The organism is Acinetobacter sp. YH12151 (genome assembly GCF_013418355.1).
Classification (GTDB): domain Bacteria; phylum Pseudomonadota; class Gammaproteobacteria; order Pseudomonadales; family Moraxellaceae; genus Acinetobacter; species Acinetobacter pseudolwoffii.
Genome location: NZ_VPCG01000018.1, coordinates 1 through 57,671, shown reverse-complemented (window position 1 = coordinate 57,671; position 57,671 = coordinate 1). Strand labels below are relative to the sequence as shown.

Genomic DNA, 57,671 nt, shown 5'->3' with positions numbered 1-57,671 from the left:
GTGTTCTTCAGTATTTATGCCGGATGGAGTGGTTATTATTCCTTGCATGAAGCTGTTTTTGTATTTTTGATCAGCGCCGTCTTGAGTTATGCACGCTTTATCGAGCCGCATTTAATTCAAGTGAAAACGACACAATATCAGATCAATGCGGATAAACGCTTAAAGCAACCCGTCCGGATTGCCTTGATTGCAGATTTACATATCGGTCTGTTTTCTGGTCATGAACGGCAGTTGCGACAAATTGTGCATAAGTTAAATCATGTTCAACCCGATTTGGTGGTGGTGGCCGGGGACTGGACTTATGAGCCGGAAAATAAACTGGCACAAGAACTGGCAGTTTTAAAAGAAATTCATGCCCCAGTCTATTCCGTCAATGGCAATCATGACGAGCAATATCCGGGACCACCGATTCAGGAACTGTTGCGTTATGCACTGCAAGTCAATCAGGTCATGGATATTGAAGGGCAAATTGTCGAATTTGATGAATTTCGGCTCTTGGGTGTGGGCGATCTCTGGGCAGGTAAAGCCGATATGCGCAGTCTGCCAGATTTACCTCAGGACAAGCCTTGGGTCATTTTGTCGCATAATCCCGATACGGTGGATATGATTCCCAAATTGCCGACACGTCCTCTCATGCTGGCTGGACATACCCACGGCGGACAGGTGGAATTGCCTTGGCTGACCGATTATGTCATGAAAAAAGTATCAATTTTGGGGCACAAGAAGGGCATGTACCGTCATGAACATGCAGATGTGTTTGTCACGGTTGGCACCGGTTTGGTCGGCGTACCTTTTCGTTTTAGAGTACCACCCACCATTGATATTATTGAACTGATCTAAATGGAGATATTGTCCTGTTCAGCTTTAACTGATGATCCAGATCAGGATCAATAACAGCACTGCAATGGCTGCCAGAATCCAGATTTTATTTTCAATTTTTCGGGTTGGGACGTCTTCACGTAATTGTCGTGCGGTGATTTCAGCTTCTGTGGGGGTATTCAGGCTCGGATGGGTCGGAATTTCAAGGGGAGGCGTTACCAGGTCAATCTCACCCGCATCATCACTAAAGCGCGGTCCTGTGCTTTCAGTTTTCATGACCACATCGTGCTCACGGACAATTTCCTCAATCACTTGCAGCGCCTGGATTTCATCCAAGGTCGTGTGCTCGGTGATATAGCGAACGGCCTCTATTTTTTTATCATCTTCCAGCAAAATAATAATATTGACCAACTGTTCCTGGGTTAGGGATTCAATAAGTTCCTGCATTGCCTTGCCTCATTGTCTGGTTGAGTCCATTTGATTGTTGAGCAAATTTAACGAGATAAGTAGCAGAGTTTTGTTGTGAAATCATAAAAAAGCCAGCATCGAATGCTGGCTTTTAAATCAAACTAAGACTTTAAATTTGATTATTTACATCATCATTCTTGGTTTCACGAATCAACAGAAATGCAATCAGTGACAGGATTGATGCTGCGGTCAGGTAATAACCGACTGCAGACAGACCATAAGTTGTTGCCAGTTTGGTGGCAATCAGCGGAGCAAAGGATGCACCAAAGATGCCTGCCAGGTTAAAGGTCAATGCAGAACCGGTATAACGTACTGAAGTCGGGAATATTTCAGACAATACAGTACCGATTGGCCCATAGGTTAAGCCCATGATCGCCAGACCAATACACAAGAACAGGAATACCACCAGCGTGCTGCCAGATTCCAGCATATCTGCAAAGAAAATCCCGAAGATGGCAGAGATAACACAGACTGCAATCGAGGTGGTTTTACGGCCAAATTTCTCGGCCAATACTGCAGAAAGTGGGATAAAGGCAGCAAAACATAGGGTTGCAACCAACTGCAATTGCAGGAATTCTTCACGAGAATAACCTAGCTGTTTAGTACCCCATTGCAATGCAAATACTGTGGTGAGGTAGAACACCACGAAGGTACAGATTGCAGCGATGGTGCCGAGTACCAGCATGCGAGAATGTTTTTTGAAGACTTGAACAAATGGAATGTTCACTTCTTTTTGTTTATCTAGCACCTTTTGGAATGCCGGGGTTTCATGCAGTTTTAAACGAATCCATAAACCGACAATCACCAGCAAGGCACTTGAGATAAATGGAATACGCCAGCCCCAAGCCATAAAGTCAGCCTCAGACATGAAAGCGCCCAACGTCAGGAAAGAACCTGTTGCCAGAATAAAGCCGATTGGAGCACCCAGTTGCGGGAACATGCCATACCAGGCACGTTTACCTTCAGGTGCATTCTCGGTGGCAAGAAGTACTGCACCTGACCATTCACCACCCAGCCCCAAGCCCTGACCTAAACGACAGAGTGCAAGCAAGAGTGGTGCAGCAATCCCGATTTGCGCATAAGTGGGCAAGAGGCCAATCGCAACGGTGGAAATACCCATGGTCAGCAAGGCAGCGACCAATGTGGCTTTTCGCCCGATCCGGTCACCCAAATGACCAAAGAGTGCCGCACCAATCGGGCGGGCAATAAAGGCAATGGCGAAAGTGGCAAGCGACTGAATGGTGGCAGTCATCGGATCTGTACTTGCAGGGAAGAACAGATATGGAAAAATAATGACAGCAGCAGTGGCATAGATATAAAAATCGAAGAACTCGATTGTAGTACCGACCAAGCTCGCGGTTAAAACGCGAAATTTTGAATTTTGTGCTGGCTGAGCAGCAGAATTAGACGACGCCATGAAGAACCTTACACTTACTAAAAATAAAAAAGCTTAGTTTTAAAAGCGTAATCTTTTTAAAAAAGGCGTAATTTTTTAAAAAAACAACTGCAATCTTCTCGCTTTAACTCGCTCAGGGTCACTGAAATGAAAAAGAAGATGATTAAATCACGTAAAGATAGATAGACAGAAAATGTGATCCTGCGCCTATCAATACAAATATGTGCCAGATAGCGTGGGTATATCTTACTCTTTTTAAAGCGTAAAACAATGCACCTACGGTATAAGCCAATCCGCCAATGATCAGAAAGGTCAAAGATTGAGCACTGAGATATTGTTGCATATCATCCATCACCAGTAGCGCCAGCCAGCCCATGGCCAGATAAGCCGCCAAAGAAATTTTCTGGAAACGATGAATGAAAACGAACTTGAACAGTGTACCAATGAGGGCGATCACCCAGAGTGCAATCAATAAATACTGGGCTTTGGCTGTTGGAATGGCAATTGACAGGAAAGGCGTATAGGTTCCGGCGATTAAATAATAAATTGCAGTATGATCAACTTTTTTATAAAAATAACGACGGTCTGCTGAGGTGGCCATGTGATAGAGCATCGACGCAGAGAACAGCAAGATCATGCTCAGCGCATAGACCCAAAGTCCAATCCATTGTCCAGTACTGAGATAAGACCCTTTAATAATCAAAAGAATACCAGCAATTACCGATAGTCCAGCACCCACAGCATGACTGATATAATTAATTCGTTCCTCAGTGTGATCATAATCTGGAACCAGCGGCGCATTCTGCATGATTGTCATTCTTCTTTAAAATATACATTTGTATAGTAATTCAATTTTGCTTTTAGGTTAAGAAGATTTAAACTTGAGGGGCAATTCATTTCAGGTTTTATCTATGTCAACGTTGGCAACTCTCTCAGACCAAGAACAGCAGTTTTTAGATGTATTTCAGCAAGCTGTTGAAAGTGATCAATTTGATCGTCTGATCTTAAGCCAGTATAAAGGTGAACTGCAGGATTTAGAGAAAATGACCTTGCGAGTCATTTCATTAAATGGGCAAAAAGTACTGAGCTGTTTGTATCGCCATAAAACTCAGGATGTCACCAAAAACTATCCTTTAGCGGATGCACTGGCACAGGTGACAGTATTATTAGCATGTTGCAAGCAAGCCAATTTAATGACGCTAGATGAAGAATTACAGCTGAAAAAAAACAAGAAAAAAGCCATGTTGACCCGTACTAAAAACAAAAACTCGACGCTTCAGGTCAAGTCCGCTGAACAGGGTCATGACCGGATTAAACAACGTTATGTTGATCAGGACAGCATCTTTTTACAGCATCTCGGCATTAGCGATCATAACGCGCAGATCATTCCGAGCATGGCGCTTAAATGGAAACAGATTAATAAATTTGTCGAGATTTTTTCGGGTGCATTGGCGCAACTCAAGCCACAAGTCGAAGGTCTGCGTGTGGTGGATTTTGGCTCCGGTAAAGGCTATCTGACCTGTGCTTTATATGACTATATGCAAAAACATGGTGAGACGCCGTGGGTTACAGGGGTGGAACTGAATCCGAAAATGGTCGAGTTCTGCCAAAAGGTCGCGCAACAATCTGGCTTTGATCAGCTCGACTTTTTTCAGGGCGATGTGCGTACTTATGCACCGAAACGCCTGGATGTAATGATCGCTTTGCATGCCTGTGATGTGGCAACGGATTTTGCGATTCACAGCGGTATTCGCCTGAATGCACAGATGATCATGTGTGCGCCATGTTGCCATAAGGAATTGCGCCCACAGTTACAGGCGCCAAAAGTGCTGAGTCCGATGCTGCAATTTGGTATTCATGCCGGTCAACAGGCAGAAATGCTGACCGATACCATTCGTGCGTTATTGCTGAAAGCCTATGGTTATGAAACCAAAGTTTTTGAGTTTGTGGCACTGGAACATACCAGTAAAAATAAAATGATTCTGGCGACGAAACGCAAAGATTACCAACAACCCGATCAGGAGGTCTTGAAACAGATTCAGGACTTGAAAGAAATGTACGCTATCCAAAAACATTCACTGGAATTGTTATTGAATAATCAGTGGGATCAGCAGGGGATTGGTTCTAAATGCTAAAGGATTCAGAGCTTAAAATTGTTTCGGGTGGTTGGGAGGATTTAGCGAAGCATGCCAAAACCATTCGCGAAGCCGTGTTTATTCAAGAACAGAATATCGCTGCTGAAGAAGAATGGGATGAGCAAGATGCCATTTCCATCCATTTTGTGGTCTATGAAAAGGGGCATGCGATAGCCACTGCAAGATTGCTGGCGAATAACAGTGTAGGTCGTGTTGCAGTGTTAAAGCCACATCGTGGCTTGAAGATCGGGCAGCAATTGATGCAGGCGATTATCGATTATGCCAAAGCAGATCATCGAAAAGATTTAAAACTGTCTTCGCAAGTACATGCCATCGGTTTTTATCAGGCATTGGGTTTTAAGGTTCAGGGCGAAGACTATCTGGATTGCGGCATCCCGCATATTAATATGTATTTAAACCTTTAATTTTTTAGTTATTGAGATACAAAAAAGCGAGGCATTGACCTCGCTTTTTTACGCCCTTACTGAATCAAGATCAGTGGCCATGCGCTGAGCTATGCTCGGCACTCTCCATATTGGCATGTTCTTCAGTTGACATATTATGTTCATTCGCTGTTGTATCGGAATGAGCCGTATTGGCAGTCGCACGTGCCTCACGATCTGCTTGAGCCTTCGCAATTGCTTCAGGAGACATGGTCGGTGCATTTTTAAAAGCATGCTGCTGGGTGGTTTGTTTATTTTGCTGGCTTGGCATGTAATCCGGTTCATTCGTCACCGCAAGCCAAAAAATAAACATGAATAATCCACCTAAAATACAGAAGATAATAAGTGCTTTCCAACCCCAAGGGGATTTTTCAGGTGAACTGTGATCAGTCATAGGTCTTACCCACGTGGATATCAAACTTATGTAACTTTATAACATAAATTGATCAAAAAGCAGATCAAAATCTGTCATTAGACGAGTGTATCCAGTGATTCAGCCAGATCCGGAAAATAAAAAGAGCAACTCAGTTCCTCTTTTTATTTAGAGCTCAAAATTATTGAATCGGCTGGCCTTCTGCTGCCCGGTCTTTCAGGAGTTGCGGTGCTTTGAAGCGTTCACCATACTTGTTTTCGAGTACCTTGGCACGGGTCAGCGCCTTGGCCAGACCATACTGATTTAAGAATTGCACCGCGCCACCCGTCCAGGCTGCAAAGCCAATGCCAAAAATGGAACCGACATTGGCATCGACCACAGACTCCAGCACGCCTTCTTCCAGACAGCGCACGGTATCCAGTGCCTGCACAAACAGCAAACGATCTATCATTTCCTGTTCAGAAAGATCAACCTCTTTTTTCCAGTGGTTGAGACCCGTCCAGAGCTGCTTTTTACCATTTTCTGGATAATCATAAAAACCTGCACCGGCAGCCTTACCTTTGCGGTTAAACTCATGAATCATGCTGTGAATGACTTCATCTGCGGATGATTTGGTGATGGTCTGACCTTGTACTTCTAAGGCCTTGTATCTTTCATTGGCCACATGTTCGGATAGGGTCAAGGACACTTCATCCTGAATGGCCAAAGGCCCGACTGGCATACCGGCTTTGAGTGCAGCCATTTCAATCCGTGCCGGATGCACGCCTTCTGCCAGCAGGCGCAAACCTTCTTGAACGAACGTACCAAAGACACGACTGGTAAAGAAGCCACGGCTGTCATTTACCACAATCGGTAATTTGCCAATCTGCTGGACAAAATCAAAGGCTTTGGCCAGTGTTTCTGCTGAAGTATTTTGACCCTTGATAATTTCGACCAGCTGCATTTTATCGACCGGACTAAAGAAATGCAGACCGATAAAGTTTTGATCATTTTTTGAAGCCTGAGCTAAATCTGTAATAGGCAGGGTCGAAGTATTTGATGCCATCACGCCATGACTGGCAAGATACTGTTCTGCTTCTTGTGTGACTTGAGCTTTCAGTGCGGGATTTTCAAACACCGCTTCAATGATCAGGTCACAAGCGGCCAGATCTTGATTGGATGCAGTCGCTTGAATCAGGCTTAAAACCTGATCTCGTTGATCAGCAGATAAACGTCCTTGAGCTACTTTTTTATCCAGCAGTTTCTGGCTATAAGCTTTGCCTTTTTCAGCCGCTTCAATCGAAATGTCTTTTAAAATAACCTGGATGCCTTTGCTGGCAGTCACATAAGCAATGCCTGCGCCCATCATGCCTGCGCCCAGAATGCCAACTTTAGTGGCTTTCCATTTCGCAATCTTTTGGGGACGGCTGGCACCGGATTTGATCGCATTCAATCCATGCCAAAAAGTAGCGATCATATTTTTAGAAATCTGACCCGTGGCCAGATAAGTAAAGTAACGCGATTCAATGGTCAGCGCCGTATCGACATCGACCTGAGCACCTTCTACCGCTGCCGACATGATTGCTTCAGGTGCAGGATAGCAACCTTTGGTTTTATCACGCAGCATCGCCGGGGCAATTGCCAGCATCTGTGCAACTGCTGGCGTTGAAGGGCTACCACCCGGAATTTTGTAGCCTTTTACATCAAAAGGCTGTTGTGACTTCGGATTGGTTTTGATCCAGACAATGGCTTTGTCTAAGAGTTCATCGGTATTGTCTGCAATATCGTGAATCAGCCCTAAAGATCGGGCTTTCTCTATACCCAACTGTTTGCCTTCCATCAACAAGGGAAAGGCATTTTGCAGGCCGAGCAGGCGCACGCTACGGACAATACCACCGCCACCGGGTAGTAAACCCAGTGTGACTTCAGGCAGGCCAAACTTGCTTTTAGGGTCATTCAAGGCAATACGATGATGGGCACACAGAGCAATCTCCCAGCCACCGCCCAGTGCTGTGCCATTTAGTGCAGCCACAACCGGAATGCCGCGGGTTTCGATATAACGCATCTGTGCTTTCATCTCTTCAATCATGTTGAAGAATTCAGTCGCATGTTCAGGTGTAGCTTGAATCAGTTCATCCAGATCACCACCGGCAAAGAAAGTTTTTTTCGCAGACCGGAAAATGATGCCTGTAATATTTTCATCAGCTTTGAGTTTTTCTACGGTTTCAGCCAAAGCGCTACGAAAATCTGCATTCATGGTATTGGCAGACTGGTTTGGAGAATCAAAGGTCAGAGTGACGATATTATCTTCAGTTTTTTGATATTGAATTGCGCTCATAAATTTTTATCCAGATCATAATGGGATGAATTTGGAATTAATATCCTGATTAGATTTTAGAAATTTTCCTTATTCCGGAGCCTTTCCAAATTCATCTAAATTCTTGGTTTAAGCTTCAGTTCGACCTGCCTTACGAAATGTATTTCTCATTTAGCAAAAGTAGGCAAAACCATTGTCATACGCAAAATCTATTAATTTTGTAAAACAATGATCTTGCGCTAAAACCAAAGCAGTGCTTTGGTTTTGCTCAGGTTGCATATGACTAAAACGTGAATCAAACACTTTAAATATTTGAGTTAAACCAATTCAATAATGGTGGCGATGCCCATACCGCCACCGACACACAGTGTGGCTAGTCCACGTTTTTTGCCTTGGCGTTCTAACTCATCCAGTAAAGTTCCCAGAATCATCGCGCCTGTTGCGCCCAATGGATGACCCATAGCGATTGCACCACCATTCACATTCACTTTCGCTGGATCAACATTGAGTTCGCTAATAAATCGCATCACCACCGCAGCAAAAGCTTCATTGACTTCAAACAGGTCAATATCATCAATCGTCAAGCCAGCTTTAGCCAAAGCTTTACGTGCTGCCGGGGCAGGGCCGGTCAGCATAATGGTAGGATCAGCCCCGACCAGCGCCGTGGCCAGTACTTTGGCACGCGGTTTTAAACCTTGTTCTTTGATCGCTTGTTCCGATGCGATGAGAACCACGGCTGCACCATCGACGATTCCGGAAGAATTCCCGGCATGATGCACATGATTCACCGTGCCAACTTCAGGATATTTTTGTAGGGCGATGGCATCAAAGCCCATCTGTCCCATGGTCGCGAAACTAGGATTGAGTTTGCCTAAGCCTTCAGCAGTTGTGGTCGGTTTGATAAATTCGTCTTTGTCCAGAATCACCACACCGGCCTTGTCTTTGACCGGGATAACAGAAGCGTTGAAATAACCATTGGCTTGTGCGGCAGCGGCTTTCTTCTGGGATTGCTCGGCAAACTGGTCTACGTCGGTGCGGCTATAACCGTCAATCGTGGCAATCAAGTCCGCGCCAATACCTTGCGGAATAAAATCACAGGCCATATTGGTTTCAGGATCTAGTGCCCAAGGACCGCCATCGGAACCCATCGCTACGCGGGACATGGATTCGACGCCGCCTGCAACGACCAGATCTTCCCAGCCAGAACGGACTTTTTGTGCAGCCAGATTGACAGCTTCCAGACCGGAAGCACAGAAACGGTTGATTTGTACACCGGCGACATCATTGTCCCAACCCGCTGCGATCGCCGCGGTTTTGGCAATATCGGCGCCTTGATCACCAATCGGTGTGACACAACCCAGCACAATATCATCGACTTTTGATGTATCAAATTGATGACGTGCCTGAAGTTCGTTAAGTAAGCCAGTCAGTAATGAAATGGGTTTGACTTGATGTAAAGATCCATCTTTTTTACCTTTTCCGCGTGGCGTGCGAATGGCGTCGATAATATATGCCTCGCTCATAGCATGTCCCTTTTATTAATTTGCTGAAAATTATTCTAATGACTCGAGTGTAATACTTAAATTTTGAAGTGCAATGACGAGAACGGACCAGATCATTTGACGATTTTTGCCAATAAAAAAAGCCCAGGTCTGGAAGCCTGGGCTGGAGAAGAGGATATCGAGAATTTTAATTAATGATAACCATGCAACTGGCGATATAGACCTGGGGTTACACCGGTCCATTTCTTGAAGGCACGATGGAAGGTACTGGTTTCACTGAAACCGACCTGCTGCGCGACATCTTCGAGGGTTAGATCTGGATTCAATAACAGATGAATCGCGGCATCACGGCGCAAGGCATCTTTCACACCTTGATAGCTTTTACCTTCGGCTGCCAGACGGCGGCGCAAGGTTTGAGGAGATAAATACAGCATTGACGCGACATCATTCAATGTCGGCATTTCTTCGCCAATCTGGCTCTTCAATACATCACGGATTCTTGAGGTCAGCGAGTTGGTATTTTTAAACTTCACTAGGAGCTGAGCAGGCGCAGCTTTTAAGAATTCCTCTAAGGTTTCTTCATTCTGACGGATCGGCAGGTCCAGATAGTCCGCAGCAAAGGTGATTTCGGTACGTGGCATGTCGAACTGCATTACCGGCGCAAAGAACAGGGCATCATATTCATCGGCATGGACTGGACGTGGATAGCTAAAATGCACACGTTCCAGCGGTAAACGACGTTCAATCAGCCAAGATGCCAGACCATGCCAGATCATCAGCATGCTTTCGGTAATAAAATGATCCGGATCCATCGCATTTGGAATGAGGGGCACCAGACGTGCTTCGTGTTTGTCACGTTCCAGGGTCACCGACCAGTCATCACCGAAGAGTTTATAGAACTGCGAGGAAAGTTCCAGTGCATCACCTAAGGTTTTGGCATGAATGATGAGCTGACACATGATGGCAAAAGTGCCTAACCGGCGTTGCTGTTTGTCAAAGCCGACATGCTCGTCCTGGGTCACCATCCATAACATTTTAATAAAGCGGGTATATTGTTCAGGTGAAATACGGGCTTTGGGTTGATGCAGCAGTTCTGCTTCAATTCCGACGTGAGACAATAAAGTATCGACATCCATGCCTAAGCGCTTGACACCAGATAAGGCTGCATTGACGAAATGGATACTGATCGTATCACGACTCATGTTTAATCCTTCAGTCTCTTTAATGTTCACTAATATTTGACCTAAATGACGAAAAATAATAAAGCAATGGCAATTTACAAGAACACCTTTGCCATTTTCTTACATATTAGATTGCCGAAACTATCAAGGTAAATGGCTGAACATGACATTGTTTTTATGCATTTATGTTTCTATGATGCTGAAAAAAGCAATATAAGTAGAGTAAATACTCCAATGTCATATACCTTAAAAGGATTGAAAATTCTAGACTTTTCTACATTATTACCAGGCCCATTCGCGACATTATATCTGGCTGATCTCGGCGCCGAGGTTGTGCATATTGAATCACCGACCCGCCCGGACCTGTTGCGATTAATGCCCCCCTTTGCCAATGGACAGGCCACTTCACAGAGTTATCTGAACCGAAACAAGCAATCGGTAGCACTGGATTTGAAAGATCCGACCAATATCGAACTGGTCAAATCCAAGGTTGCAGATTATGACATTGTGATTGAGCAATTCCGTCCCGGCGTGATGCAAAGGCTTGGGCTGGACTACTCAACCTTAAGCGAAATTAACCCCAAATTAATTTACTGTTCCATCACTGGCTATGGCCAAACCGGTACTTACAAAGCGAAAGCAGGACATGATATTAACTATCTGGCCTTGTCCGGTATTGCTGGACACAGTGGCCGGATCGAAAGTGGGCCACCTGCTTTAGGCATTCAGGTTGCCGATGTAGCCGGTGGTTCTATGCATGCCGTGATTGCAATTCTGGCGGCAGTGATCGAACGCCAGCGCAGCGGTAAAGGTCAATATATTGATATTTCCATGACCGATTGTGTGGTCACCATGAATAATCTGGCCGCATCCGCCAGTCTGGCTGGCAATCAGCATCAACGACCTGAGTCTGGCTATCTGAATGGCGGGACTTTCTATGACTATTATGCAACACAGGATGGACGTTATCTGTCGATTGGCAGTCTGGAACCTCAATTTATGCAGGGATTGGCACAGGCTTTAGAACTGCCGATTATTCTAGAAAAAGGCAATTCTTTTGCTCCAGAAGATCGTGCTGCGGTGAAACAGGCAATTCAAAATAGAATAAAGTCAAAACCATTAGCGGAATGGCAAACACTATTCGCAGCGCTGGATGTCTGTGTCGAGCCGGTGCTAAAACTTGAAGAAGCTTTACATTCTGATTTAGCGCAACAGCGAGAATGGCTAGTACAGGTTCCATTAAAACCCGATAGTCAGCAGACCGAAGCACAACTGGCCTGTCCGATTAAATTTTCACGTTCAAAGATACGTTATGATTTTGTCGGTCAGTTTTTGGGTGAGAGTGAAAAATGGTAATATTTTTAATTATTTAAAAGACAAAAAAGGGTAAAAGATTGAAATATCACTATATGAAGATAACTGCTAACGATTGATGAATTAAAGCGTTATTGCTTTAAAACTACACTAAATGCGCTAAACCGTGATATCAGTGAAACTTTGGCAGGCTTATCAATAAAACAGCTATGAAATATGTATAAAAAGCATTTTATTGATAGGTTTAATCTCGCTATCCTTGCGATCGATATAATAGAAACTACTAGCAGCTGTACGCCATGTATTTATATACTGATTTCGATCAGCAACTGATTAATGAACGTGTTGCACAGTTCCGTGACCAAACGGAACGTTATTTAGCCGGCAAACTCACCGAAGATGAGTATCGTCCGCTTCGTCTGCAAAATGGTCTGTATGTGCAGCGTTATGCGCCGATGTTACGTATTGCAGTGCCTTATGGTTTGATGAACTCAAAGCAACTGCGTAAAGTGGCTGATTTGGCTAAAGAATATGACCGTGGTTACGCGCATATTTCGACCCGTCAAAACATCCAGTTTAACTGGCCGGCACTGGAAAACGTGCCAGATATGCTGGCTGAACTGGCGACCGTGCAAATGCATGCGATTCAGACTTCAGGCAACTGTATCCGTAATACCACGACGGATCAGTATGCCGGTGTAGTGGCTGGTGAAATTGCCGATCCACGTCCGACCTGTGAGTTGATCCGTCAATGGTCAACTTTCCATCCGGAATTTGCTTTCTTGCCACGTAAGTTCAAGATTGCAGTCTCTGCGCTTGAAGAAACCGACCGTGCAGCCACTGCATTTCACGATATCGGTGTATATATTGTGCGTAATGAAGCCGGCGAAATGGGCTATAAAATCAAAGTGGGTGGTGGTCTTGGCCGTACTCCAGTGATTGGCAGCTTTATCCGTGAGTTCCTGCCACGTGAAGACTTGATTGCTTATCTTGAAGCAGTGCTTCGTGTGTATAACTTGCATGGTCGTCGCGACAACAAATATAAAGCCCGTATCAAAATTTTGGTCAAAGCTTTAACGCCAGCGGTATTTGCTGAGAAAGTTGAAGCTGAATTTGCGCATACTGTTAAGACTTTGAAAATCGATGCAGACACCTTGGCAAAAATGGATGAAAACTTCACCCCATTTGATTATCAAGATTATGCAGATGAAGATTTTACTGAATTGTTTGCGCAATATCCAAAATTCAAACAGTGGTTCAATATCAATACCAATGCACATAAAGTGAAAGGTTATCGTATTGTGACGATTTCACTGAAACGTGCCGGCATTGCACCGGGTGATGTCAGCACCGAAGAAATGAACCTGATTGCAGACCTTGCCGATCAGTACACTTTCGGTGAATTACGTACCACGCATGAACAAAATATCTCGCTGGTCGATGTGCCGCAAAAAGATTTGTTCGCTGTATGGCAAACTCTTGAACAAAACAACCTGGCACGTGCCCATATCGGTTTCTTGACCGACATCATCTGCTGCCCGGGCGGTGATTTCTGTTCATTGGCCAATGCAAAATCGATTCCGATTTCTGAAGCGATTTCACGCCGTTTTGATGATCTGGATACCATTTACAACTTGGGTAAACTGGACTTGAACATCTCTGGTTGTATGAATGCCTGTGGTCATCACCATGTCGGTAATATCGGGATTTTGGGTGTTGATAAAAAAGGCGCTGAATTCTACCAGATCACGCTTGGCGGTAATGCAGACCATGATGCCTCAATTGGCGACATTCTTGGGCCGTCATTTGCAGCAGATGTAGTGCCGGATATTGTAGAAGAAATTCTTAATACCTATCTTGATCTACGTCAGGATGCTGAAGAGTTTATCGATACTTATCGCCGTGTTGGCATCCAACCATTCAAGGAGCGTGCATATGCTTAATACCGCACTCGCAGTGCTCTCTAAAGATGGCACAGTGACAGAAAATACTTATCAGCTCATCGGTGAAGAGGGTGTTTTACCACAAGGTGATGTGGTCCTGACGGTAGATCAGTTAGATCAACTTCGCCATGTTTCAGGTAAAAAAGCATTGTACTTAACCGTTGATGCTTCACCTGAAAGCAATGAATTTCCGCTAGCTCAATTAGATGCAATCTTTATTGAATTCGCCGGTTTTAATGATGGCCGTGGCTATTCATTTGCAGCACTTTTACGCCGTCAAGGTTTTCAAGGCGAACTTCGTGCCACTGGTGATGTATTCAAAGATGTGTTGAACTACATGAAGCGTTCTGGTTTCGATACTTTCGTGATTAAAGAAGGTAAAGACATTCAGGAGGCGGCTGCCGGTTTAAATGATTTTAAAAATCCGTACCAGGCATCGACCGCGGTGAATCAGGCAAATTATCAAACAGGTGCCTAACCTGAGGGTTAAAAAGCTTGTCTGTAAATAAGTCTATTTTTCTTATAAACAAAAAGCCTGCAATGCAGGCTTTTTGTTTGCTTTAGACGATAGATATGATTGTTTCTATACTATCCTGAATGCTTTAAATTGCTGTAGCATAAGTATCTTTATGCTGAGAGTAACGTAAGCAGAGCGCTAATTTTCGAGCATGCAAAATCAATCAAGAGGGCGATTTTAATCGGATCGTCATCTGATTTATTTTTTAAATTTTTTCATGATGAAGTGACTTGTCTTTATGCAAAATTCTATCCGTATTGGTATTGCTGGTTATGGCAACTTGGGTCGTGGCGTTGAAACCGCCATTCAAAAGAATCCAGATTTACAACTTGTGGGTATTTTTACCCGTCGTGCGCCTGAAACGGTATCTCCTTGCTTCGCAGCAACCCAAGTGTTCCATATGGACTCACTGACAGATTTCCAAGATAAAATTGATGTGCTGATTTTATGTGGCGGTTCAAAAGACGACTTACCGCAACAAGGTCCGATCTTGGCCAGCCAGTTTAATATTGTCGATAGTTTTGACACCCACGCACGTATTCCTGAATATTATGCAGCGGTCGATGCACCTGCAACAGCCAGCAAGAAAACTGCGATGATCTCTATTGGTTGGGATCCAGGCATGTTCTCGATCAATCGCTTATTTGGTGAAGCTTTACTGCCAGACGGTGAAACCTATACTTTCTGGGGCAAAGGCTTAAGCCAGGGTCATTCAGATGCCATTCGTCGTGTAGAAGGTGTGAAAGCAGGGGTGCAATATACCATTCCTTCAACAGAAGCAATTGAGAAAGTACGTAGTGGTATTCGTCCAGTATTAACGACCAAAGAAAAACATACCCGTGAGTGTTATGTGGTGCTTGCAGAGGGTGCAGATGCAGAAGCAGTGAAGCAAGCGATTGTGACCATGCCGGATTATTTTGCCGACTATGACACGACTGTGAATTTCATTGATGAAGCAACTTTAGCACAAGATCACCAGCGTATGCCGCATGGTGGTTTTGTGATTCGTAGTGGAAACACCAGTGATGCACATAAACAAGTGCTTGAGTTTTCATTAAAACTAGAAAGTAATCCAGAATTTACAGCCAGCATTTTAGTTGCTTATGCACGTGCAACTTATCGTTTAAATCAAATGCAGCAGTATGGTGCAAAAACAGCATTTGATGTGGCACCGGGCTTGTTGTCAATGAAATCACCTGAGCAACTTCGTAAAGAAATTCTTTAAGTCTTATCATTTAAAGTACAGCTTTGAATATTTGACGATAAAAAGCCTCCAATTGGAGGCTTTTTGATTTCTAAAATTCCCCCTCCTTTATTAAAGGATGAGGAACGATGTTCCGCAAGAGGGGAGGATTTCTAAAATCCCTCTAAATCTCTCTTTTAAAAGGGAGACTTTTAATTAAAGCAACTCAATCGCCACAGCAGTCGCTTCACCGCCACCGATACAAAGTGCAGCAATACCACGTTTACCACCGGTACGTTTCAGCGCATGAATCAAAGTCAGGATAATACGTGAACCGGTTGAACCGACAGGATGACCGAGGGCACAGGCACCGCCGTTAATGTTGACTTTTTCAGGATCAAGCTTGAACTCATCCATTGGACACATGGTCACCATGGCAAAGGCTTCATTGATTTCCCAGAGGTCGACATCTTGAGCATTCCAACCTGCTTTATCGAGAACCTTTTGAATTGCACCCACTGGCGCTATGGTAAATTCAGAAGGATGCTGTGAATTTGAAGCATAGGCAACAATTTTGGCCAAAGGATTTAAACCTTTTGCTGCGGCATGATCCGCTGAGCTAATCACCAGAGCTGATGCACCATCAGAAATTGAGCTGGCATTGGCAGCGGTAATGGTGCCGTCTTTGGCAAAGGCTGGACGCAGGGTTGGAATTTTATCAATATTGGCATTGAAGGGTTGTTCATCTTTATCAACAACCACATCACCTTTACGTGTTTTTACCGTAACTGCTACGATTTCATCAGAAAAATAGCCTTCATTCACAGCAGTTTGTGCACGTTTCAATGAGCGAATGGCGAAATCATCCATCTGTTCGCGAGTATAGCCTTTGGTATTTGCCATATCTTGGGCAAATGAACCCATCAAACGACCTGTCTCAGCATCTTCAAGACCATCTAGGAACATATGATCTTTAATTTCGCCATGTCCCATGCGGAAGCCGCCGCGCGCTTTCGGCAATACATAAGGCGCGTTGGTCATTGATTCCATCCCCCCTGCAACCACAATATTTGCAGAACCGGCTTTAATCATATCGGCTGCTTGCATCACCGCTTTCATGCCAGAACCACAGAGTTTGTTAATGGTCACAGCACCCGTTGAATCCAGAAGGCCGGCTTGACGCATCGCTTGACGGGCAGGGCCTTGTTTCAAACCCGCAGGAAGGACACAACCCATAATGACTTCTTCAATATCTGCTGCTTGTAAGCCTGCGCGAGCAATCGCTTCTTTAATTGAAGCCGCACCCAGTTCAGGTGCAGTTACACTGGCAAGGCTACCCTGAAAGCCACCCATGGCTGTGCGTGCACCATTGACAATTACGATATCAGTCATTGTTATATCTCCGTATGAGTTTTAATCAATTTTTCAAACATAAGCAGTATATTGAAAAAAACTCAGGATTGAAGCGCTAATCGCAGTCAATCATAAACTGCATAGTTCTGTTAGCAAGAAGGGAGACTTTCTACCCGGATATGTCCCATTTTACTCAGTACAATACGCTGCTGGCTGGAAAGTTGAGCAGAACAATAATAGAAACTACCATTCGAACCAATCGGAAGGGCGGTATGTGCCTGATAAGTGACACTTGGTGAACTTAATGCGCCTCGCCAACTCAGGTTGCCATATTTAAGATTTAGAGCATCAATGTGTAAAATTTGTTCGCCCGCATCGACTTGCCGATTTTTATTTTTATCAATAAAGACCAACATACTCTTATTCCATTGGTTAGATTGACAAGTCAGGGAATCCTGGCTTGGACAGATGACAATATTCTGATGAAACACTGTTGCCTGGCTGCGTGCATAGCGGTTAATCGCAGATAATTTGATTGGAATATTTTTGGCTTCCTGTTTGGAACGATACTCATGGAAGTAAGGTAAAGCAATACTGGCTAAAATTGCAATCACTGCAATACAGATAATTAACTCAACAATAGTGAACGCTCTTGTTATTTTTTTATACATAGAGTTACCTGATTTATATATTATTTTTATAAGAAACATGTTATTAATTATGCGTTTTTTATGCTTTGTTGAGCATGTAATTTGGTTGTTACTCAAATCTCAAGAAAGCGATTAAAAATAATTGGCAATCACAATAGGTCATTCAGAATAAAAAATTGAGTAAAAAATTACTGAATTACAACGGAAATTGTAAGTAATTTTGTCAATAATTTACTTGATTAAATTAATCAAGCACTTGGAAAAATAATAAAGTGTTTGTATGATGCCATGTGAATAGCTTAAGAATAAAACTGGGGTAATAAAAAGCCTATCTCAGGATGGCCTATTACGGGCTTGAGCTTGAACAACAATTGTTATCTCTGGAGGATAAATCCATGAAAATGAGTCGTATTGCTTTAGCTATGCTTGTAGCTGCACCTTTTGCTGCTGCAAATGCAGGCGTAACTGTTACTCCGTTGATGTTAGGTTATACATTCCAAGACACTCAGCACAACAATGGCGGTAATGATGGTGAGCTTACAAGCGGCCCTGAATTACAAGATGATTTATTTGTAGGTGCAGCTATTGGTGTAGAACTTACTCCTTGGTTAGGTTTTGAAGCTGAATACAGCCAAGTTAAAGGTGATGTTGACAGTGCTGAGCCTGGTGCAGAATATAAAGGCCAAAACATCGCAGGTAACTTCTACGCAACTTCTGATGTATTTACTGGCAACTATGACAGCAAAGTGAAGCCATACATGCTTCTAGGTGCTGGTCACTACAAATACGAATTTGAAGGTGTAAATCGCGGTACTCGTGGTAATGAAGAAGAAGGTACTCTAGGTAATGCGGGTATCGGTGCATTCTGGCACATCAATGATGCATTGGCACTACGTACTGAAGCTCGTGGTACTTACCACTTTGACGAAAAATTCTGGAACTATACAGCACTTGCTGGTCTTAACGTAGTTCTAGGTGGCCGTCTGAAGCCAGCTGCTCCAGTAGTAGAAGTTGCTCCAGTTGAGCCTGTAACTCCGGTTGCTCCAGCTCCACAAGAGTTGACTGAAGACCTGAACATGGAACTTCGTGTGTTCTTTGATACCAGCAAATCAAACATCAAAGATCAATACAAACCTGAAATCGCGAAAGTTGCTGAGAAGCTAGTTGAATATCCAAACGCTACTGCTCGCATCGAAGGTCACACTGATAACACTGGTCCACGTGCACTAAACGAACGTTTGTCTCTGGCTCGTGCTAACTCTGTTAAATCTTCACTTGTGAATGAATACAACGTAGATGCATCTCGCTTGTCTACTCAAGGTTTCGCTTGGGATCAACCGATTGCTGACAACAACACTAAAGAAGGTCGTGCTATGAACCGTCGTGTATTCGCGACAATCACTGGTAGCCGTACTGTACTAGTTGAAGGTCAACAACAAGCTCAATAATTAATTATTGAATTGTTAAAAAAGCGGCTCCTATGAGCCGCTTTTTTTATATCTGAATTTTGACTACACTGAGTCATTAAAGATGTAATTGAGTGATAACATGGGTGTTGAAATTCCTGAAGATTTACAAAATCTGGAAGCCAATAGCGGAATTTTCTCGATCTGGATGATTTTCCATCATTATGGAATTGACCTGCATATTCCGGACTTGGTTCAGCTCTGTCGTCACAATCCGGAAATGGGAACTTCAACTATTGCCCTTACAGTGGCTTTGCAGACGCTGGGACTGGATGTTGCTTTTTTTAGCGAATATGATGCAGATAAACAGCCAGTCGAGCTTGATTTTTATCAACAAGCACAGACACTTAAAATACCTGTTGAAGAGCGTGTGATCTCTTGTGCAGAAATCCAGCAGCAGGTGGAAGCAGGCCGTTTCGTGATTGTTTTCTACGATACCTTAGAAGGGGTCGGTAATCATTCATTGATCTATGCAATAGATGAACATGAGATCAGTTTCTTTGACAGTTTTGATGCGATGCCGGCAGATGTATTCGAGCAGCAGCGTCAGGCAGAGGGGATCTGTCAGCAAGTGATTGTGATTGATGACCGTAATTTTGTCATGCGGCATAACTAATCTAAGAAATTAAAAAATCAGCCCGTAGGCTGATTTTTTAATTTCTGATGGTTTATTCCTGATCAAGTTTCATAGGTTGTACATCCATCTCTTGATAAGACACCAGTTTGGATTTTTTCTTCCATTTGTATCCGAACCAGATTGCCAAGAACAATGGAATACTGATATAGGTCGAGAGAACCCCCATCCATTGACCTGCCAGAACATCCTGATAGTTTTGACCAAGGACGACAATCGCACAGAGAATAAAAGCAAACCAAGGAGCAAAGGGGAAGAACTTGGCGCGATAAGCCAGATCTTCCAGTTTGTAGCCTTGAGCCAAGTAACCTTTGCGGAAGCGATAGTGTGAAATCGCAATCCCGAGCCAGACAATAAAGCCGCACATGCCCGACATATTGAGTAGCCAGTTAAAGACTTCCTGTTCACCGAAGAAGGTGGTCAGGAAACACAGTGCTGCGATTGCAGTGGTGGCATATAGGGCATTCATCGGTACACCACGTGGATCCAGACGGCCAAACAGTTTTGGCGCACTACCTTTACGTGCCATATCAAATAGCATGCGTGTAGATGAATACATGCCTGAGTTACCCGCAGACAGAATGGCTGTCAAAATCACCGCATTCATAATGCTCGCAGCAAAGGCAAAGCCGGCCTTTTCATAGAGCAGGGTAAAAGGAGAAAGCGCAATATTGTCGGTCGCAGCCGCCTGTAATAAGCGTGGGTCATTGTAGGCAATCAATGTGCCGATAATGAAAATACACACGATATAAAACAACAGGATACGCCAGAAAATCTGCTTGATTGCCACCGGAATGGTTTTCTTTGGATCTTTCGATTCGCCCGCAGCCACCCCGACCATTTCGGTTCCCTGAAAGGAGAATCCTGCAATCATCGCCACGCCAATTAAGGCTTGGAAACCACCGACAAAAGGTGCGTCACCAATACTCCAGTTGGCAAATGCTTCTGCGCCTGGGGTCAGCATAATCTTCACGATCATCCAGATACCGATAATGATAAAGGCAATAATCGCGACAACTTTCACCAGAGAGAAGAAGAATTCAGATTCACCAAAGCCTTTAACTGTCAGGGCATTAATCCCAAAAATAATGGCCAGGAAAATTGCACTCCAATAAACACCAGGAATATCGGGAAACCAGAATTTCATGATGAACTGAACGGCAACCAGCTCAAAAGCTACGGTAATGGCCCAGTTGTACCAGTAGTTCCAGCCCAAAGCGAAACCAAAACCGCCCTCGACATATTTAGTGCCATAAGTGAAAAATGCACCCGAGGTAGGATTATGCGTAGCGAGTTCGCCCAAACTGGTCATCAAGAAATAAATCATGACACCAATCAGTGCATAAGCAAGTAGTGCTCCGCCTGGCCCGGCATTGGCAATGGTCGCACCCGAGGCCAGGAATAGACCTGTACCGATGGATCCGCCAATGGCGATCATATTCAGATGACGAGCACCCAGCTTACGCTGCAGCTGCATCGTATTTTGCGTTTCGCTCATCACGATTCCTTAACATTTTTTTGTGTGCTAGCGAACAGCACTTTAAAGCCTTGTTGATCCGCTTTCACTGTGCAGCGACCAAAGTTTTGTTCAATCAGGGTCGGGTAGTTTAAGAAACGGTTGGCCACGATCCAAAGCTCGCCACCTGATTTTAAATGACGACGCGAAGTTTTACACAAGGTTTCGCTGGCCGTGTAATCGGTCTCGATTCCCATATGAAAAGGCGGATTACTGACAATGGCATGCAAGAACAAGGGTGCATCAGCAATGCCAGTGACCGCTTTAATTTCGATCTGTTCAGGGCTAAGCTGGTTTTCATCAAAGGTCATTTGGGTGGAGGCCAGCGCAAAGGCATCAACATCCATGGCAAAAATCCGGTTTTTCGGATTCAACTTTGCCAGATACGCACTAATCACACCTGCGCCACAACCAAAGTCAGCGATTTTACCCGAGGTAACTTGTGACAAATAAGGTAATAAGGTGGCAGTCCCAATATCTAAACGGTTTTGACTAAACACGCCCGGCAGGGCACAAATATTCAGGTCACCATTCGGGGACGAGATGCTATAACGCTGTGCCCAGTCTGCAAGTGATTTTTTCTCGACCGTGTGGTCTAGAACCAGTTGCCAAAGCTGGCAATGACGTGCACTATCCAGTTTGAGGGTTTTACCATAAGGCTGCAACTGTTTGGCTGCACGTTCTATCCCGCCTTTCTTTTCACCGACCAGAAAAATACTGCTGCCCGGTTTAAGTTGTGCTGCCACATTATGCAGTAAATAATTGAGCAGTTCTTTAGACTTGGGTACAAAAATAACCGCCTGATCAAACTCAGCTTCAGGCATCTCTGCGCCAAAGTGGACATCTGCTTGTTGCGACTGGAAATAGTGAAAATCATTAAAATTCCATGTCCAGACAGCGGGATTGATAGAGGCATCGAATTCAGCGAGTAGATCATCTGTCGGTGCATTAATGAGTAAGATGCGACCCGACAAAAAATCATATTGTCTTAATAAAACTTCGCTTTTAGGATCCATAGGTATCTCTCCAATATAAAGAACACTGCCTAAGTCTGACCTAGACAGTGTTCTTTGGACATGAAATTACTTCTTTGTTTCAGGAAGTACAACATTCAGAATAAGGGCAGCAATACCGCCAGTAGCAACGCCTGAGCTAAAGATATTACGGAATAACTCAGGAAGATGCTCAAGAATTTGTGGAACTTGTGCAACACCTAAACCCAGTGCCAGTGAAATCGCAATAATCAGCAGGGCACGGCGGTCCAGATGTACGCCAGACAGAATATTAATGCCAGAAGCTGCTACTGCACCAAACATCACCATCACTGCACCACCCAGTACCGCTTGCGGAACCGCCTGGATAATCCCGGCAACCGCAGGCAGCAAACCCAGAATGATCAGTAAAGCAGCAATCCAGATGCCGACATAACGGCTCGCTACACCCGTCAACTGAATCACACCGTTATTTTGTGCAAATACCGAACTTGGGAAGGTGTTAAAAATACCGGCAAGGAATGAATTGGCACCGTTAACCAATACACCGCCTTTAATGCGTTGCATCCATTTTGGCCCATCGACCGGCTGGTTAGAAAGCTTCGAGGTCGCCGTGATATCGCCAATCGCTTCTAAAGAGGTCACCAGATAAATGAATGCCATCGGAATAAACAGGCTCCAGGAGAAGCTTAAACCGAAATGCATTGGAGTTGGAATCTGTACCAGTGGGGCATCTTTTAAGCCGGAAAAATCCAGATGGCCCATAAAGCCGGCCAGAATATAACCACAAACCAGGGCGATCAAAATGGCAGAACTTTTTACCCAGGTAATCCGGATACGGTTCAGGATAATGATCAGCGCCAAGACTGTGCAGGACATGATTAGGTTGTCTGCATTGGCAAAAGTTTTATCGCTCATGGCCTGATAACCACCGCCCATACTGATTAGACCTTCTTTAATTAAGGTTAAACCAATCAGAAGGACGACAATCCCGGTCACCAAAGGGGTAATCAGTTTTTTTATCCAAGGCAGAATCTGGGACACGCCCATTTCAATAAATGCACCTGCAATCACCACACCAAAAATTGCTGCCATGACTGACTCAACTGGCGTACCGGCAGCAACCATGGCTGAACCAATACCAATAATTGGGCCGATAAAGTTAAAGCTGGTTCCCTGAACAATCAACAGACCGGCACCAAAAGGTCCGACTTTTTTAGACTGTAAAAAAGTCGCGATACCTGAGATCACCAGAGACATGGATAAAATCATGTTGGTGTCTTCTTTGGATACCCCAAGTGCCAGACAAATTAGCAAGCCAGGGGTCACGATCGGGACAATAATTGCCAATAAATGTTGGAATGCAGCTAAAAAAGCAATAAATGGTTTTGGACGATCATCCAGACCATATACCAGGTCGAGTTGATCTTTAGGAGGAGGAGATTGATTAAAATCAGACATGTGTCAATGCAAATTAAGGCAGGGTGGCGCTATTCTAATCGAGTTACACGCCTTTACAAAATCAAAAAAAGCCCATCTCCTTAAAAAAAGTTGAGGAGTGTGGTAACAGTGACTATAAAAGTTTTGTATTTTTCTGTATAATTTGCCCTCAAATTACATACGCATTGAATTTACATGTCAGATATTAAAACTCTCCGTAACATCGCCATTATTGCGCACGTCGATCATGGTAAAACCACTCTTGTAGACAAACTTTTGCAACAATCAGGTGCTCTCGGTGATCGCGCGGGTGAGATTGAGCGTGTCATGGATTCTGGCGCTATCGAAAGTGAACGTGGTATTACCATTCTTGCAAAAAACACTGCAATTAAATGGACGGATGCACGTACCAATACTGAATATCGCATTAACATCGTGGACACCCCGGGACACGCCGACTTCGGTGGTGAAGTTGAACGTGTAATGTCGATGGTTGACTGCGTACTTCTTCTTGTCGATTCACAAGAAGGCCCGATGCCACAAACACGTTTCGTAACGCAAAAAGCGTTCGCACGTGGTTTGAAGCCAATCGTAATTATTAACAAAGTTGATAAGCCAAGCGCACGTCCAGACTGGGTGATTGACCAGGTATTCGATTTGTTCGATAACTTGGGTGGTTCTGACGAACAGTTAGACTTCCCGGTCGTTTATGCATCTGGTCTTCGTGGTGTGGCGGGTCCTTCTCCAGAAGAACTTGCTGACGACATGACGCCATTGTTCCAAACAATTGTAGACATCGTTGAACCGCCAGCAGTTGACGTTGATGGTCCATTCCAAATGCAAGTGTCTTCACTTGACTATAACAGCTTCGTAGGCGTTATCGGTGTTGGTCGTATTCAACGTGGTTCAGTTAAATTGAACACGCAAGTGACTGTAATCGATAAAGAAGGCAAAACACGTAACGGTCGTATCTTAAAAATCATGGGTTATCATGGTTTAGACCGTGTGGACATCGAAGAAGCCAATGCAGGTGATATCGTTTGCGTAACGGGTATTGATGCATTGAACATTTCTGACACGATTTGTGATCCGAAAGCTGTTGAAGCGCTTCCACCGCTTTCTGTAGATGAACCTACAGTCACAATGACATTCCAGGTAAACAACTCACCGTTTGCTGGTAAAGAAGGTAAATTCGTAACTTCACGTAACATTCGTGAGCGTCTAGATCGCGAATTGATCCACAACGTCGCATTACGTGTTGAAGACACTGACAGTCCTGACCGTTTCAAAGTATCTGGCCGTGGTGAACTTCACCTTTCAGTTTTAATTGAGAACATGCGCCGTGAAGGCTTCGAGATGGGTGTATCTCGTCCGCAAGTCATCTTGAAAGAAATTGACGGTCAAATGCAAGAACCGTACGAAAACGTGACTTTTGACGTTGAAGAACAGCACCAAGGTTCTGTAATGGAGCAAATGGGCAGCCGTAAAGGCGAGATGACCAATATGGAAGTTGACGGTAAAGGCCGTATCCGTATTGAAGCAACTGTTCCTTCACGTGGCTTGATCGGTTTCCGTTCTGAATTCATGACGATGACTTCAGGTACGGGTATCATGACATCAAGCTTCTCGCATTATGGTCCAATGAAACAAGGTCAAGTTGCGAAACGTCAAAACGGTGTGTTGATCTCTATGGTTCAAGGTACTTGCCTGGGCTATGCATTGTTCACATTACAAGACCGTGGTCGTCTATTCGCTAAGCCTCAGTTAGAAGTTTACGAAGGTATGATTATTGGTATTAACTCACGTTCTGACGACATGACTGTGAACCCGACTAAGGCAAAACAGTTAACCAACGTACGTGCATCTGGTACTGATGAAGCATTAACACTTGTTCCTGCAGTTGAATATACGCTTGAACAAGCGCTTGAATTCATTGAAGATGACGAACTAGTTGAAGTAACACCGAAGTCAATCCGTATCCGTAAGCGTTATTTGACTGAAAACGAACGTAAACGTAACCGTTCAGGTAAATAATCTGTAGATTATTGATCTAAGATTCCTAAAGCCGCAATCTTTTCAAAGATTGCGGTTTTTTTTGTATTAAAATTTTAACTAGAACGATAAATCTTATAAAAAACATCACCTTATGTGAAAATGAAATCACTTATAATTAATGTATAATTCATCACAAACTTTAAAATGAATTATTGGAGAAAAAATGAGTATTATTCAAGAATTTAAAGAGTTTGCTGTCAAAGGCAATGTGATGGACCTCGCGGTCGGTGTCATTATTGGTGGAGCATTTGGTAAAATTATTGATTCTTTTGAAGAACTTGCAAAATTATTGTCCCAGCCGACACAGCTGTAGCTCCTCTTAAAAAAGAGGCTTTTTTTTAATCAAACCCGAGTTGCGCTATGATTTTAGGGATCAATCATCTTGTTTCTCCATATCTTAAACAAGCTGATGCGTTGACCTGTGTCAAATATTCAATCATTAAGCACTTAATCAATTGCCTTGTCGTCACCTCAAAAGTCGCATCAATTGATCGGCTGTTTGAGCAATCAAACCAAACATCAAATGACTCATCACCTTAGCGTGACCTCGATAATAAATCACCCGACCGCCAAACTCATCCTTTAAACGGGCATTACTGCGTTCAGCACTGCTACGGGTTTTATATCGCTGTGCTTCCGCTTTGCAAAATTCTATTTTTTCACCCTGACGCTTGTTGTGATCAATCAACGGAACACGACCTCTTGATCTCACAAACTCTCGAATATCCGTACTACAATAACCTGCATCCATCAGCTCATAACATGCCGTAACACGCTGTTCACTCATCAACGATAACGGCAGGGCAACACGACTATCATGAACGACCGCACCCGTCAGATAAGCACTGATCACTACACCACAACATGCTGTATCTAAATGAAGCTTGTAGCCTTTGGTACTCTCAGAATACCCTTTTGAGTTCGTTTTTGTGCCAACAGAACAGCCCGTAGGTAAATCTCGGAGCATTTCAGGAAGTGTCTGTGTGAGTTGAATCTGAATGGCAGTTAATATTTTAGTGGTCAAGGTCTTAGGCGAGTTGAATGCAGGGCGACCTCGTTTTTTGGCAGGCGGTTTTACAACAGGAGGGAGAACTATTTTCTCAACACCTTCGCGTGCTGGAATCATGGTTGCATCACGGCTAATATGACCGATTAACGTATCCGCAAGATTGGACTTCACCATCTGCTCATGAACGCGAGTGGTTAGTTTACGCGCTGCAAATTCAGCAAAAACACGGCTAAATGTCCCTTCGCTGGGTAGTTTTTTATACAGATTGAAGCCGCAAATTCGCCGCAATCTACGATCAACTTCTAGGCGTTCAATCAAGCCCCGTGTGGTGACGATACCAAGTTCAGCTTTTGCAATAAAGGCACATGCCAAAGCGCAGCGGTCAGCAGGAGGTCTTCCCACAGCACACCCTTGATATTGGTATACCAAGGATTCGATGTCACTCCACTCGAGCACACGAATAATGCGTTCGAGCTTTGAGCTGATGCCGTCTAAATCGGCTGCGACTAAAGGAATAAGTTCGTATTGTAAGGCTTGAAACCGTTGTTTGAGAAAAGGGCTTAATGTAGTATTCATGCTGTAGATGTTAGGGTGTTGGTTTAGAAGCTCATTTTAACATCTACAACTTTTTTCAAAAAATGTTAATTCAGGCTGTTTGTGGAGTTTTGCAAGTGCCTCAATCTTCATTATTTATTAGCAGCCAATCGTGCCAAGGTTGCAGCTCGTTTTGCTGCGAACTTTGCTTCTACGTCCTCATGCGAAATAAGATTTCCTGCATTCGCTTGGTCTAAGCCAATTTGGACTTGTTGTTGAAACCATGCATCATAAGATGCGGCTTCCTGTTGCTGTTTGACAAAATCACGCATGAAATCACGTAATAATTGCGCTCCACTACGATCAAGACTTTTAGCAAAACTAGAAAAATCTTGTTTTAACGATTCCTCGACTCGGAATGTGAAAGTTGCTTCAGACATGGTATCCACTCCAATGTGTTACATTTGAAATCTAATATAACACAAAGTGAATTAATTGGTTGAGATACCAATCTCAATAACCTTTTCTGTATCCATCACATATCAGCCAACCGTTTAAAGGTTTTTTCATGTCGGATTAGAATCTTTTTGGTCAGTAATCTGACAAGTTTTTCGCCCTCTATCCCTGTCAAATCAAGCTCTTTGATGGGTTTAATCTTGGGACGATCAACAATTTCAACGCCATATTTTTTCATTCTATATATTCCTAAAAATAATAGAATTTCAAACTAAGAAAAACGGCTGAAAGTATTGCTGTTACTACAATCCCACCAACTTTGTTGCCTAGCCGATTCTTGGAGAAAAGGAAAAATCCCACTCCAACCAACATGAAAAAACCAACAAACAAAGAGATTCGGGCTTGTGATGGCTCAATTTTAAATATTGCACCCATAGCTAATTCGAAAAAAATCGCCATGGCAAAAAAGACAGTAAAAGCCAAGCCAGCCACGATAAAACTGATTTTAAAATCTTTAAAAAACACATCACTTTTCTGCATAAAACTTACTTCTCAATTAACAATTTTAAAAACTAGACCCATTCCAACAATCACGGTCACTAATAATATTTTCAGCCAAAAGTTAGTATTTTTAGCCTTTAAAACATCCTGTTTAAGTGCTTGCTCTGACTTTGAAAATTTATCTATCTCGGTTTGAATCGTATCCATATATTTTGAAATTTTTTCCAACTTTCCTGCTTGCTGTTCATTTTTAAGTGATAACTCAGTATTGGATTGCTCCAGTTGTTTATTTAAATTGATCTGTTGAATCAGTTTGTTGGCTTGTTCAGAATTACTGGCTTGAAGTTCCTCAAAAAACTGATCTTGCTCTTTAGATTCTTCAATAAACTGCTTCACTCTAGCAGTCAGTTTTATATTGTTATCTTTAAGTTTTTCATTCTCTTGCTGTAGAGATGTTTTAGATTCCTCTATTGTAGAAAATTGCTTTTTTAAGTCGGTGAGCTGTCGCTGTAACTCAATATTTTCCTCAAAATGGCTAGTTCCAACTTCATCAAGTAAAAAATCACAATACTTAAAAAAATCGGGTTCCGTCAGTGGAAAGGGCATTGCATGAGAATTTTTCAAATGTTCGACTATTTCACGCCAACTTTTACCAGTGCGATACAGCTCGGTGATTTCATCCTGTCGGCTCTCAAGCCATCTGCGCTTATTAAAATAAGGAGTTTTAACCATCACTCAATATCCTTGTAGTAACTATCGTTGTAAACGTAGCCATCAGGACTTTTGCGCTGTAAAAACTTCTTACCGTCATCACTGCTTTTCCAAGTCAAAAGTAACTCTCTTGAACTTTGATTGGCTTGATCTTTAATGGCCCTGAAATATGTATGGATTTCACTATTATTTTTAATTTTTGGCGTTGAAGCACGGACATAGCTTAGGTTTAACTTTCGTCCACCTGCACTTAAAAAACTGCGATTCATTTTTGACTGAAAATAGGCGGTGAACATGCCGTATAGTTTGCCGATCTGCACACGTACACCACGATAACCAATGTATCCCTCTAGACTGAGAAGATACTTTTCAAAATGCTCTTTTACATCAGTATTAGACTTATTTTTTTGAAAGCTATTCACCAAGTTAACGCCACGCTGGCGCACAGCTTCAAAGGCATCTTGATTTAATCGCCATGTAAAATTTGTTGCATGCCTAGTATTTTCACTTAAACCGATTTCCTGCAACTCTTTGATGCTTTTGGCTCTTTTTGTCAGTTGCAAAAATACATAATCGCCCACTGTTAGGGTTATCTTTCCAAAGGTTTCAGCGCCTTTAACTTGCTTAGAAATTTGATCATTTAAATAATCAAGATGGTCATATTTATTTTGGATAATCTCACCATCGGGCAAGCGTAGCAGCAAGTCATTTACTCGACAAAGCAAAAGCAAAGTCGGGGGTCTAAGGGTATATAACTTATTTTCATTTTTCGATTTATCACGCAAGTAACGATAAAAATCAGCTTCGGTTAGATTTTCTTTCTGAAAACAACCGCCATTCGCAACGATGCAACAAAATGTACTTTGTCCGGATAAGAATTTTCGATATTGCTGTTGTGGTGTATTTAGCAAACCATAGCGGTCATTCCACTTTTCAAGCATGGATTCTGCATTACTAAAATTTGTCGGTTTAACTAAAACCGCAAAATCATAGCCCTTCGAAAAACAAGCCAATACGGTATGGGTTAGCTCTTTCGTACCAGTGGTGTAATAAATCATTTTTTCTTATTTAGTCCAAAAATTTAATTATCAATATACCCTCATTTGTAGATTCTTAAAGGGATTCTGAGGATTTTTTTAATAGTTATATTTAAAGAACTGCTTTTCGGAATTTATAACCAGATTATGCTATCGCATAATAAGCAGTTCCGAAATTTGACTTGACACGGTATCTGCTACGCATAAGATGGGTTTTGTAGATATTGTTTTTCAGTTGGACTGCCAATCCATACATTCAATTTTCCTTAAATTGTTTGTTCATGGATTGCCAACCATGAACAAACAACATCGCCCCTTTTCGCAACGTGCCAAGTTGTGAAAAGTTTTATCGGTGAAGCTGCATACGTCCGAAAGGTAGTTGGTGCGGCTACGATAGGGGCTAGAGGGTGTGAGTCCCTCTTTCTACCTGTTACAAAAGTTATGTTCCTGTTTTTACAGGATGCTAGTAGGGCGACACGGACACGGGCATTAACGGGTTATCAGCGTTTTAAACATGCGACTGGTAACTTAGTGAATTAACCCTGTTTTATTTGTTACGGATAGTCATCTCAAGGATTGAGTAATGGCGTTAATAACCGCTTGGCAGATGCTTCGTAAGGGCATAGTCAAGGCGCACAGGTGGGCTTTTGAGGTGATCGTGAGGTCACAGGGGAATGAGGTGTTAAACTGGATTTCTCGGCACGTCATGGTGAATTGCTGAATTCGTAGAGATACGTTGCAATTTGCTCTGGCGGTCAATGGATAGCTCAAGCCTGTAAGGTCGGCTCTGTCAACACACAACTATAGAATAGTTGATGGCAGTCGATATGCGTAGAGTAAGTGCTTTACCTTATTGATTTAACTAGACAATATAACCCCGACAAGACTTGGAACTGCGGTTGGGTGAACATGGAATTGAGTTTAGTTAAGTTAGAGATAAGCGTACTACTCATCAAGACAAATAAGACTAACGTGGGCGCACTTCACACCGTTTGAGTTGTAGATATTTAATTTCTGATTGATTAGTTCACAGAAAAGCGATTCTAGGCAAACAACGAGGTGGTGATCGGTGACGATCTTTAGAAGTGTTAGAGAATCAGACAAGTACAAAACCCTTAATCTTTAAGGGTTGCAGTCACTCCGAGCGAATAAAAACGTAAGTGGTGATAATTGGGAAAGTCTATGCCGATAAGTTGGTGATGTTTAAGGTGATTGAAAACAGATTTTTTTCGGTAATATTCGAGTGGTATCAACATGCTTTGGCTAGCATGATTTACCGAAAAAACTGTCTTAAAACGATTCTACAATCGTGAAAATTAGTTGTCTTGGCAGACAATGATATTTTCAAACTGTCGTTGCAGTATAAATACGTACAAATTAGCGGTTTTTAAGAACCCAGTCCTCTTTAAGAGGCTGGGTTTTTCCACTCAACAACTAGAATTCATTTAATTGCCCACCATTTGCGTTTTAAGCGATTTTTAAATGCACAACGTAGGGTAGATTAAAAAAATAATAAAAACCTCCATAGTGCCGCTTTTTTTGCGTTTAATCGCTATCTTTAACGAGTGTCTACGAGTGACACAAAGAAAATTCGCTTACTCCCCTCTCTGAAAAACCGCTTTTGCTTTTTTTAAATTACTGGAGATAGTTTTTAGCGAGTGTCTACGAGCGACACATTGAAGCTTTTGCTTTTCAAAAAGTATGAGCATAGCGAATACATTATCAGTGCTTTTGACTTTGCTTTTGCTCTTGAAACGACACGAGCGAAGCGAGTGCCATAGCCTTTGATTTTTATTCTTTTGGGCTTTTAATATATTTTAAAGCTTTTAAATACTTTTAGACTGGATGAAATCCGCACAGGGCTTGGGATACAGCTAGTATATGACACCAAATTCTATTAGATAAAGCACCAAATTCTATTAGATAAAGCACCAAATTCTATTAAATAAAACACCAAATTCTATTGATTTAACACCATAAATAAAATATGGTGCTAAATATAATAATGCAATTGTATTTTTAATATGAAAAATGAATTAATAGTTAAAGATAATGCTCTGATTAATGCTAGCTACAATCTTGAGTTAACCGAACAAAGGCTCATTTTATTAGCGATCATGTCTGCAAGAGAATCTGGACTAGGTATTACAGCGGACAGTACAATTGAAATACATGCAAAAGAGTATGCCGACAGATTTAACGTAACAATTGATGCTGCATATAAAGCTCTTAAAGAAGCAGCTAATACTCTTTTTGAAAGAAAATTTTACTATACAAAACAAGTACATGATTACCCGCAACTAAAAATATATATGTTTAAATCTCGTTGGGTTAGTCGGATTGCATATGCCGATGATTTTGCAACACTAGCAATTACTTTTGCTCCAGATGTAGTACCACTGATTACTCGACTAGAAGAACGGTTTACATACTACCAATTCAAGCAGATAGCTCAGCTCACCAGTAAATATGCAATTCGCTTGTATGAATTACTGATTGCATGGCGTGAGATTGGTAAAATGCCACTTATTGAATTGTCTGATTTTCGGAAAAAAATAGGTGTTGAACCTGATGAATATCAAAGAATGGAGTTATTTAAAAGGCGTGTATTAGAACCGGCAATTAAACAAATTAACGGACACACTGATATAACTGTGTCGTATGATCAACATAAAAAAGGACGTACTATTTCAGGCTTTTCATTTAGATTTAAACAGAAGCAACAGCCTAAAATTGAAAAACTGATTGATCCAAAGCGCGACACTAATACTCCTGATTTTTTTATCCAAATGACCGATGCACAGCGCCATCTATTTGCAAATAAAATGTCTGAAATTCCCGAAATGTCTAAGTATTCACAAGGAACCGAAAGCTACCAACAGTTTGCTATTCGTATTGCAGATATGCTTTTACAACCTGAAAAATTTAGGGAACTTTATCCAATCTTAGAAAAAGCTGGATTTAAGAGATAAAAAACAATGAATAAAAATACTTTTATCAAAAAATTCTTAGAAACTTATGTAAATACAACCACAAATCACCCTGATGAATCATACGACCACATAGATTTTGATGTAATGATTAGTCCCAAATATGAAAATAGAAGCTGTATTGCTGTATTTTCAGGTGATCATGGAATATTCCCGATTATTTTAGAAATAACAGATAACCCATACCATATGGAACTTGGATATATTGATGTCTTTCTAATTTCAAATAAGCCAGTCAGAAGAAGTAAAAAGCAACGTGACTTATTGAAGTTAATTATGAAATATCTACAAGAAAATAGTTTGCTGAAATTTAGTCATGACTAAATTTTCAAGAAATTTGTTGTGATGTATGTAAAACCCTCAAAATACGCACATTTTCAGTAATGTCATACACCACAACATAGTGAGGATGAACAACTAACTCTCTTGTTCCTTTTTTCTGTCCAGTTCTCCCCATGAGATTATTATGAGCAAGCAAACTAACTTTTTCCCGAATTAAATCATCCAATTCAATTGCAGCAATTGGATTTCTTTCATCAAGATAATCATAAATTCTTTCACGATCTTGTTCTGCATCTACGGTCCAAAGAATCGACGTAAAATGACAATTAAGTATTTTTAGAAAATGCTTGGAATCAATTCAATTCATCAAGTTTTAAAAAATAATTCCTTTTGTCAGGTCTATCATTTTTTAAATGCTTTAAAAATATTTTAGCAGTTTCCTCCGATGCATCCTCTCTTAGGCAACGTTCAACAAAGGATATATCTACAAACTCATCTGCTAACCCAGCACGGCCAAGATCTAAAAAATAAATTTCATTGAATTTATCTATAAAAATATTACTATCCGTGATATCGCCATGAGAAAAAACCAATCTTTCTTCAACACGAGTCTCATTTAACTCATTCCATAGACTTAGGTAAGTTTTATGGTCTCCCCATAATTCAGCGTCAAAATCATCTTGATCTATATCATCAAGGAGTTGGTTATCAATAAAAAATTTTGACTCTTTTAACCGATGATCAATGTTTGAAATAAATGGACAATCAATAATAGCAATTGAATTTAACAGATTGAGTACCTCCTTATAGATAGCAAGCAATTCTTGGTCTGTTAAAAAAAGCGCTGAAATTGGTTTTGCATTGATCGCTTTAGTGATCATGAATTCAAACTGCTCATCCTGAAAAGTCATGATGAGTTCAGGCACCTTTAACTTCTCAGAGAGCCAACTCAACATTTTCGCTTCACGAGAAACACTGTATGTGGTCGCTGTATATAAAGTGCTAGATCGCTTAAGAAAAAAAGTTTCATTATTTCGATTAAAAGAATAAACATCCGATGGCGACTGACCAATTTTATTTGGCTCTAAAACGCTGTTTCCAATAAATTGTTGAATAATATTGGGCAATTCCATCAAGCTTTCCTTTTATTCAGTATTAAAAACCCCGCAAATGCGAGGCCTAGTAAATAGATGATCTTAATTTGGTTCACTGTAGCAAAAATATGGCTTATTCCCTAGAAGAACTTGCAAAATTATTGTCCCAGCCGACACAGCTGTAGCTCCTCTTAAAAAAGAGGCTTTTTTTTAATCAAACCCGAGTTGCGCTATGATTTTAGGGATCAATCATCTTGTTTCTCCATATCTTAAACAAGCTGATGCGTTGACCTGTGTCAAATATTCAATCATTAAGCACTTAATCAATTGCCTTGTCGTCACCTCAAAAGTCGCATCAATTGATCGGCTGTTTGAGCAATCAAACCAAACATCAAATGACTCATCACCTTAGCGTGACCTCGATAATAAATCACCCGACCGCCAAACTCATCCTTTAAACGGGCATTACTGCGTTCAGCACTGCTACGGGTTTTATATCGCTGTGCTTCCGCTTTGCAAAATTCTATTTTTTCACCCTGACGCTTGTTGTGATCAATCAACGGAACACGACCTCTTGATCTCACAAACTCTCGAATATCCGTACTACAATAACCTGCATCCATCAGCTCATAACATGCCGTAACACGCTGTTCACTCATCAACGATAACGGCAGGGCAACACGACTATCATGAACGACCGCACCCGTCAGATAAGCACTGATCACTACACCACAACATGCTGTATCTAAATGAAGCTTGTAGCCTTTGGTACTCTCAGAATACCCTTTTGAGTTCGTTTTTGTGCCAACAGAACAGCCCGTAGGTAAATCTCGGAGCATTTCAGGAAGTGTCTGTGTGAGTTGAATCTGAATGGCAGTTAATATTTTAGTGGTCAAGGTCATAGGCGAGTTGAATGCAGGGCGACCTCGTTTTTTGGCAGGCGGTTTTACAACAGGAGGGAGAACTATTTTCTCAACACCTTCGCGTGCTGGAATCATGGTTGCATCACGGCTAATATGACCGATTAACGTATCCGCAAGATTGGACTTCACCATCTGCTCATGAACGCGAGTGGTTAGTTTACGCGCTGCAAATTCAGCAAAAACACGGCTAAATGTCCCTTCGCTGGGTAGTTTTTTATACAGATTGAAGCCGCAAATTCGCCGCAATCTACGATCAACTTCTAGGCGTTCAATCAAGCCCCGTGTGGTGACGATACCAAGTTCAGCTTTTGCAATAAAGGCACATGCCAAAGCGCAGCGGTCAGCAGGAGGTCTTCCCACAGCACACCCTTGATATTGGTATACCAAGGATTCGATGTCACTCCACTCGAGCACACGAATAATGCGTTCGAGCTTTGAGCTGATGCCGTCTAAATCGGCTGCGACTAAAGGAATAAGTTCGTATTGTAAGGCTTGAAACCGTTGTTTGAGAAAAGGGCTTAATGTAGTATTCATGCTGTAGATGTTAGGGTGTTGGTTTAGAAGCTCATTTTAACATCTACAACTTTTTTCAAAAAATGTTAATTCAGGCTGTTTGTGGAGTTTTGCAAGTGCCTCTTTTGTAAAAGATATCATCATGCCAATCGTTAGCTGGATTTTAGGTGGTGATGTTGACTATTCTAACTGGTTCCTGGTACTGGGTGATAATCCTAATAATGTCACTTCTTTGACAAATGCACAGGCTGAAGGCCTGAATGTATTTGCTTATGGTAACTTCCTAACGATTCTGATTAATTTCCTGTTGTTGGCATGGGTGGTATTCTTACTGGTGAAAATGATGAATAAACTTCGTCGTAAACAGGCAGAAGAAGCACCTGCACCTGAAGCCACCCCTGAAGATATCGAATTATTGCGTGAAATTCGTGATGAATTGAAAAAACGTCCTGAAGCATAAGCGTTCTGACACAAATAAAAAACGGCGCCTCTTGCGCCGTTTTTTTAATCCGCCTAAATCCCCCCTTTTGTTAAAGGGAGGTGGGGAGAGATTTATAAGATTAAAAATCCATTCGGAACTTAATTTCTACCAAATGAAAACCAAACTGGCTTTTGACCGGACCATGTAAGACCCGTTCAGCAGCCGTAAACACCAGCTTATCAATGACAGGCACCAGTTGGCCTTTTTTCACTTCGCCCAGTTCTCCGCCACGCTTGGCAGAATTACAGGTTGAATATTGTCTGGCGATTTTATTAAAGTCAGCGCCACTCAAAATCTTCTTTTTAAGCTGCTCGGCAGTTTCTTTATCTTTAACCAGAATATGACGCACAATGGCTGTTTTCATGACTTTTTCCCTCGTACAGTTGCCAGTTTTTTGACAGGGAGTTGCATCTTTTTCAAAGGCTGACATTCTGGACAGAACACAGAAGCACGTTGTCCCAGTTTAATATTTTCAAGCGTGGTCTCACAGTTCACGCACATTTCCCCGGCACGACCATAGGCCAGCAGCGTTTGCTGAAAATAGCCATTTTCCCCCATGGCGTTGGTGTAATCCCGTAATGTCGACCCGCCTAAATCAATGGCCTGTTTTAATATGCGCTTGATTTCCAGCACTAATTTTTCGATCTGTGCCAAGCTTAAAGTCGAGGCGGGTTGTGCTGGATGAATGCCCATATTGAACAGACTTTCGGTTGCATAAATATTGCCGACACCTACCACCACATGGTTATCCATAATCGCAACTTTGGTGCCAACATTTTTATTTTTCAATTTTTCAAATAAATACTGAGAATTAAAATTTTCACTCAGGGGTTCTGGTCCCAGCGTATCAATCAGTTTGCTTTGTGACTGCGCATCCAGCCATAAAATACAGCCAAAACGACGCGGATCATGATAACGCAGTTCAATATCATCAAACTGAATAATCAGATGATCATGTTTGCGTAATTCTTCAGTTGTTTCACACAAACGAAAGCTGCCAGACATGCCTAAATGCCAGAGCATGGTGTCGTGCTCAAACTCAGCCAGAATATATTTGGAACGGCGCGACAGGTTGAGTAATTTCTGCCCGACCAGCTTTTGTATATTTTCGGGAATGGGCCAACGCAAACTTGACTGACGGATTTCAACCCGTTTTACACGTTGTTCTAACAAGGGTAATAAACTGGTTTTGGTGGTTTCTACTTCTGGTAATTCAGGCATAACACATCAGAGGCGAGGGAGATGCAGCTAATATTGGGCGAATTTACGGAGATTACAAGTCTTAATGGGGATGCAACCATTAGAAAATGACTGGGGATTTTATGTTTATTGGAGGTGTAAGAGCTTAAAGAATAAGCTGTTTTTTTGCATGTTTAGACCAAAAATTAAAGAAATAAAAGGAATGAAAAAACAAATAAATCCTAAGTTTTTGAAAAACATATAAATAATTTAACTATTTTGAAATAAAATTATATTTTTTGTATTAAGGCATAACTAAAAGTTTAATCAATAATAAAAAAAATAATAAGAATTTATAGGAAAAGTTATGTAAATTCATGCACCTAATAGCAATTTTAAAAACCTTGCTTGTTTTTCTCTCCGAATGTTTAGGTTTTACATGAAATATTTAGGTTTCGCTTTATTGCCATTAATGGCTGCCATGACAACCGCGCAGGCAGAATCTGCATTTGATCCGCAAGGTCAATATTTACTGGGGGACTGGAATAGTCAACGTACAGAACTGGCTCAGCAAGGAATTAAATTTGAAGCCAATCTGCTAACTGATACAGCCTATCTTGCGGATGGTGGCCGGAATGCAGGCGCAGATCCATTAACTTCTGCCCAGTTATGGTTGGGAACTCAACTGGACCTGGAAAAACTGGCAGGATGGAACGGTGTCACGGTACGTGCTGCAATGAGTGCGCGCCAAGGCCAAAGTACGTCTATCCGTGATTTGCAAGATCCATCAGCGCCACAGATGGCCAATGCACAAGGTACGTTTGGGCGTGGCAATCAGGATAGCCGTCTGAGTGAACTTTCGATTGAAAAGAATTATAAAGAACAAGGACTGAGTATTAAGGCTGGCCGTTTGGGGCTGGGCATGGACTTTAATGTGATGGCCTGTGACTTTGCCAGTACAGCATTTTGTGCTGCGCAGATGGGTAAATGGCAAGGCAATATCTGGATGAATACGCCAGTATCACAATGGGGTGTGCGTATAAAGCAGCAGCTGAACCCTGAACTTGCGGTACAAGTCGGTGTTTATGAGTTTAATCCGGACAATGGCAATGGGGCTAAAGAAGGTCAAGGCTGGAGTTTGGATACTGAGCATGCCGATGGCGTGACCATTCCAGCAGAAATTGTATGGACACCCAAATCACTCATCAATAACTTGCTGGGTAGCTACCGTGTGGGTGGAATGTACAATACTGCGGATGATCCAATCAATCAAAAAGATATTGTCACTGGCCAAGCTGAAGATCGTACCTTTGCAGGCTGGTTGGCCATCGAACAGCAATTAACTTCAACAGGTCAGGGGCGTCAGGGCCTGCATTCATTTGCCAATTTCACCTGGCATGACCGTGTGACCAATAAAGTCGATCATTCACAACAGCTTGGGGTGAAATATATTGGCCTGCTCGACAGTCAACCGAATGATATTTTGGGTCTGGCAGTTAACCGTGTGCACGTGAATAATCGCTTTGCAGAGTCGCGTCCAGCATTCAATGCCGATGCAGAATACAATATCGAACTCAACTATAGCTATAATGCAACAAAGTGGCTGATGCTACGTCCAAACCTGCAATATGTAGTCAATCCAGGGGCAACTAACAACGTAGATAATGCACTGCTATTTGGTTTAACCAGCCGCATCATCTTCTAAATAGTGATCGTTCACGTTATAACTAAACAGGCTTTTTAAAGCCTGTTTTTTATTGCCCGATCATACTTCACATGAATAAAGAGGGATTGCCACATGACATTATTATTTCAACCGTTAAAGTTTGGTTCATTATCACTCAGCAATAAAATTATTATTGCACCCATGTGTCAATATTCAGCCACAGATGAGGGTGAAATCACATATTGGCATGAGCAGCAATGGGCGAGTTATGCGCTCTCTGGCGCCGGACTCTGTATTGTCGAGGCGACTGCCGTACAACCAGAAGGTCGTATCAGTTATGCAGACCTGGGATTGTGGAATGATCAGCAAGCTGCCCAGATCAAAGCATTATTGGCCAAAGTTAAATCTATATCGCCAATGCCATTTGCTATCCAGCTTGCACATGCCGGACGTAAAGCCTCTACAGATAAACCATGGGCAGGTAGAGGCCAGTTTAAACCGGATGAGGCACATGGCTGGCAAACTGTTTCTGCCAGTGATCTTCCTTTTCAGGCAGACGAACATCCTCCTAAAGCGCTGAATCAGGCAGAGATTGATCAGGTCATTGCAGACTTTGCAGAAAGTGCCAAACGCGCAGTTGATGCAGGCTTTGACCTGATTGAACTACATGCAGCACATGGTTATCTGTTACATCAGTTTATGTCGCCACTTTCCAATAAGCGTGAGGATAAATATGGTGGTTCACTGGAAAACCGGATTCGCCTGACGCTGGAAGTATTGCAAGCGATGAAGGCAGCAGTTCCGGAAGATTATCCAATCGGAGTGCGTATTTCAGCGAGTGACTGGATGGAGCATGAGGATAGCTGGAATATTGATTCTTCGGTTGAACTCTCTAAAGCCCTCGAAGCGGTGGGCGCAGCTTATATTCATATTTCCAGTGCCGGTTTACATGTCAAACAGAACATTGATGTGAAACCGAACTATCAAGTACCTTTTGCAGATATCATCAAAAAAGCCGTCAATATTCCGGTAATTGCTGTAGGTTTAATTACCGAAGCAGAACAGGCAGAACATATTCTGCAAAAAGGGCAGGCCGATGCTATCGCTATTGCACGGGCGATTCTCTACGATCCACATTGGCCTTGGCATGCAGCTGCGGCACTTGAAGAAAAACTAAAGATTTCACCCCAATATCTTCGCAGTGCCCCGCATGGTCTAAACCATCTGTTTGAGCCTTTTTAACAATCTTTTCTAAGCAGGAAAGTCGTATAATAGTCACTCATTGCAAATGAGGACGCTGCATTATGATTTTTGCGGTCATTGTGCCCATTTTTTTATTGTTGGCACTGGGTTATCTGACTGTAAAAAGTCAAGTGTTAGACAAAGAGCAAGTGGGTACAGTCGGTGCTTTTGTCATTAAAGTGGCGTTGCCTCTGCTGTTTTTCCAGTCTCTCGCCTCTAAAGACCTGCATGAAATCTGGTATTTTGAATACTTTGCGGTGTATAGCAGCGTAACTTTACTGCTCTATGGTAGCGGTTTCTGGATGATGCGCCGTTATTTTCAGAATACGCATTCGCAGAGTGCAGTATTGTCGCTGGGCGCCGCGATGTCGAATACCGGACTGATTGGTACGGCCGTGCTTAGTCTGTTAATCGGGCAGCAGGCCATGACTTATACTTCTCTGGTGGTCATCATTGAAAGTATGTTGCTGATTCCTTTGGTACTGGTCATGGCTGCGCTGGGAACACAGCATCAGGCAAATCTTGGCTCCATTTTTAAAAGTGTGGTGCTGACTTTAGTAACAAACCCCTTATTTATGGGGGTCGTACTGGGTATGGCCTGTGCGATTTTTCAGATTAAAATTCCGCTCTATATCGATCAGGTTTTTGCCTTGATCGGACAGACAGCATCGCCATTGGCCTTGTTTGCGATTGGTGGCGGTATTGTGGGAATGAGCCTGAAATACGTCAATCTGCAAAGTTTCTATCTGGTGTTTTCTAACAACATTATGATGCCGCTGCTGATGTATCTTGGCCTCAGTCAATTGACCAGTTTAAGTCAGGAAATGGTTCATGCGGGTACTTTGATTGCTGCCTTACCGATGCCAACAATCTTCGGTATGTTGGGACAGGCCTATGGTTTAAATGATCGAGCCTTAACACCACTGCTGATGAGCACCATCGCTGGTTTTATCGTGACCAGCGGCCTAATTGCCTTGTGGTGGGGATAGCTCATTCCAGGATTGATTCTCTCCTTATAAAAAGCCCCATATTGGCATTTTCTTTTTTAAATTCATGATTATATTTTACAGGTAGAAAAGTCAGCCGCAACTGTTTGAGGCATGCGGTGTATTGCACCGCAAGATTAAAAATGATTGTTTTTGCGACAAATTTACCAGTGGATGCTGGCTGACGAGTTTTGCGATGAGAGTATGGCTCCGCAAGATGCCTTTCTTGCGAAGCTCCGCTTCTCATTGGGGGCGAAACCAAATTAACTCTTTTTGGCAGGTATTTTTTTCTGCTCCGCCATCATTTTGTCTACTGCTGCCAAAGACTCTTTAGCCTGCGGAATATTTTGCTGTGCCAATGCAGCAAAGATTTTTTTCGCTTCAGGCAAGTTTTGCTGCACGATACTGCCATTGGCAAACATATTGCCGACTGCCATCAGGGCAGGGATATAGCCTTTTTTAGCCAGATCCTGAATACTGCTTAAACCTTGCTGAATCGGTTTTTCATCTTTGTTTTTAAAACCAGAGCTGATGTCATATAAGGCTTTGGCGTGAATCGCTTGCATATTACCTTTTGTGATTAATGGTTGCAGCTTTTGTAGTCCGATTTTATTTGAGGCGGGGGTATTTTCAGCAAATAACAGCACAGCCAGATCTACACTGGCATCATCAAAGTTGGCTGCTGAGGCACGTTCCAGATACTGTTTGGCTTTGCTTAAATCCTGCTTTAGTCCTAATGTACCCGCCGCATAATTTTTGCCCAGTACATAATTGGCCACAGGGTAACCTTTGCTGGCTGCCTGTTCATAGAGCTGGATGGCTTTTTTCTCGTCTTTGGCAGTGCCCTGGCCGGTCTGGGTTAAATAGCCTAAGTTATATATGGCTTGGGCATTTCCCTGACTAGCCAATTGATTTAAAGCGTCATAGGCGCCTTTGAAATTATTGGCTTTCACCATGGCTTCAATTTTTACAAACTGGGGGTCGGCCTGATCTTTTACAGTATTTGCCAGAGTGAATTGCGCAGAAACTGCAAGAACGGTAGCGAGTATTAACTTTTTCATGGTTCCTATAACCTTATTATTGCTGGCACCTAAGTCCTTGGTGCGGTTTTAATCATTTTCACTTACATCATAAAAGGATTTTGTGCTTTGTAAATATACAATTTGTCATTAGAGTTCTTTCATAAATCATTTTTTAATTATTATAAATGAAATTCTATCTTCTTGTCGGAGACTTGCGCAGCATGCTCCTCCTCCCGGAGGGAGAAGGGACGTTCAACCTCTATTTAAATATGAATAAAATTATCATTTCTTGAGTTATGAAAGGGATTTACTCAAAATAAATCATCAAATCAGGATATACCGATTTAACCAGATCACTGATCTGGATAACTTTCCTATCAATCATTCAGATATTGAAAGGATTACTTTGCTTAAAGGAACTTCTCTGGTTAAATCTCGGTTTAAATCAGCCTCTCAGGATTGAGCCATGTTTGTCAAAACGATTAAACGCCACTATGACAGAATTAACGTAGATGAAACGATTGCGGATGAAGACAAGATTGACGCACTGCTGATGAAGCTCGGTGCAGAATTTTTGATTAGTCAGGAAGACCGGGTTTACACCTTTCAAAAAGGTGAATTAACCACAAAATTTGATGCCAAACATGCTCGTGCTTATCACTTCAAAGATTATGTGGTGAAAGATATGAATAAGCTGTTTCATGGTTTCTAAAACAAAAAAAGCCAAGAGTTAACTCTTGGCTTTTTTAGGGCCTAAACCGGAATTATTGCGGACGTGCTACATCACCGCTCAAAGCCTCAGGAAGTTCCAGAACCTCTAGACCCAACTCGGCCAATGCTTCAGGTTTGGCTACGACCAAGGCTTTATAGCCATCCTTCAGACTGATGCTATTCACGACTTCAACATTGTTGTTGAGCTGAGTGCCGACTACAGGTGCTTCACCCGTCGCTTGAATCAGATGCAGCCAATGTTTTGGCTTGGCTTTAAACCATAAGCGTGCGATGACTTCCTGACCTAAGTAACAACCTTTGTCATAGTGAATGCTTTCACGTTGATGTAAGCGCAATTCCTGTGGTTGAAACAGGGTCGCAGTGGCCGCCTGAATCCAGGCCTGACCTGATTCAATGGCTTGCTGCTCCCAGGTCGCCACATCGGTTTCAGTCGCAACAAAGTCAGTATGAATATCCTTGATCACAGGATAAACCGCACCGACCAGTTCCAGTTTCATTTTTGAAAAGGCACCAAATTTTTTAATATGATTCGCCAGTTCAGTGGCCTGATCGTCAGTACTTACAATTTCAAAGCTTTCCGGACTGAGCTTTTTAAGCCATAAGCCAAATTGAATACGGCCTTTCAAGCTACAGATCGCGGTATAACGTGTCTGGTTTTCAGCCAATGTTTCAGTATTCAAAGTCACCTGACCTTGAAGGAATTTTTGTGCATCAACACCATTCAGACTAAACAATGTAAAAGCAGGAGACGTTGCCATGATAAGCCCCAGTTTGAATACTATAAATCAATGCAGTTATTGTGCAGCAAGCATCAAATAGAGGCAAACAAAAAAGCCAACAATCTAAATCATCGGCTTTTATGGAATGATAATATTTAGTGGTGATGGCTAGCCGGTAATGGCGAATCACAAGGGAATTTACCGCCACAAATCCGAACATATTCCATCATGCCCTGATCTTCATGATCGAGAATATGACAATGCTGCACAAAATCACCTTCAAATTTCTTGTAATGGCTGCGGACAATTACCTGATATCCCTGTTTAACAAAGATTGTATCTTTAAACTGTCCTTTTAAGCCGCGGTATTGAATATCTTCCAGATTAGGATTTGGATCTACTGCCAGCGGAATATCGCTGACATCCTTACCCGTTGGATCCAGTACTTTTACAATCTGGAAGGGGTTCACATGGATATGATAAGGATGATTCAGGTTATTACTGCTAAGAATCCATTCATCAATTTGCCCAAATTCCAGTTTCCGTACATATGCACCTTCTACTGCATCCGCGCCGGTAAAGAGGTCACCAAAACTATAGATTCCCTCAATATCACTGTAACGGTAGCCAAATTTACCATTTGGACCAAAGCTGGCATCGAAGATTGAGCGTTGTGGTGGGCGGTTCTTTAAGCGATTTTCAATTTCAGTGGTCATCAGCGATGGATGGTCGATAAAGGCAGAAAGTTTTAACTGTGAGAGCTGGGTCTGAATTTCTTTGTTTAAGCCAATTTTCTGTGCCTGAGCTTGTAAAAACTGGGCTGGCGTTTGCGCTTTTAATTTACTCGCTTTGACATTCACCCATCCCAGTAGTTGGGCATTTAACGTATTACCCGGAGCGAGTTGAGGTGTAATTTGTCCGGATGTAGGGATGGCATTGATTTCATCATCAATGTTCAAGTTGGTGTCAAAAATACAGTATCTATTCGTGCTTGGGAAGGCGACCATCGCATCGTGACGGTAACCGGGTTGAAATATCGAGATTCTACGTGTCTGCACATGATCCATGGTTAAACCATCCTGAGCAATGGTATGGACCGGCAAGCTAGTGAGCTGATCAAAATCTGCTTTTTTGTCTTCTTCCTGAAATTCAGAACAAGCTTTAATGGTTTGTTCAGCGGTAAATTTTTGTGATTTTGGCAGTTCTTTAATAATAAGACCAAGGGTGTCGCGAACACCACCATGAATCATACGCCAGCGCTTAAACTGGTTTTGCTCAACTTGAATCTCGCCATGTACTTTGCCATTAATCGAGGTGTAATAATGATTTGCTCCCCATGAATTAAAGGCATTCAGGCCTTGATAATTTTCCAGCGTACCGACTTCACCAGCATCACAATTATTGAGATTGGTCGTGCCTGCCGGGTGAGTGCATCGATACTGAATTTGCTGAAACAGGAGGATATTTTCATTAGAATAGCTGTTCTTGCCTTTATCTTTCCACAGAATATCCATGTCTCCCGTCGATAACTTCATTGATGACTTTATTCTCGATAAAAATCATCTGCTACCACAGAGAATCTATAAATAATAGTGCGTAAGTCCTAACATATTAAAATAGTTATAAAATTTGTAAGAAAGTCTTACGAAAATTATGGAATTGAATCAGGACACAGTTTTTAAATGGTTCTATCGCTGAAATACGATGATTTTCGGAATTATTGTATAAGGATGTTGTGAAGATATGCTTAATATCCAGTTTTTATCAACAAGCCGCTTGCATATAAAGACCTAAATGTAAGAGAAGAGACTTATTTGGCTTTTAATAGTTGGCTTTTAATCGGTTATAGGGTCTATTCGCTGCTTAAAATACAGCTCATAAAAGTTGCATGAATATGAAATAAAGCCTGTTTATTGCGCCTATATGTTGATTATTTTTTATGCTGTTGTGAGTGTCTCATACTAAAGAATGAGATGAATTTTCTACGATTTTTCAAAAAAATAGAAGTTTAGAGCCAAAATTCTAAAGGCCAGATAACAAATTGATTAAAATAGACCAATTTCTATAATTAAACTATTGAAAATTATAAGATTTGGGAAATGGACTTTCGGCAGCGTACAATGCCTTGATTAAAAACAAGTCATCAATAAATTTTGATGTGCAAAAAAGAGTAATAAACGAGGGCAGGCAAGCTATGAACAACAACTACCGTAAACCGCTGCAATCCACCCAGCTGGAATATTATGACGTGCGTCAGGCCGTAGAAGATATTCAGCCAGGCGCATATGCCAAACTTCCTTATACCTCCAAAGTGCTTGCTGAGCAGCTGGTTCGTCGTTGTGATCCTGCCATTTTAGAACAGTCTTTGCGACAGCTGATTGAGCGCAAACAGGAACATGATTTTCCATGGTATCCGGCACGTGTGGTCTGTCACGACATCTTGGGACAAACGGCTTTGGTCGATCTTGCCGGCTTACGTGATGCAATTGCAGAACAGGGCGGTGACCCGGCTAAAGTCAATCCAGTGGTACCGACCCAGCTGATTGTCGATCATTCATTGGCAGTGGAATTTGGTGGTTTTGATCCGGATGCTTTTGAGAAAAACCGCGCGATTGAAGACCGTCGTAATGAAGACCGTTTTCATTTTATTGAATGGACCAAAACCGCGTTTGAAAATGTCGATGTGATTCCTGCCGGTAATGGCATCATGCACCAGATCAACCTGGAGAAAATGTCTCCGGTGATTCAAAACCGTGACGGTCTGGCATTCCCGGACACCTGTGTCGGTACAGATTCACATACCCCACATACTGATGCGCTTGGCGTGATCTCGATTGGTGTTGGCGGCTTGGAAGCGGAAAATGTGATGCTGGGCCGTGCATCTTGGATGCGTCTGCCTGACATCATTGGTGTGGAGTTTGTTGGTCAGCGTCAGCCGGGCATTACCGCAACCGATATTGTGCTCGCACTGACAGAATTCCTGCGTAAAGAACGTGTGGTCGGGGCATACTTAGAATTCTTCGGTGAAGGTGCCGACAGCATGTCAGTGGGTGATCGTGCCACGATTTCCAACATGACTCCGGAATACGGTGCAACCGCTGCGATGTTCTATATCGATCAGAACACCATTGATTATCTGACTTTGACCGGTCGTGAAGCAGAGCAAGTCAAACTGGTTGAAACTTATGCCAAAGAGATTGGTCTGTGGGCATCGGATATGACTCAGGCAGAATATCCACGTGTATTGCGTTTTGATCTTTCAACAGTAACCCGTAACATTGCTGGCCCATCCAATCCGCATGCTCGTGTCTCGACATCTGACTTAAAAGAAAAAGGCATTGCCGGTAATCTAGAGGCTGCACGTGCGCAAGAAGCTGAAGGTTTAATGCCAGATGGCGCGGTGATTATCGCGGCGATTACGTCTTGTACCAATACCTCAAACCCGCGAAATACCGTGGCGGCAGGTTTGCTGGCGCGTAAGGCCAATGAACTCGGTTTAGTCCGTAAGCCTTGGGTGAAATCTTCTTTTGCACCGGGTTCTAAAGCAGCAGCGTTATATCTTGAAGAAGCTGGCGTACTCAAAGATTTAGAAAAACTGGGTTTTGGGATCGTGGCTTATGCCTGCACCACTTGTAACGGCATGTCGGGCGCACTAGATCCAAAAATTCAGCAAGAAATTATTGACCGTGACCTGTATGCCACAGCGGTATTGTCGGGCAACCGTAATTTCGATGGCCGTATCCATCCTTATGCGAAGCAGGCTTTTCTGGCATCTCCACCACTGGTGGTGGCGTATGCGATTGCCGGTACGATTCGTTTTGATATCGAAACGGATTCACTTGGTAATGACAAAGATGGCAACCCGATTTATCTAAAAGACATCTGGCCATCGGATGAAGAAATTGATGCACTGGTGAAAGAAGCAGTGAAGCCGGAACAGTTCCGTCAAATCTATATTCCGATGTTTGATTTGGGTGTGAATGAAAAGGCAGCAAGCCCGCTATATGACTGGCGTCCGCAAAGTACCTATATCCGCCGTCCGCCGTATTGGGAAGGTGCCCTCGCTGCACCACGTACCTTAGCCAATATGCGTCCACTGGCGATCTTGGGTGATAACATCACCACCGATCATTTGTCACCATCCAATGCGATTGTGCTCGACAGTGCTTCAGGCGAATACCTGAAAAAAATGGGCGTGCCTGAGGAAGACTTTAACTCTTATGCAACGCATCGTGGTGATCACCTGACCACACAACGTGCAACATTTGCCAACCCGAAACTGTTTAATGAAATGGTGGTGCGTTCAGACGGCAGCATCAAGCAGGGTTCGAAAGCACGTGTGGAGCCTGAAGGCGAAGTGATGCGGATGTGGGAAGCGATTGAAACCTACATGAACCGTAAACAGCCGTTGATCATTATTGCAGGTAAAGACTATGGTCAGGGTTCGAGTCGTGACTGGGCGGCGAAAGGTGTGCGTCTGGCGGGTGTAGAAGCGATTGTCGCAGAAGGTTTTGAGCGTATCCACCGTACCAACCTAGTCGGTATGGGGGTATTGCCGCTTGAGTTTAAGCCGGGTACGGATCGTAAGACTTTAGGTCTTGATGGTACGGAGCTGTATAGCGTGATTGGTAATATCGCGCCACGTTCGACTTTGACTTTGGTGATTGAGCGTTCAACCGATGATGGTAAGAACCAGATTATTGAAGTGCCTGTGACTTGCCGTCTGGATACTGAAGAAGAAGTGCATGTGTATGAAGCGGGTGGGGTGTTGCAACGCTTTGCACAGGACTTTTTAGAAGGGAATGTTTAAGAATCTCCCCTAACCCCTCTTTAATAAAGAGGGGAACTCCCTCCTTTTTTAAAGGAGAGAAGTATTGCTTCGCAAGGGGGGAGATTAAAGTTATTGAAATTGTTTAAAAAACGCTCTAATGTGGATTGGGGCGTTTTTTATTTTTTAATGGGGGGGATTTTTGGAAATTTATAAAGATATTAATAATGATTCTAACGTGACGCATTACGAAATTGGTGAGACTTATATTAGAGTGAAATTTAGAGAAACGGCTAAAATTTATCAATACAGTTATAGGAAGGCTGGGAGGTTTCACGTAGATAAAATGAAAATATTAGCTAGATCTGGTAATGGATTAAATGCATACATAAATAGAAATGTTAAGTTCTTATATGACTGAATTTATGAAAGAGAAAAATAGTGAATAAGAAAAGTTTTGAATCTTGGCTCGATAGTTTAACAGAAGATCAAATTAAAGAATTTAATACAAAACAGCATGAAGAAAATTTGCGACAAGTAATTGCTTTTAAAGAGAGCTATCAGAAACGGCAATGTTACCTATGCAGAAAAGATTTCAAAACGATGAGTGTAGGAGAACCATGTCTACATTGGTTATTACGTCTTTGTAAATTTCAAAAAAAACATTTTAAATTGATATATGAAAAATATGGTTATCACAATATTGCAGCTTATTTAAGGTGGTGTGCAAATGAAGAGAAGTTACTTTCAAATATTAACGATCTAGACAGTGAAAGATCTGGGCGTAAAATTTTATCTTCTACAATAAAGTGGAAAAATATTGAGTGGACATTTGATTGCTCAGAGAATGATGCTGAGGGGGCATAAAGGCAAACAAATCGAATATCCCTACTACCATTTTCAAATGAGGATTGATGGAAGACCTTTCATAAATTTTAATGAATTCCATGTACCCTTTTCAAAAGAAGACCTGGAAATTTTGAAATTAAGGGATAATTCTAGAATAGTTCAAAATTTTGGGGTTGCAGGTTCTGGTATGCAAGATGCAGTGAGTGTAGATCCTAATAAAGTCATTGCCCCTTCAGAAAATGAAGAAGATGCAACGTATCATTTCTCTACTATAGTGGATATGAGTGATAATCCAATTTCAGGAGAAGAGCTCTATGAAATACAAATGGAAGCTAAAAAATTAGGTAAATCATTTGCTTATATGTTAAATGAAAGGTTGAGTGATAGAGCAAAAATACAAACTGTAATTAGCCCTGCTGAATCAATACCTGATATTGCAATTAGAACCGAACATAAAAGGCGATAAGACCATGTAGATTTTTGCAGTATTTGCCTTCGCCCAAATGCCATCATCATTTACAAAAATGGACAATAGACATTCATCACCAGAGGGTTATACTAGACAGACCATTTCTAAAACCATGGAGAACAAAGATGGTTACTGCTGGCGAAAAACCCGGAACAGGCTTCTATTTTTGTGTTCAATGCGGACACCGCACCTACTTAGAAATTGGTACTGATCGTTTACCACCGTGTACCAAATGCCAAGGCAATCAATTTAACAATAAGAATGCCTAAGCAAAACAACTCAAACAGTTACCCTCTGTTTTGAACGAAAGCCCTATTACTCGATAGGGCTTTTTGCTGTTTATTAGATAACCTTTTAGGTAGCAATCAAAAGATCAGGGTGAAAAAGCCAATCATATATGTATAGAAACTTATTAATTTAAAGTAAAACCTAATAAATTCAAAAAATTATTTGAAATTTAAATATAAACGGTATAGCTTGTCTGCTTTAAAAATTAGCTAACCACTTTTAAATTAAGGTTAGATATTTCCGGGGTGAAACAATGAAAAATTTGCAGCTTTAGTACTAGGCAGTGCAATCTTATTTACTTCAGGCTGTGCCACGATGTTTAATGGTTCAACTCAAACTGTGAATATCCGTAGTAATGATGAATTGGCTAAGTTATATGTCAATGAAGAATATATGGGACAGCGTAATACTGTCTATACTTTCAAAAAGAAAGAAAACTATGTGATTAAGGCAGAGAAGCAAGGCTGTCAAACCAACACCGTTATTCCACAGAAAACATTTGATCCAACAACTTTATTAGGTATTTTCCTGGATTGGGGACTTATTTCTATTCTGGTTGTAGATGGCGCTGCTACTGGAGCATGGCAAAAATTTAGCCAGACAAGTTATGTCGTTGATCCTAATTGCTAATTAATTCAATTAGATTGAAAAAAATATCCCATCATTGAGTGGGATATTTTTTTGTAAATTTACATCTTTTTGAACCTTGATTTTGATTGAAAATTAACCAAATCATCTCCATCTAAAAGAGATGGCTCCGTAAATTTGAACAACACCTATAAGTGATATTTTGCTCCCCAAATGATGTTATAAACATCGATATATGGAGTATTTTATGGCACGTAGACCAAGAAGAAATCATTCAAATGACTTTAAAGCTAAGGTAGCACTTGCTGCAATTAAAGCAGAAAAAACACTTGCTGAATTGAGTGCTGAATTTGATGTTCATCAAAACCAAATTATCGACTGGAAAAATCAATTGATTTCGGCTTCCTCGCAAGCCTTCGATCAATCAAAAGCTCCAGCAGAACCACCCATTGATCTAAAAAAACTACATGCAAAAATCGGTGAGCAGGCATTAGAAATTGATTTTTTAGAAGGTGTGTTGAAGAAACTGGGCCGCTTCAACCACAAAAGTTAATCGACGACTCACTTCAGATTTCAGTATCTAAGCAAGCTAAGCTACTGAAATCTGAAGTTAATCGACGACTCACTTCAGATTTCAGTATCTAAGCAAGCTAAGCTACTGAAAGTCTCCCGTGGTTGTTATTACTATCGCCCAAAACCTGTGAGTGCATCAGATCTGAAGCTGATGCGCTGTATTGATGAATTACATATGCAATACCCTTTTGCAGGTAGCCGTATGATGCGTGATTTATTGAACCGTCAAGGACATCATATAGGACGACGTCATACACGTACTTTAATGAAGAAAATGGGCATTAATGCGTTATATCGTAAACCAAATCTAAGTCAGGCCAATGAAGCTCACCGTAAATATCCTTATCTGCTCAAAGGATTGAATATTCAACGGAGTAATCAAGTGTGGGCAACGGATATAACATATATCCCTATGGCAAAAGGCTTCGTCTACTTATGTGCTGTGATTGATTGGCACAGCCGTAAGGTGCTTGCTCATAGCGTATCGATTAGTATGGAGGTTGCATTTTGTATAGAAACATTAAATGAAGCTATTGAAAAATATGGCCGACCTGAAGTCTTTAATACAGACCAAGGCAGTCAATTTACCAGTGATGCGTTTATTGAAGTGTTAAAATCAAATGACATCCAAATCAGCATGGACGGTAATCTTGCGCAGCATCGCTGCTCATAGGTCGATAATGTGATGATTGAACGATTATGGCGGAGCGTTAAATATGAAGAGGTGTATCTCAAAGCTTATAGCAGTGTCACCGATGCGAAAAAGCAATTGAGTGCATATTTTTAATTTTATAATTTGAAACGACCTCATTCGAGTCTGGACAAAATGACTCCAGATGAGTTTTACTATGACCAGCTACCACAACAAAATAAGGTAGCTTAACTAGAGCAGAACATCACTTATAAATAAGCTTTTAGTTGTTTAAACAAGTGGGACCACCTCTAAAAGCCTAGATTCACCGTATTTAAGGCTGCCGAATTGCAACATTATCTTGATCTTAATCACGACTCAGGTGTCGCCAATTACGAGATTGGTAACGAGTTTATTCGTGTGCAATTTAAGAAAACCTCGAAAGTCTATACTTACAGCTATAGTAGTGCCGGTTATCAGCATGTCGAGAACATGAAACAGCTTGCCCGATATGGCGATGGGCTAAATGCCTATATTAACCAGCATACCCGTCAGCTCTTTGTACACTAAAATTGGTCTGCTTCTTGCTTCAATCCAAGTCTGAGACGGCAAATATTTAATAACAGCTAAATATCTGCCTTGAAATAGTGCATGTGCACATATTGGAAAGAGGGCAAGCGCATATGGAAATCAGAGACTACGCACCAGAATCAGGCAAATTAGATAAAAAAGCCCATTTTTATTCTGCATGGCCATTAATTCTGATCCTGTTTGGGGGCGCGATTGGCTTGCTCTACGGCGTGATGGCATATTTGGTAAATCTGAAAATCTATAATTCTCAACTGACGAGACTCAATAAGGTTCTGGCCAATCTGCTCTGCGGGATGTCGGCGATCAGTATCTGGTGGTTTAGTGCACAATGGATTCAGGCTGCTTTGTTTTAATAAATAGTCATCATGTCTTGAAGATAAATTGCAATAAAGTCCATTTTTATCGAAGAAAAAAGCGTAAAAATTGAAGGATAGGGTTTATTTCCCTTAAATTAGATTAATAATGAAATAAATTTTCAAAAATTCTAAAAATTAAAAAAACATAGGAAATTAATCCCGTCCATCTTTGCCTAATATAGCTCTCAAGGGTGTGATGGGATCGGAAAGAGTAGCATGCTGCGAGCGGCGCAAAACGCGAGTGCAGTACGAACCCAAAAGGTCTCGATCCGGCTTAGGACGCTATAGACCATAAGTTTATAGGCTATAAGATCAAGTCTTACAAAGATTGATAGTTGAAGTAAACCATGAAACGTTTTCCCAACACCCTAAAAAATTCTCCGGCAATGCAACATAAGAAATCATTAAAATAACAATAAATCAAAAACTTAAGAAAAATATTCATTCAAGCAAGATACAAATCAGTTCTCATTTTCCCAGATCAAAACTGTTATTTTTAAAGCATCAGCTGCCTGGTGGGGAATCGTGATGAATCTCGATATTTGGTGTCGTTTTTTACTATTTTCCTTGCTCATCAATTACATCATTCTTATGCTCTGGTTCACGGTTTTTGTATTTGCCCGCAACTGGATGAAACAAGTGCACGGAAAATGGTTCCGGCTGTCTGAAGCCAGCTTCGATGTGATTCATTATTCGGGTATGGCGCTGTATAAAATTGGAATTTTGCTGTTTAACCTGGCGCCTTTAATTGCAATCTATTTGATCAAACAAAGTTAAGCGCGATTCTGAACTGCATTTTTTAATGACAAAAAATAGCTTGGGATTAGTCTAGTTAAATAACAATTAAAACAGGATTTCAAAGGAGTGGATGCAGATGAATCAAGTCAAACCGGCACTGATTTTGGGTGCCTTGATTGCTTTAGGGATGATGCTTGCTGGCTGGATTCTGGGCAATAGCGCCTTAAAAATCAAACAGTATGAACGTATTGTGTCGGTCAAAGGTTTGTCGGAACGCGAAGTCAAAGCTGATGTAGCAGTCTGGCCGATCCGTTTTAACGCAGGCAGTCAGGATCTGGCCCAGTTGTACGATACCATGCAAAACAATACCCAGGAAATTCAGACCTTTCTAAAAAATGAAGGTTTTAGTGCCGAAGAGATCACCAGTGCTTCACCGAGTATTACCGATAAATACGCCCAGCAATACGGCGGTGATGCCAATGTCGCACTGCGCTATACTGCCAGTCAGACCATTACCGTCTATACCCACAACATCGATGCAGTACGCAAGGCACAAAGCCGTCTGGTGGCTTTGGGTAGAAAAGGCATTGCCTTTGCTGGAGATGATTCCGGACAAAGAACCGAATATTTATTTACCAAGTTGAATGACATTAAGCCGGCGATGATTGAACAAGCCACCGAAAATGCCCGCAGTGTGGCAGAAAAATTTGCCGCAGATTCAAAAAGCAGTCTGGGGAAAATCAAGTCCGCCAATCAGGGCATGTTTAGTATCGAAGATCGCGACAGCAATACCCCCTATTTGAAGAAAGTCCGTGTAGTTTCGACGGTGGATTATTATCTGGCAGATTAATTTATCTGGCTATGCGCGGTGATTGACAGGTTAAATACAGCTTGTTATTTTGCGCGCATTGTTCCAGATGCTGTATTCCTAAAATGCCCATCAACCCCGACTTTGTCTATTGCCCACCGCAAGAACCGTTGCATATTGTTTATGAAGATGATGATCTGGTGGTGATTGAAAAGCCGGCCGGATTATTGTCGGTTCCCGGGCGTTTAGCTGAACATCATGACAGTGCTTATTTGCGGGTTCTGGACCAGTATCCGCAGGCTAAAATCACCCATCGTCTGGATATGGCCACTTCAGGTATTTTGATGTTTGCCAAACACCGTGATGCAGAAGTGGCGGTGAGTAAAATGTTTCAGGCACGTACCGTGCATAAAAATTATGTCGCACTGGTACAAGGCAAACTTGAAGGTCAGGGTAGCGTCGAAGTGCCTTTGATGACCGACTGGGAAAACCGTCCGCGTCAGATGGTGCATTATGAACTGGGCAAAACTGCCAAAACCTTATATCAGGCAATAGAATATTTGCCCCAGCAAGACATTAGTCGGGTTTTACTCACGCCCATCACAGGCCGTTCTCATCAGTTGCGAGTACATATGCTGTATCTGGATCATCCCATTACTGGCGATAAAATCTATCATCCAGAACCACAGCGCAGTCCTTTAAATCGTATGGCTTTGCATGCCAATTATCTGGCTTTTAGCCAGCCGCTGAGTGGTGTTCCGGTTGAAATTGAAGTCGTAGTCCCGTTTTGATTTGGATCATAAAAACGATGGTATCCAGTCAAATTAGTTCTATTTTGTGTAATCATTCAAAATGGTATTTGCCCTTAAACTGAACCGCTTAAATTAAAAATTGTGAGAATTTATTTCAGTCAATGCTCTGAAAATTAATGGTTTTTCATGTTTTTTATTTGAAATCTAATACTTATGCATTGCCCAATCTTCTGTCGATGTAGAACATACCGGTGAATGCTCGCTGCATATCTTGATGATGAGTTTAGGAATTTTTATTGTCTTTATCTGCTTTTATAAGCTTGATATCTTTATTTCTATTGGTTTTTTAATTTTACTGTCATTAATTTTAAACTTTTAAATTATATCCTTTGATATAAAAAATACCGTTAGCTGTTTCAGGATCGTTTTGATTTAAGCTGCAAATCAATTCATGATGTATGACTTGCACATAAAAAATTATAGAAAAATAAAATGAATGAACGACTTAGTGGCGATTAATGGCTTTGATTATCTGGCCGAAGTGATGCAAAATCAACCGGTACTTTATAATAAATTTTTAATTTGATGTTTTAGGGCAATGCCCGGGGTTAAAGGACAGAACAATGCTCAGTATGGCTTTTTTCGTTCTCGCGAGTATTTTATTATGTGCCTTGCTCTGGAGCTTGAAGATCCAGGCTTCATTACGCAGCAATATCCGGTTTTTACAGGAAAATCTGGATCATTCACGCAGCAGACTGGCAGATTATGACGCTCAAGTCGATGAACTGAATTATGACGTGACCCAACTGCGGGTACAGCATGGCAGTTTAACGACTGCGCTGAATAAATATAAAAAATATCAGGATATCTATGATATCGAACAATATATTATCAACCGGACTTTGCAGGCCGAAAATTTTGTTGAAGTGACCAAACTAGATGCTTCGATCATGATTGATGATCTCAAGGCTTATATTGAAAGCGTGAAAGACTATCTCGCCCAGTTTCAAGCGAAAGCCTTAGTCGAAGTTGAACAGCAGGCCAGAAAAAGTTTAGCGGGTTATTATCAACAGGCCAAGCAACAGCAGCACTTAGAGGACGTAGTGAATGCCCTGGAACATAAAATCCAGGCCAAGTATTACGGTTTATGTCTGCCAGTACCGCAACTTTTACAACAGCTGATCGCAGGATATAGTGAAACGGATGCGGCTCGGCATCTGCTCGATGTACGTGAAAAAATTCAGCAGGCTATAGCAACACAGCAGATCGCCAGTTGTAATTATATCGATGACGGCCGCCGTAGAAGTATCATTGAAATCTTTAGTTTGGCCTTTAATAGCAAGGCAGATTTATATCTTGCTCAATTAAACAGAGAAAATTTGGGACAGATGTTGCAAGCCTTAAGGGATGATTATGTCCTGCTGAATTATACCGGACAGCAACTGAGTCAGGCCACGATTCAGTCATCCTATCTGGATTTACGTTTAGAGGAATTAAAGTTTGCTGCACTGGTTGTGCACATGAAGCAAGAAGGCCGGCATCCAGAGACCGTATAGTTTTGATAGGCATCAAGCGCACTAAGTCTTGATGGTAGCTGATAACGAATAGGGTTTTAGCGAAAGATCGATATTCCCGGACGTGATAGGCTGTAAATATTTAAGAAATACCCATTTGACAGATAATTTTTATATTTATAAAAATCATATGTTTATTTATGGTTAAAAGATAATATTTTTTGTCCGGATCTCGATAATTGTCTAAAAATCAGCTAATCTTAGATGCAGAATAAAACAGCATCATAATAAGGATACTTCTATGTCACGTGATTACAATCAATTCCCTGACGATGAAAATGGCAATGTACTGTGGCAAATGCATCAGGATGGCGACGACCTGCAAGAAGCACATGAAATCGAATTTTCGCTGGTGTTTAGTGATGAAGAGCAGGCAGATCGTTGTGCCTTGTATCTCTTAAAGGAAGAACAAAAAATCAGCCTGTTTCAGGATGAAGAAAGCGCGACCCTGGAATGGATTATCACGATTTATGTCTATATGGAACCAACCTACGAGGATATTGTGGATCTGGAACAGTGGTTCAGCAAAATCGCTGCAGAATTTCAGGGTGAATATGATGGTTGGGGCTGCATGGCCTATGTCTATGATGATGAGCTGGATGAAGAAGAAAGCAGTCTACGTAATAGCTGATTGTGCCTGTATTTAAATAAAAAAACCCCGGTGCTGCCGGGTTTTTTTATCCTTTATATTTAGTTATATCGGAATGTCAGGACTTTAATACAGATACATAGTCATTATATATACCAGATTGAGGATTGCGTAAAATCAGTTCTATGGATGCTCAGCTTGGTCTGGTCAGTCTATATCAGAACTTTATGAGGTTTGTGACGATATTTTATTAAAATATAATCAGCTAGGAGTCGCATCATCCCCTTATACATGCCCTATCTGTGGATGGGATGAAGACAATGATCTAGCCATATATTGTGATG

Annotated in this window: 54 protein-coding genes and 4 pseudogenes (1 of these 58 running past the window's edge); 32 read left to right on the top strand and 26 right to left on the bottom strand. The window is 41.9% G+C overall.

Features of this window, described 5'->3' with window-relative positions; translation table 11 throughout:
- Positions 1-840, top strand: partial view of a metallophosphoesterase gene (locus FTU82_RS08655; RefSeq protein WP_074383501.1) — the 3' portion only. It extends 171 nt beyond the left edge of the window; only the last 840 of its 1,011 coding nucleotides appear in the window; its start codon lies off the left edge, out of view; its stop codon occupies positions 838-840.
- Positions 841-864: 24 nt separating this feature from the next.
- Here the strand turns inward: FTU82_RS08655 and FTU82_RS08650 are convergent, their stop codons facing one another.
- The 3 genes from FTU82_RS08650 to FTU82_RS08640 form a co-directional block, all read right to left on the bottom strand.
- The gene (locus FTU82_RS08650; protein ID WP_100357973.1) at positions 865-1,266 is read right to left on the bottom strand and encodes a hypothetical protein; all 402 of its coding nucleotides are present in this window, start codon (positions 1,264-1,266) and stop codon (positions 865-867) included.
- A gap of 130 nt (positions 1,267-1,396) precedes the next feature.
- Positions 1,397-2,704, bottom strand: a complete 1,308-nt coding sequence (locus FTU82_RS08645) for an MFS transporter (RefSeq protein WP_074383499.1) — start codon at positions 2,702-2,704, stop codon at positions 1,397-1,399.
- A gap of 142 nt (positions 2,705-2,846) precedes the next feature.
- Positions 2,847-3,491, bottom strand: coding sequence for a hemolysin III family protein (locus tag FTU82_RS08640; RefSeq protein WP_005263655.1), 645 nt, complete (start codon positions 3,489-3,491; stop codon positions 2,847-2,849).
- A 103-nt stretch (positions 3,492-3,594) separates the two neighbouring features.
- On the opposite strand from FTU82_RS08640, the gene FTU82_RS08635 reads away from it, so the two are divergent.
- Complete coding sequence (locus FTU82_RS08635; RefSeq protein ID WP_180101252.1) at positions 3,595-4,818, top strand: SAM-dependent methyltransferase; 1,224 nt, start codon at positions 3,595-3,597, stop codon at positions 4,816-4,818.
- Positions 4,812-5,243, top strand: coding sequence for a GNAT family N-acetyltransferase (locus FTU82_RS08630; RefSeq protein WP_005169487.1), 432 nt, complete (start codon positions 4,812-4,814; stop codon positions 5,241-5,243). The genes FTU82_RS08635 and FTU82_RS08630 overlap by 7 nt, the downstream gene beginning before the upstream one ends.
- A 70-nt stretch (positions 5,244-5,313) precedes the next feature.
- Here the strand turns inward: FTU82_RS08630 and FTU82_RS08625 are convergent, their stop codons facing one another.
- The 4 genes from FTU82_RS08625 to FTU82_RS08610 form a co-directional block, all read right to left on the bottom strand.
- On the bottom strand, positions 5,314-5,655 hold the full coding sequence (locus FTU82_RS08625; protein ID WP_034608399.1) for a hypothetical protein: 342 nt from the start codon (positions 5,653-5,655) through the stop codon (positions 5,314-5,316).
- Positions 5,656-5,815: 160 nt separating this feature from the next.
- Positions 5,816-7,951 carry a 3-hydroxyacyl-CoA dehydrogenase NAD-binding domain-containing protein gene (locus FTU82_RS08620; protein ID WP_005169491.1) on the bottom strand — a complete coding sequence of 712 codons (2,136 nt, stop codon included), beginning with the start codon at positions 7,949-7,951 and terminating at the stop codon, positions 5,816-5,818.
- A gap of 296 nt (positions 7,952-8,247) precedes the next feature.
- Positions 8,248-9,453, bottom strand: coding sequence for an acetyl-CoA C-acetyltransferase (locus FTU82_RS08615; protein ID WP_100354774.1), 1,206 nt, complete (start codon positions 9,451-9,453; stop codon positions 8,248-8,250).
- 170 nt (positions 9,454-9,623) lie between these two features.
- Positions 9,624-10,634: an AraC family transcriptional regulator gene (locus FTU82_RS08610; RefSeq protein ID WP_005098008.1), complete on the bottom strand. Its 1,011-nt coding sequence runs from the start codon at positions 10,632-10,634 to the stop codon at positions 9,624-9,626.
- A gap of 213 nt (positions 10,635-10,847) precedes the next feature.
- Between FTU82_RS08610 and FTU82_RS08605 the strand changes: the two genes are divergently transcribed.
- From FTU82_RS08605 to FTU82_RS08590, 4 genes are all read left to right on the top strand, one after another.
- Positions 10,848-11,969, top strand: coding sequence for a CaiB/BaiF CoA-transferase family protein (locus FTU82_RS08605; RefSeq protein ID WP_100354973.1), 1,122 nt, complete (start codon positions 10,848-10,850; stop codon positions 11,967-11,969).
- A gap of 257 nt (positions 11,970-12,226) precedes the next feature.
- On the top strand, positions 12,227-13,870 hold the full coding sequence (locus tag FTU82_RS08600; protein ID WP_005098006.1) for a nitrite/sulfite reductase: 1,644 nt from the start codon (positions 12,227-12,229) through the stop codon (positions 13,868-13,870).
- A complete protein-coding gene (locus FTU82_RS08595) occupies positions 13,863-14,348 on the top strand; it encodes a DUF934 domain-containing protein (RefSeq protein ID WP_005098005.1) in 486 nt (161 codons plus the stop codon). The genes FTU82_RS08600 and FTU82_RS08595 overlap by 8 nt, the downstream gene beginning before the upstream one ends.
- A gap of 277 nt (positions 14,349-14,625) precedes the next feature.
- Positions 14,626-15,612, top strand: coding sequence for a diaminopimelate dehydrogenase (locus FTU82_RS08590; protein ID WP_180101251.1), 987 nt, complete (start codon positions 14,626-14,628; stop codon positions 15,610-15,612).
- 174 nt (positions 15,613-15,786) lie between these two features.
- On the opposite strand, the gene FTU82_RS08585 is transcribed toward FTU82_RS08590, so the two are convergent.
- Entirely contained in the window at positions 15,787-16,962 is a 1,176-nt protein-coding gene (locus FTU82_RS08585) for a thiolase family protein (protein WP_005098003.1), read from the bottom strand.
- 110 nt (positions 16,963-17,072) lie between these two features.
- A complete protein-coding gene (locus FTU82_RS08580; RefSeq protein ID WP_180001585.1) occupies positions 17,073-17,594 on the bottom strand; it encodes a GspH/FimT family pseudopilin in 522 nt (173 codons plus the stop codon).
- A gap of 374 nt (positions 17,595-17,968) precedes the next feature.
- Between FTU82_RS08580 and omp38 the strand changes: the two genes are divergently transcribed.
- Positions 17,969-19,021 carry an outer membrane protein Omp38 gene (gene omp38, locus FTU82_RS08575; protein ID WP_180101250.1) on the top strand — a complete coding sequence of 351 codons (1,053 nt, stop codon included), beginning with the start codon at positions 17,969-17,971 and terminating at the stop codon, positions 19,019-19,021.
- A 100-nt stretch (positions 19,022-19,121) separates the two neighbouring features.
- Positions 19,122-19,655: a peptidase C39 gene (locus FTU82_RS08570; RefSeq protein ID WP_100329173.1), complete on the top strand. Its 534-nt coding sequence runs from the start codon at positions 19,122-19,124 to the stop codon at positions 19,653-19,655.
- 52 nt (positions 19,656-19,707) lie between these two features.
- On the opposite strand, the gene FTU82_RS08565 is transcribed toward FTU82_RS08570, so the two are convergent.
- From FTU82_RS08565 to FTU82_RS08555, 3 genes are all read right to left on the bottom strand, one after another.
- Positions 19,708-21,171, bottom strand: a complete 1,464-nt coding sequence (locus FTU82_RS08565) for an amino acid permease (protein WP_005097999.1) — start codon at positions 21,169-21,171, stop codon at positions 19,708-19,710.
- Positions 21,171-22,205, bottom strand: a complete 1,035-nt coding sequence (locus FTU82_RS08560) for a methyltransferase (RefSeq protein WP_180101249.1) — start codon at positions 22,203-22,205, stop codon at positions 21,171-21,173. Before FTU82_RS08560 ends, FTU82_RS08565 begins: the two co-directional genes overlap by 1 nt.
- A gap of 66 nt (positions 22,206-22,271) precedes the next feature.
- Positions 22,272-23,642, bottom strand: coding sequence for a uracil-xanthine permease family protein (locus FTU82_RS08555; RefSeq protein WP_005097996.1), 1,371 nt, complete (start codon positions 23,640-23,642; stop codon positions 22,272-22,274).
- A gap of 174 nt (positions 23,643-23,816) precedes the next feature.
- On the opposite strand from FTU82_RS08555, the gene typA reads away from it, so the two are divergent.
- Positions 23,817-25,655 carry a translational GTPase TypA gene (gene typA / locus FTU82_RS08550; protein ID WP_005097994.1) on the top strand — a complete coding sequence of 613 codons (1,839 nt, stop codon included), beginning with the start codon at positions 23,817-23,819 and terminating at the stop codon, positions 25,653-25,655.
- Positions 25,656-25,839: 184 nt separating this feature from the next.
- Positions 25,840-25,944 (top strand): annotated as a pseudogene (locus FTU82_RS08545) (MscL family protein); the annotation flags it as partial.
- Between the two features lie 198 nt (positions 25,945-26,142).
- Here the strand turns inward: FTU82_RS08545 and FTU82_RS08540 are convergent.
- The 6 genes from FTU82_RS08540 to FTU82_RS08515 form a co-directional block, all read right to left on the bottom strand.
- Positions 26,143-27,261, bottom strand: a complete 1,119-nt coding sequence (locus FTU82_RS08540) for an IS1182 family transposase (protein ID WP_004907341.1) — start codon at positions 27,259-27,261, stop codon at positions 26,143-26,145.
- Between the two features lie 110 nt (positions 27,262-27,371).
- Complete coding sequence (locus FTU82_RS08535) at positions 27,372-27,659, bottom strand: CopG family ribbon-helix-helix protein (RefSeq protein ID WP_130114556.1); 288 nt, start codon at positions 27,657-27,659, stop codon at positions 27,372-27,374.
- A gap of 95 nt (positions 27,660-27,754) precedes the next feature.
- Positions 27,755-27,913: an acetyltransferase gene (locus tag FTU82_RS08530; protein WP_130114557.1), complete on the bottom strand. Its 159-nt coding sequence runs from the start codon at positions 27,911-27,913 to the stop codon at positions 27,755-27,757.
- An 11-nt stretch (positions 27,914-27,924) separates the two neighbouring features.
- Positions 27,925-28,215 carry a hypothetical protein gene (locus tag FTU82_RS08525; protein ID WP_180101248.1) on the bottom strand — a complete coding sequence of 97 codons (291 nt, stop codon included), beginning with the start codon at positions 28,213-28,215 and terminating at the stop codon, positions 27,925-27,927.
- Between the two features lie 12 nt (positions 28,216-28,227).
- On the bottom strand, positions 28,228-28,908 hold the full coding sequence (locus FTU82_RS08520) for a hypothetical protein (RefSeq protein WP_180101247.1): 681 nt from the start codon (positions 28,906-28,908) through the stop codon (positions 28,228-28,230).
- Positions 28,908-29,945 carry a hypothetical protein gene (locus FTU82_RS08515; RefSeq protein ID WP_180101246.1) on the bottom strand — a complete coding sequence of 346 codons (1,038 nt, stop codon included), beginning with the start codon at positions 29,943-29,945 and terminating at the stop codon, positions 28,908-28,910. Before FTU82_RS08515 ends, FTU82_RS08520 begins: the two co-directional genes overlap by 1 nt.
- A gap of 2,003 nt (positions 29,946-31,948) precedes the next feature.
- On the opposite strand from FTU82_RS08515, the gene repM reads away from it, so the two are divergent.
- Positions 31,949-32,896 carry a replication initiation protein RepM gene (repM, locus tag FTU82_RS08510; RefSeq protein WP_130114554.1) on the top strand — a complete coding sequence of 316 codons (948 nt, stop codon included), beginning with the start codon at positions 31,949-31,951 and terminating at the stop codon, positions 32,894-32,896.
- Positions 32,897-32,902: 6 nt separating this feature from the next.
- Positions 32,903-33,238, top strand: a complete 336-nt coding sequence (locus FTU82_RS08505; RefSeq protein WP_046661254.1) for a hypothetical protein — start codon at positions 32,903-32,905, stop codon at positions 33,236-33,238.
- Positions 33,239-33,242: 4 nt separating this feature from the next.
- On the opposite strand, the gene FTU82_RS08500 is transcribed toward FTU82_RS08505, so the two are convergent.
- The 3 genes from FTU82_RS08500 to FTU82_RS08490 form a co-directional block, all read right to left on the bottom strand.
- Positions 33,243-33,506, bottom strand: coding sequence for a type II toxin-antitoxin system RelE/ParE family toxin (locus FTU82_RS08500; protein WP_125728846.1), 264 nt, complete (start codon positions 33,504-33,506; stop codon positions 33,243-33,245).
- Between the two features lie 43 nt (positions 33,507-33,549).
- A complete protein-coding gene (locus tag FTU82_RS08495) occupies positions 33,550-34,329 on the bottom strand; it encodes an APH(3')-VI family aminoglycoside O-phosphotransferase (RefSeq protein ID WP_058199817.1) in 780 nt (259 codons plus the stop codon).
- A gap of 299 nt (positions 34,330-34,628) precedes the next feature.
- Positions 34,629-35,747 (bottom strand): transposase, encoded by a 1,119-nt coding sequence (locus tag FTU82_RS08490; RefSeq protein ID WP_180101245.1) that lies wholly within the window; start codon positions 35,745-35,747, stop codon positions 34,629-34,631.
- Positions 35,748-35,847: 100 nt separating this feature from the next.
- Between FTU82_RS08490 and FTU82_RS08485 the strand changes: the two are divergent.
- Positions 35,848-36,186, top strand: a pseudogene (locus tag FTU82_RS08485) (MscL family protein); the annotation flags it as partial.
- 100 nt (positions 36,187-36,286) lie between these two features.
- On the opposite strand, the gene FTU82_RS08480 reads toward FTU82_RS08485, so the two are convergent.
- Together FTU82_RS08480 and mutM are read right to left on the bottom strand one after the other, a co-directional pair.
- Positions 36,287-36,571 carry a peptidylprolyl isomerase gene (locus FTU82_RS08480; protein WP_005097992.1) on the bottom strand — a complete coding sequence of 95 codons (285 nt, stop codon included), beginning with the start codon at positions 36,569-36,571 and terminating at the stop codon, positions 36,287-36,289.
- Positions 36,568-37,428, bottom strand: a complete 861-nt coding sequence (gene mutM, locus FTU82_RS08475; RefSeq protein ID WP_005097991.1) for a bifunctional DNA-formamidopyrimidine glycosylase/DNA-(apurinic or apyrimidinic site) lyase — start codon at positions 37,426-37,428, stop codon at positions 36,568-36,570. The genes FTU82_RS08480 and mutM overlap by 4 nt, the downstream gene beginning before the upstream one ends.
- Positions 37,429-37,825: 397 nt before the next feature.
- Here mutM and FTU82_RS08470 point away from each other — a divergent pair, with 397 nt between their 5' ends.
- From FTU82_RS08470 to FTU82_RS08460, 3 genes are all read left to right on the top strand, one after another.
- Complete coding sequence (locus tag FTU82_RS08470; RefSeq protein ID WP_180101244.1) at positions 37,826-39,091, top strand: carbohydrate porin; 1,266 nt, start codon at positions 37,826-37,828, stop codon at positions 39,089-39,091.
- Between the two features lie 93 nt (positions 39,092-39,184).
- On the top strand, positions 39,185-40,294 hold the full coding sequence (locus FTU82_RS08465) for an NADH:flavin oxidoreductase/NADH oxidase (RefSeq protein ID WP_180101243.1): 1,110 nt from the start codon (positions 39,185-39,187) through the stop codon (positions 40,292-40,294).
- 62 nt (positions 40,295-40,356) lie between these two features.
- Positions 40,357-41,283 carry an AEC family transporter gene (locus FTU82_RS08460; RefSeq protein WP_005097988.1) on the top strand — a complete coding sequence of 309 codons (927 nt, stop codon included), beginning with the start codon at positions 40,357-40,359 and terminating at the stop codon, positions 41,281-41,283.
- A gap of 260 nt (positions 41,284-41,543) precedes the next feature.
- Here the strand turns inward: FTU82_RS08460 and FTU82_RS08455 are convergent, their stop codons facing one another.
- On the bottom strand, positions 41,544-42,341 hold the full coding sequence (locus FTU82_RS08455; RefSeq protein WP_005097985.1) for a tetratricopeptide repeat protein: 798 nt from the start codon (positions 42,339-42,341) through the stop codon (positions 41,544-41,546).
- Between the two features lie 427 nt (positions 42,342-42,768).
- Here FTU82_RS08455 and FTU82_RS08450 point away from each other — a divergent pair, with 427 nt between their 5' ends.
- Positions 42,769-43,014: a hypothetical protein gene (locus FTU82_RS08450; protein ID WP_005097984.1), complete on the top strand. Its 246-nt coding sequence runs from the start codon at positions 42,769-42,771 to the stop codon at positions 43,012-43,014.
- Positions 43,015-43,066: 52 nt separating this feature from the next.
- Here the strand turns inward: FTU82_RS08450 and FTU82_RS08445 are convergent, their stop codons facing one another.
- Positions 43,067-43,792 (bottom strand): folate-binding protein YgfZ, encoded by a 726-nt coding sequence (locus tag FTU82_RS08445; protein WP_180101242.1) that lies wholly within the window; start codon positions 43,790-43,792, stop codon positions 43,067-43,069.
- Positions 43,793-43,908: 116 nt separating this feature from the next.
- Positions 43,909-45,303, bottom strand: a pseudogene (locus FTU82_RS16190) (multicopper oxidase domain-containing protein); the annotation flags it as partial.
- Between the two features lie 644 nt (positions 45,304-45,947).
- Here FTU82_RS16190 and acnD point away from each other — a divergent pair.
- The 14 genes and pseudogenes from acnD to FTU82_RS08380 all read left to right on the top strand — a co-directional run bounded on the left by acnD (position 45,948) and on the right by FTU82_RS08380 (position 57,369).
- Positions 45,948-48,563 carry a Fe/S-dependent 2-methylisocitrate dehydratase AcnD gene (gene acnD, locus FTU82_RS08435; RefSeq protein ID WP_100535372.1) on the top strand — a complete coding sequence of 872 codons (2,616 nt, stop codon included), beginning with the start codon at positions 45,948-45,950 and terminating at the stop codon, positions 48,561-48,563.
- Between the two features lie 160 nt (positions 48,564-48,723).
- Positions 48,724-48,942: a hypothetical protein gene (locus FTU82_RS16185; protein ID WP_034608409.1), complete on the top strand. Its 219-nt coding sequence runs from the start codon at positions 48,724-48,726 to the stop codon at positions 48,940-48,942.
- A 20-nt stretch (positions 48,943-48,962) separates the two neighbouring features.
- Positions 48,963-49,388 (top strand): hypothetical protein, encoded by a 426-nt coding sequence (locus tag FTU82_RS16180; RefSeq protein WP_257221947.1) that lies wholly within the window; start codon positions 48,963-48,965, stop codon positions 49,386-49,388.
- The gene (locus tag FTU82_RS16175) at positions 49,354-49,836 is read left to right on the top strand and encodes a hypothetical protein (RefSeq protein WP_257221945.1); all 483 of its coding nucleotides are present in this window, start codon (positions 49,354-49,356) and stop codon (positions 49,834-49,836) included. Before FTU82_RS16180 ends, FTU82_RS16175 begins: the two co-directional genes overlap by 35 nt.
- A 128-nt stretch (positions 49,837-49,964) precedes the next feature.
- On the top strand, positions 49,965-50,108 hold the full coding sequence (locus tag FTU82_RS08425; protein WP_004645925.1) for a zinc ribbon-containing protein: 144 nt from the start codon (positions 49,965-49,967) through the stop codon (positions 50,106-50,108).
- Positions 50,109-50,415: 307 nt separating this feature from the next.
- The gene (locus FTU82_RS08420; protein WP_034608928.1) at positions 50,416-50,757 is read left to right on the top strand and encodes a hypothetical protein; all 342 of its coding nucleotides are present in this window, start codon (positions 50,416-50,418) and stop codon (positions 50,755-50,757) included.
- A gap of 193 nt (positions 50,758-50,950) precedes the next feature.
- Positions 50,951-52,171, top strand: a pseudogene (locus FTU82_RS08415) (IS3 family transposase).
- A gap of 96 nt (positions 52,172-52,267) precedes the next feature.
- Positions 52,268-52,489 (top strand): hypothetical protein, encoded by a 222-nt coding sequence (locus tag FTU82_RS08410; RefSeq protein ID WP_005104128.1) that lies wholly within the window; start codon positions 52,268-52,270, stop codon positions 52,487-52,489.
- A gap of 113 nt (positions 52,490-52,602) precedes the next feature.
- Positions 52,603-52,863 (top strand): hypothetical protein, encoded by a 261-nt coding sequence (locus FTU82_RS08405; protein ID WP_180101241.1) that lies wholly within the window; start codon positions 52,603-52,605, stop codon positions 52,861-52,863.
- Between the two features lie 531 nt (positions 52,864-53,394).
- On the top strand, positions 53,395-53,643 hold the full coding sequence (locus FTU82_RS08400) for a DUF6868 family protein (protein ID WP_159516699.1): 249 nt from the start codon (positions 53,395-53,397) through the stop codon (positions 53,641-53,643).
- A gap of 97 nt (positions 53,644-53,740) precedes the next feature.
- On the top strand, positions 53,741-54,454 hold the full coding sequence (locus tag FTU82_RS08395) for an SIMPL domain-containing protein (RefSeq protein WP_159516700.1): 714 nt from the start codon (positions 53,741-53,743) through the stop codon (positions 54,452-54,454).
- A gap of 83 nt (positions 54,455-54,537) precedes the next feature.
- Positions 54,538-55,203 (top strand): pseudouridine synthase, encoded by a 666-nt coding sequence (locus FTU82_RS08390; RefSeq protein ID WP_159516159.1) that lies wholly within the window; start codon positions 54,538-54,540, stop codon positions 55,201-55,203.
- A gap of 584 nt (positions 55,204-55,787) precedes the next feature.
- The gene (locus FTU82_RS08385; RefSeq protein ID WP_180101240.1) at positions 55,788-56,720 is read left to right on the top strand and encodes a DUF4041 domain-containing protein; all 933 of its coding nucleotides are present in this window, start codon (positions 55,788-55,790) and stop codon (positions 56,718-56,720) included.
- Between the two features lie 259 nt (positions 56,721-56,979).
- A complete protein-coding gene (locus FTU82_RS08380; protein ID WP_005097967.1) occupies positions 56,980-57,369 on the top strand; it encodes a ribonuclease E inhibitor RraB in 390 nt (129 codons plus the stop codon).
- Positions 57,370-57,671: the final 302 nt, after the last annotated feature.

Bases quoted from the DNA above. Each gene is read 5' to 3' on its own strand.
- FTU82_RS08650 (WP_100357973.1), bottom strand. From the start codon at position 1,266: ATGCAGGAACTTATTGAATCCCTAACCCAGGAACAGTTGGTCAATATT.
- FTU82_RS08645 (WP_074383499.1), bottom strand. From the start codon at position 2,704: ATGGCGTCGTCTAATTCTGCTGCTCAGCCAGCACAAAATTCAAAATTT.
- FTU82_RS08640 (WP_005263655.1), bottom strand. From the start codon at position 3,491: ATGCAGAATGCGCCGCTGGTTCCAGATTATGATCACACTGAGGAACGA.
- FTU82_RS08635 (WP_180101252.1), top strand. From the start codon at position 3,595: ATGTCAACGTTGGCAACTCTCTCAGACCAAGAACAGCAGTTTTTAGAT.
- FTU82_RS08630 (WP_005169487.1), top strand. From the start codon at position 4,812: ATGCTAAAGGATTCAGAGCTTAAAATTGTTTCGGGTGGTTGGGAGGAT.
- FTU82_RS08625 (WP_034608399.1), bottom strand. From the start codon at position 5,655: ATGACTGATCACAGTTCACCTGAAAAATCCCCTTGGGGTTGGAAAGCA.
- FTU82_RS08620 (WP_005169491.1), bottom strand. From the start codon at position 7,951: ATGAGCGCAATTCAATATCAAAAAACTGAAGATAATATCGTCACTCTG.
- FTU82_RS08615 (WP_100354774.1), bottom strand. From the start codon at position 9,453: ATGAGCGAGGCATATATTATCGACGCCATTCGCACGCCACGCGGAAAA.
- FTU82_RS08610 (WP_005098008.1), bottom strand. From the start codon at position 10,634: ATGAGTCGTGATACGATCAGTATCCATTTCGTCAATGCAGCCTTATCT.
- FTU82_RS08605 (WP_100354973.1), top strand. From the start codon at position 10,848: ATGTCATATACCTTAAAAGGATTGAAAATTCTAGACTTTTCTACATTA.
- FTU82_RS08600 (WP_005098006.1), top strand. From the start codon at position 12,227: ATGTATTTATATACTGATTTCGATCAGCAACTGATTAATGAACGTGTT.
- FTU82_RS08595 (WP_005098005.1), top strand. From the start codon at position 13,863: ATGCTTAATACCGCACTCGCAGTGCTCTCTAAAGATGGCACAGTGACA.
- FTU82_RS08590 (WP_180101251.1), top strand. From the start codon at position 14,626: ATGCAAAATTCTATCCGTATTGGTATTGCTGGTTATGGCAACTTGGGT.
- FTU82_RS08585 (WP_005098003.1), bottom strand. From the start codon at position 16,962: ATGACTGATATCGTAATTGTCAATGGTGCACGCACAGCCATGGGTGGC.
- FTU82_RS08580 (WP_180001585.1), bottom strand. From the start codon at position 17,594: ATGTATAAAAAAATAACAAGAGCGTTCACTATTGTTGAGTTAATTATC.
- omp38 (WP_180101250.1), top strand. From the start codon at position 17,969: ATGAAAATGAGTCGTATTGCTTTAGCTATGCTTGTAGCTGCACCTTTT.
- FTU82_RS08570 (WP_100329173.1), top strand. From the start codon at position 19,122: ATGGGTGTTGAAATTCCTGAAGATTTACAAAATCTGGAAGCCAATAGC.
- FTU82_RS08565 (WP_005097999.1), bottom strand. From the start codon at position 21,171: ATGAGCGAAACGCAAAATACGATGCAGCTGCAGCGTAAGCTGGGTGCT.
- FTU82_RS08560 (WP_180101249.1), bottom strand. From the start codon at position 22,205: ATGGATCCTAAAAGCGAAGTTTTATTAAGACAATATGATTTTTTGTCG.
- FTU82_RS08555 (WP_005097996.1), bottom strand. From the start codon at position 23,642: ATGTCTGATTTTAATCAATCTCCTCCTCCTAAAGATCAACTCGACCTG.
- typA (WP_005097994.1), top strand. From the start codon at position 23,817: ATGTCAGATATTAAAACTCTCCGTAACATCGCCATTATTGCGCACGTC.
- FTU82_RS08540 (WP_004907341.1), bottom strand. From the start codon at position 27,261: ATGAATACTACATTAAGCCCTTTTCTCAAACAACGGTTTCAAGCCTTA.
- FTU82_RS08535 (WP_130114556.1), bottom strand. From the start codon at position 27,659: ATGTCTGAAGCAACTTTCACATTCCGAGTCGAGGAATCGTTAAAACAA.
- FTU82_RS08530 (WP_130114557.1), bottom strand. From the start codon at position 27,913: ATGAAAAAATATGGCGTTGAAATTGTTGATCGTCCCAAGATTAAACCC.
- FTU82_RS08525 (WP_180101248.1), bottom strand. From the start codon at position 28,215: ATGCAGAAAAGTGATGTGTTTTTTAAAGATTTTAAAATCAGTTTTATC.
- FTU82_RS08520 (WP_180101247.1), bottom strand. From the start codon at position 28,908: ATGGTTAAAACTCCTTATTTTAATAAGCGCAGATGGCTTGAGAGCCGA.
- FTU82_RS08515 (WP_180101246.1), bottom strand. From the start codon at position 29,945: ATGATTTATTACACCACTGGTACGAAAGAGCTAACCCATACCGTATTG.
- repM (WP_130114554.1), top strand. From the start codon at position 31,949: ATGAAAAATGAATTAATAGTTAAAGATAATGCTCTGATTAATGCTAGC.
- FTU82_RS08505 (WP_046661254.1), top strand. From the start codon at position 32,903: ATGAATAAAAATACTTTTATCAAAAAATTCTTAGAAACTTATGTAAAT.
- FTU82_RS08495 (WP_058199817.1), bottom strand. From the start codon at position 34,329: ATGGAATTGCCCAATATTATTCAACAATTTATTGGAAACAGCGTTTTA.
- FTU82_RS08490 (WP_180101245.1), bottom strand. From the start codon at position 35,747: ATGAATACTACATTAAGCCCTTTTCTCAAACAACGGTTTCAAGCCTTA.
- FTU82_RS08480 (WP_005097992.1), bottom strand. From the start codon at position 36,571: ATGAAAACAGCCATTGTGCGTCATATTCTGGTTAAAGATAAAGAAACT.
- mutM (WP_005097991.1), bottom strand. From the start codon at position 37,428: ATGCCTGAATTACCAGAAGTAGAAACCACCAAAACCAGTTTATTACCC.
- FTU82_RS08470 (WP_180101244.1), top strand. From the start codon at position 37,826: ATGAAATATTTAGGTTTCGCTTTATTGCCATTAATGGCTGCCATGACA.
- FTU82_RS08465 (WP_180101243.1), top strand. From the start codon at position 39,185: ATGACATTATTATTTCAACCGTTAAAGTTTGGTTCATTATCACTCAGC.
- FTU82_RS08460 (WP_005097988.1), top strand. From the start codon at position 40,357: ATGATTTTTGCGGTCATTGTGCCCATTTTTTTATTGTTGGCACTGGGT.
- FTU82_RS08455 (WP_005097985.1), bottom strand. From the start codon at position 42,341: ATGAAAAAGTTAATACTCGCTACCGTTCTTGCAGTTTCTGCGCAATTC.
- FTU82_RS08450 (WP_005097984.1), top strand. From the start codon at position 42,769: ATGTTTGTCAAAACGATTAAACGCCACTATGACAGAATTAACGTAGAT.
- FTU82_RS08445 (WP_180101242.1), bottom strand. From the start codon at position 43,792: ATGGCAACGTCTCCTGCTTTTACATTGTTTAGTCTGAATGGTGTTGAT.
- acnD (WP_100535372.1), top strand. From the start codon at position 45,948: ATGAACAACAACTACCGTAAACCGCTGCAATCCACCCAGCTGGAATAT.
- FTU82_RS08425 (WP_004645925.1), top strand. From the start codon at position 49,965: ATGGTTACTGCTGGCGAAAAACCCGGAACAGGCTTCTATTTTTGTGTT.
- FTU82_RS08405 (WP_180101241.1), top strand. From the start codon at position 52,603: ATGGAAATCAGAGACTACGCACCAGAATCAGGCAAATTAGATAAAAAA.
- FTU82_RS08400 (WP_159516699.1), top strand. From the start codon at position 53,395: ATGAATCTCGATATTTGGTGTCGTTTTTTACTATTTTCCTTGCTCATC.
- FTU82_RS08395 (WP_159516700.1), top strand. From the start codon at position 53,741: ATGAATCAAGTCAAACCGGCACTGATTTTGGGTGCCTTGATTGCTTTA.
- FTU82_RS08390 (WP_159516159.1), top strand. From the start codon at position 54,538: ATGCCCATCAACCCCGACTTTGTCTATTGCCCACCGCAAGAACCGTTG.
- FTU82_RS08385 (WP_180101240.1), top strand. From the start codon at position 55,788: ATGCTCAGTATGGCTTTTTTCGTTCTCGCGAGTATTTTATTATGTGCC.
- FTU82_RS08380 (WP_005097967.1), top strand. From the start codon at position 56,980: ATGTCACGTGATTACAATCAATTCCCTGACGATGAAAATGGCAATGTA.